Origin of the sequence: uncultured Methanobrevibacter sp., from assembly GCF_902770715.1 — an archaeon.
GTDB lineage: Archaea > Methanobacteriota > Methanobacteria > Methanobacteriales > Methanobacteriaceae > Methanocatella.
In genome coordinates this window covers 1-41,709 of record NZ_CACXTS010000016.1, presented here as the reverse complement: position 1 = coordinate 41,709, position 41,709 = coordinate 1, and the positions used below count along the sequence as shown (strand labels likewise).

Sequence of the window (41,709 nt, the reverse complement as noted above, 5' to 3'; positions counted from 1 at the left end):
AACTGATCCAACTCAGGCAGGTGTTTTAGCAGTCATGGCTATTGCCGATACTGCAGTTTTTGATATTGCGCGCTTAGGAGACAATATTAAATTTTAATTCATGTTTATGGACATATAGGGGAGTTTTTTTTAACTCCCTTTTATTTTAATTTTTTAAACAAATATCATTATATTCACAACTACCACATTTTTTAGGATTTTTGCGAACATTTGGAAGCTTTTTATTATCTATTATTTCTTTTACTTCACGAATCACTTCAAACAATGCTTTTCTAAGATTGACATCCATCACTACAGGTCTTCTATCACCTATTTTTTCATAATCAACAAAGCCAACAAAGACTTCCGTATCAAATTCCTCTTCAAGAAGAATGGCGTGTGCCACCAGTTCAATTGCGTCTTGATCCCAAACGCCTTTAAGCGGAGGATTTGAATTTTTGATGGATATTGGGTAATATCTGCCGTCTATTATCTCTATTTTGTCACACATTCCTATTAATTCAAGGCTTGAATCTTTCAGCAAGTAGGAATACATGCAGTTTGGGAAGAACATATCCGTTATCGCAAATCCATTCTTATCCATTATTGTCATTGCTTGTTTGGTTCTTAATGCAGTGATTTTAATGTTAAAGTGGGCATTATCTATTATTTCAGTAATCTGCTCTTTTTCAATGTCCAAATCCATTGATTTGATTGAATCTGTTGTGCTTTCTATATATGCATCAATATTTTCAGATAATGCTTCTTCAATTTCATTTAGGTTCATTTCCTTTTTGATTTTGCGCATATTCTTTTGAATCAAATCCTGAATATCGATTTTAAGCTTTTTGATTTCAACCGCTAATTGATAATCTGTATTTTCACTTAAATCAAGATGATTTTGGATGTAAAGCTTCATTGGACAATACATGTGTGTTTTTATTGAAGAAATATTTAACATAGAATAACCTCTTAAATTGTGTAATATTACTTAGTTTCTAATAATATAAATAATAAGAAGTTATAAAGGATGTAAATTCGTTTAAATAAAATAAAAAAAGTAAATAGCTAATAATTTAGCTATTTAAAGTAAATTTCTCTAATCGTAGTAATGTGGGTTTCTCGCAGGCAATTTTGCAAAGATTATTGGAACTACAATTAACACGATTGTTAAAATCAGCATGATTGTAGAGCTCAAAGTATCGATTGTTGAAATTGTGGACATCACTCCTTGAATCCAAAGGCCAGCGATACAAATAGGCAATATGTATTTGATAACAGTTTTCCAGGTTTTGCCAACTTTGATTGAAGAATTGTTGTTCAATATTTCAATCAGGTCATCAAATTTGTAAATCCAACCGAATATTATACATTCAAGAAGTATTGCGAATAACAATGCGAAATTATTTAGATATGCATCAAATACTCCTAAAATTGTACTTCCTACACCTGTGGTGAATATGATTGAAATTAAGAATCCAACAATACATACTGCTGTAGCGGTCTTTTTACGTTCAATAAGGAATTTTTCAGAAATTGAATAACAGACTCCTTCGAGAAGTGCAATAAGGGATGTAATTCCGGCAAATAGGATACATATGAAGAATAAAGGTCCAATAATGTATGCAACGTCTCCCATTGTATTGAATACTTGTGGGAAAACAACAAATGCAAGACCAGTTCCTTCGGTAACAAGTTCATTGAATGGCATTCCTGTAGTCAATGCCATAAATCCTAAAATGGAGAATGTTCCGATTGAGTTGAACACTTCAAATCCTGAATTTGAAAATGCAACGATTATTGCATTGTCAACTAATTTTGAACCTTCAGGCAAATAGCTTGCATAGGTCATAGCAATTGCCATACCTAAACTTAATGAGAAAATGATCTGTCCGAATGCAGCAAGCCATACGTCCAAATTGGTTAATGCAGACCAATCAGGAGTAAAAATTTGTGTATATCCGATTGATGCGCCGGGGAGTGTTAAAGAGAATGCAACAATACCGACAACAATCAAACAGAGAACTGGCAATAAGACTTTGCTCACATTACCGATTCCGTCATTTAAGTCTCTTTTAATAATAAACCATGCCATAAACCAAATTGCAAATACTGATGCAAATACCATTGGGACTATTTTAAATATTCCAGATATTGAATCTGTTGCTTGCAGAACATTATTTGCAAAGAATAAATCAGGATTTGCACCCCAAGCTTTTGTTAAACTTAGGACGATATAAATCAAATCCCATCCTACAACACAAACATAATATGTCGCAATCAAAAATACAATCAATAGAATAAACCATGCAACAGGCTCTAACTTTTTGCTCACCGCAAATAATATTCTTGCGAGTGACCTTTTGAATTTGAATCCTACTGCATATTCCACTAAAACAAAGGATATTCCTAAAAGGAATAATGAAACGATATATGGAATCATGAATGACCCGCCACCGTGTGAGTATAAAACATTTGGGAAACGCCAAATATTTCCAAGACCAACAGCGGAACCGATCATTGCCATCATAAATGCAAAATTACTATTCCATTCTAATTTTTTATTTTCTGCCATTTTATCACATTAAATTTAATAGTATTATTTTTTGTTTTTGAAGTTTATATATTATTTGATTATTTTTCCTTAACTCGTGTTATTTTTTATTGAAAAGACTTGAATAAATTGCATATTCTTTATCTTTTTAAATGAATGATATTTATTCTTTAAAAATAGTGAAAAGTTAATAATAATCAATTAATTATTTTTGGTTTTGTTTAAAAAAAGGGATTGAGAGTAAAAACTCTCGGAATATTTTATGCTTTTAGGCAGGACTTTCCTTAAGCTTCAAGTACTCGTCAATTGCTTCACGGGTGGTTCCAACGACAATTCTATAGTGGTCATCTTTACCATTAATGATGACTTTTTCCACTTTTCCCTTAGCAATCACGTGCTCGCCGTCAACAACTTCCCCTGCATAGGTATGGGTAAATGAAACGACTTCCTTTAAAGGAAATTCAACGCCTTCAAGAACTTCTACATTTTCAATTGTGTAAAGGGATGGGTTGTCGAATGCTCCAAGTGCGCTTACGATATCGCACTCGATTTTGACAATTCCTTGAGGTTCATAGACTGTGTCTCCCCAGGTTCCTTCGATTTCATCATAGTCTTTGGTGGCTAAAATATCAAATAGGGTTCCGTTGATTGTTCCTCTATTTGCTTTTCTGTTTTCATACCATCTGAATTCCTCTTTTGTAAGGCTTTCGTCAAACATTCTTTTGTCATATACGAAATCCCAGTAGTCGTTGGTAATTCCTTCAACGGTAATGTGTTTGTCGACTTCTTCGATGTAGACTTCTTTTCCTCTGTGTTCCTTAAAGGCCGCAATTGCCCTTCTGTGGTTGTCCAGGCCGTACACGACAAAGTCCAAATCACTCACATCACTTTTCTGAAGGCCAGGCAAAATTGATCCTGAAATGCCGAGGTGGTCATATGGGATGTCTGCCATGAAATGGAAAAAGTCAGCAACATCCATTAACTTTGCAATCAGTTCAGGATTTTTAACTTCTCCTCCACTTTCAAATGTCTCTTTAAGCCCTAAAAGTCTCATTTCAGGTTTGATTACTCTCACAACTTTGTCTAATGGCACACCCATCATTTCAACGTTTGTAACTGTACTGAAATATAAATATTCTGGGTGATTTTCTCTTAAGTAAGTGTATGCCTCTTCAGAACCTACCTTTCTGTATCTTTTCCCGTCCTTTTCACGGTCTCCTTCCGGGTCAGGCACATATCTTAAAAATGAAATCACTCTGTCTTCAGGGTGAATGTAATTGGTTGATGCAAAGTATAAATCGTCACTTGTGTAAATAAAATCTCTTGTTCTCACTTGTTCCATAGTATTATCTCCTTAAACATTAATTTTATTTTACATCTTAAATTAATTTTTGATTTAATCTTAATATTTAAATAAAATAGTATCTAATAATAACTTATGAATATTACTCATAAACATGTTGATGAAATATTTGAATATGATGGAAGTCAAATTAATCCGTCATGGGCTTTCCAGGAGTTTGGAATATATGGCTCTTCAATTGTGACTTGGATTGGCCCGGTTAACATTACTCCGGATAATTTAAAGGATTTTGCCGATGTTGGTTTGGAAATCAAATCAAACCATATGGTCAATTTCATTTGCGAGTTTTTTGACCAGCAACCCCCAAATATGAGGATTGCTTATTTAAGACAAAGACTTTTGGTAATGATTTTCAGAGAGATTCTAACAGAATATGGAGTTCAGACCAAAAGGGAAGGTGACGATATCTTTGTCGATAATGGAAAATTATCCATTTCAATAGCTAGCGTTTCCCTGAGTTCAGCAAAAATACATTTCGCACTTAACTTGGAAGACAAGGGAACTCCCGATGATGTGGAAACAATCGGACTATTCGATATCAGAGTGAATGATAAACAGATATTTAATAATGATAATTTATTGGAATTAATTAATAAGACTGTTTCCAGATATATTGATGAATTGGAAACTATAGAGAATGATATAAGTAAAACAAAGGTGTTAGGATGAAAATATTAATTAACGGTATTCAATCTAATTTAAGATTTTCCTCAGCCCACATCATTCCAGGCCATGAGTCCTGCGGTTACATACATGGTCACTCCTACTTTGTAGATGTGGAAATTGAAGGTGAAAGGGCTGGAAAATTTGAATTCGTAGTTGATTTCAAAGATGTTAAAGGATATACCAAAGCGATTTGTGATGAACTTGATCACAGATTGTTGGTACCGGTTTATAATGATTTAATTGAATTTAAGGATTTCGACAAGAAATCAGATTCAATTTTTGACTTAAAAAAGAAACATGCCGTTCATTTCAAAGTTGATGGCAAAGGATATTCAATCCCTGCTGTTGACTGCGTATTTTTACCTCTTCCTTATACTTCAGCAGAGGAGTTATCCAAGTTTTTCGCAGAAGCCTTAGCCAAAAGGCTGGCCAAAACTTATGATAACATTGAATATGTTGCTGTATGTGTCAATGAAGGAATTGGTCAAGGAGCATTGTATAGGGCCGATATAAAATGAAAGCTCCAATAATTGAAATTTTCTCATCTTTTCAAGGTGAGGGTCTTTTAATAGGACAAAGACAAATTTTTGTTAGATTTGCAGGTTGCAATTTAAACTGCAACTATTGTGACACCAATGATAGTAAATCCGAAAAATCAGGAAAGTTGATGACTCCCGAAATGGTAACTGAAGAGATTAATAAAATTTTAACTCCTGACTGTAAGGCTATTTCATTTACTGGAGGTGAACCTAGTTTATACCCTGACTTCATCAATGAGGTCAGCAAAAACTTTAATTTAAGTATCATGCTTGAAACCAATGGGACTTCACCCGACAATATTGATTTGTTAAATAAATTAGACATTGTTTCTTTGGATATTAAATTGCCTGAACACTTTGACGGCGATTTTGACGAAGAAATTTTTTTAAATGAGATTAAATCACTAAACTTATTAAGGGAGAAGTCCATAAATGTATATTGTAAAGTAGTTATATTGCCATCAACAAAAATAAAGTCATTTAAAGAGGTAGTTGAAAAATTATCAGAGAATATTTCAAGCAAAAGCAACCTTAAAATAATTATCCAACCTTCTAGTCCTTTAGGAGAATGGAAAAACATTAATTATAGATTATTCGAGTTTTCCGAAGTTGTTGGGCAATATTTTGAAGTTTCCACCATTCCTCAAATCCATAAGATTTTGGATATTGAGTGAATATTTTTGTTTTTGATATTTTGATTTTATTTTTACGATGCGTAATTGTGAATTGAGGTGTGAAAATGAAAGATAAAACATCCATTAATAGAAAATCAAATACAGGCGCAGTTGAACACGAAACCAAAGTTCATGATAGAGAAGGTGACATAATGGCTATTGCAACCAAAGATGTTGTGTCAATCCCTCCAACTAAATCTATCAAAGATACTGCAAAAGTAATGATGGAGCACGAATTTAGAAGATTACCAATCACAGATCCTGGTTCCGGCAAGTTATTGGGTATTGTAACAGTAATGGATATATTAGATTTCTTTGGTGGAGGAAAAAAATTCAACATTATTGAGAAAAAATACGAAGATAACTTCTTAGCAGCAATCAATGAACCAGTCAGAGAAATCATGACTCGTGATTTAATCACTCTTTCTACAAAAGCTTCTATTGGTGAAACTATTGAAACTATGATGTCTCACCAATTAGGTGCTATTCCTCTTGTCGATGCAGATTATAATCTTGCAGCTATTGTAACTGAAAGAGATATTGCATTATCATTAGCAGGTATGGCTGGCAAAGAAACCGTACAAGATTATATGAGTGCTAAAGTATTCACTACTACTCCTGGAACTCCTCTTGAAGGAGCATGCAAAATCATGGTTAGAAATGGTTTAAGAAGAATTCCAGTTATTGGTGGTGAAGCAGATATCTCAAAAGCTGCTAAAAAATTGTTAGGTATCTTAACTTCTACTGATGTTATTAGATTCTTAAATGCTAAAGAACTATTCGATCATTTAAACTCTAATTTAGCAACTGATGTATTAAAAACCAACATTTCTGAAATTATGGTTAAAGAACCAATTACAATTCCTCCAACCACTACTATTGGAGAATTATGTGAAATATTCGCAGAAAAGAATATTGGTGGTGTACCAGTTTTAAAAGATGATCGTGTTGTAGGTATCATCACTGAAAGAGATGTATTAAGAGCAGTTAAAAGAATATAAAAACACAATAGGAGATGATAATATGCAAATTAAGAATTTGATGTCAGAGGATTTAATTACTGTAGACAAAGACCAAAATCTTTCAGATGCATTAAAATTATTCCGTAAACATAATGTATCCCGTTTGCCAGTAGTTAATCATAAAGAACTAGTTGGAATCATATCCGAAAGGGATATTGCCACTAAACTTGGTTCTTCAAAATCCGAAAGTATGCCTGCATCAAGATTCCATATTTCATCTGTAATGGTTAAAGATGTAATTACAGTTCCTGAAACAATGCAATTAGGTGAAGTGGCAAAAATAATGTTAGATAACGGTATTGGATCCGTTCCAGTCATGAAAGATGATGAAATGGTTGGAATTGTTTCCAAGGCTGATTTTGTAACTCTTGCCGTTGGAATTGCATTTGATAAGATAACTGTAAAAGAAATCATGACAAAGGATGTAGTAGCAGTTGCTCCAACAGATAGGCTCGTTCATGCAAGAAGACAAATGATGGATGCTAATGTTGGAAGATTGCCTGTTATTGATGATGATGAACTGGTGGGAATGATCACTTCTAAAGATCTGATGAGAGCATTCATTGACTTTAGAAAGAACGTTCCTGAAAAATATCAAAAAACTCAAATCAAAGAGGTTTTTGTTGAAGACATAATGTCTTCAAATCCATCTTATGTTTCAAAAGAAATGTCAATTTCTGAGGTTTCTAAAATAATGATGGAAACAGGATACAATGGTTTGCCTGTCGTTGAAGAAGGCAAAGTCGTTGGTATCATTACACAAACTGATATATTAAGACTAATTGAAAAATTAGAATCTTAATTTATCTTTTTTTTATTTTTTTAAGGAGTGATTCATATTACATTAATCTCTTTTTTAGGTCCTAAAGGGACTTTCACTCATGAAGCCGCAAATATAATCGGTGACGAATTAATTCCTTATTGTACAATTCCGGCTGTTTTGGAAAGTGTTGTTAATGGAGAATCAGCCTTTGGCATTGTTCCGATTGAAAACTCAATTGAAGGGCCGGTCGGGATTACTTTGGATTCACTTGCCCATAAATATGATTTGAAAATTTTCAACGAGATTATCATTCCAATTAATCAAAACCTGATTGTAAATCCTGGAACTTCCATGGAGGATATTGAGGATGTCTACTCTCATGCACAAGCAATATCCCAATGCCAGGAGTTCATAAGCGAACATAATATACAGCCTCACTATGCTGTAAGCACTGCAAGTGCAGCTAAAAGTATCATTGGCGATAAAGCCAAGGCAGCTATTGGTAATGTGAAAGCAGCTGAGTTATATGATTTAGAAATTCTTGAAGCCAATATCCAAGACACTGACAACAATGAGACCAGATTTGTCGTTGTTTCAAAAGAGTGCAATGAACCCACAGGAAACGACAAGACATCAATTATTTTTTCAATCTACGAGGATAAGCCTGGTGGTTTATACAAGATACTGGGAATTTTTCAAAAGAATAATATTAACTTGACTAAAATCGAGTCCAGACCTTCTAAAAAGGGTTTAGGCAAATATTTATTTTTCGTTGACTTTAATGGTCATCTGGACAGTGATCTTGTTAAGGATATTCTAAATGAAATAGATGAAAACACTTATTTCCTAAAAGTTTTAGGTTCCTATCCGGCATTCAGGTAAAAGTATAAATTACTGTTTTATAATAAATTATATTATAATAATTCAGGGAGGCAAGTAATGCCAAATGATAGAGAAAAACTTCTGAAAATCATGGATAGTTTAGAAGCTGATTATGAAGTAGGGAAAATTTCTCCAGAAAAATACAGCTATTTTCGTTCTAAATATGAAGATAAATTAAATGCTATCGATGCAAAAGAGGCTACTCAAAGAATAAGATCTATGCAAGGTAAATCAACTTCTGATACTACCAAAAAGAAAAAGGTCAGAAAATCTGCAAGAAATAAAAAGGAAAAAGAAGATTTAGTTCAAAAATACATCATCAATCCCAAAAAGGATGATGCCCGATATAATAAAAAAGAAAAGAAATCTATGGACAGCAGTACCTTTAAGTTATTATTGTTGTTGATATTAGTTTTAGGTTTCACTGTCGGTGTGGGTTATGGTGTTTTTAATTTAGATTTTGATTCTATATCTGACACTACTACTGTAGCTATGGTTCAAGATACTGCATTCCCTGATATTAATGAAAATGTGGTTACTAATACTTCCACATACACTAATTCATACAGTTCCTATGATTCATCAAATTATGATAATGATGTTGAAACTACTTCAGATTCATCCTACAGCTCATCCGATTACTCTTCAAGCAGTTCGTCTGATTACTCTTCAAGCAGTTCAAACTATGATTCTGGCGCTTATGATGATAGTGGAAGTGATAGTCAATCAAGTAACTCAGAATCAAACGAGGGAGGAAGTAGTAACGACTACTAGTCTCAAATATTCCTGAGGTGATATCATGAAAAACAGTATTTTAAAAAGAAGCATTATAGTTATTTCAATTTTATTATTGATTATTTGCGCATTTTCATGTGTTTATGCTGCTGATGAGAATCCTAGTGAAGTTACAATGGAAACTTTATCAAAAAACGGTATAGTTGTTCATTATCCTTCCAATTGGGGTTATTCTGAGTCAACTTCCAATTATTCATTCATGGCTTTGTCAAAATTGAGTTCCATCGATTCCTTTGGTGTTGGACAAGTCAATATTAATTTTGAGAAAAAGCCTATTGAAGGAGAATTTTATTCATTTGTCAATGATACATACAGGTCAATGCAGAAGGATTCCTCCTTTGAATTAATCTCATCCGGCGGATTGATGATTAGTAACATTGACGCTGTGGAGTACATCTATACATCTACTGAAAACGGTGTTGAAAGGGAACATAAAGCGGTTTGGTTTGAAAAAGGTGGCCAGGCTTATGTAATGATGTATAGTGCACCGACTGCAGACTTTGAAAACGATTTGTATATCTTTGATTATATGTTGTCAGATATTCAAGTCACATAATTTTAAGATAATGGTGTAATTTATGATTGTATTGTGTGTTACAGGCAGTATTGCAGCTACTGAATCTATTAAATTGGCTCGTGAACTTAAACGCAATGATATTGATGTCAAATGTTTCATGAGCGAAGCTGCATGTGAGATAATTCATCCGAATGCAATGGAATTTGCAACCGGAAATGAGGTTGTAACCAAATTGACCGGAAAGATTGAACATGTGAGATATTCTCAAGAGGATTTGATACTTGTCGCTCCGGCTACTGCAAATACCATTTCCAAATTTGCATATAAAATTGCCGATGACCCGATTTCAACCCTGCTGATAACAGCATATGGTCATGATACTCCAATCATATTTGTTCCGTCCATGCATGATTCAATGTATAAGGCAATCAAAGAAAACATTGAAAAAATCAAAAATGAAAATTCAGCTATTTTTATCAAACCTAGAATGGATGAAGGAAAAGCCAAATTCCCATCAAAAGAAGATATTGTTCTTGAATCATTAAGAACTATTAATTTAAATAAAAGGGATTGATCTTATTATAGGTAAAAAGATTTTAATTAGTCTCGGAGGGACATATGAACCTATAGATTCTGTAAGGGGAATAACTAATAAATCCTCCGGAAAAATGGGTTTGGCGCTTGCAAAGGAAGCATACATTAGGGGTGCCGATTTGACATTGGTTGTTGCCAATGTTAGCGTTGAGATTCCATCTGTTTTCAATGTTATTCGTGTAGAGACAAGCAGCGAAATGAATGAGGTTATTTTAAAATTAATTCCTGATTTTGATATTTTCATTTCTACTGCAGCGGTTTCCGACTTTGAATTTAAGAAGAAAGATGATAAAAAAATAGATTCAAGCAGTTCTTTATTTTTAAATCTCAAGCCGACAACAAAAATCATTCGTCAAGTTAAAAAGATTAATCCAAATATTTTCCTGGTAGGATTTAAGGCGGAATTCAATATTTCACGGGATGAAATAATCGGTTGTGCAAGAAAACAAATTGAACAGGCAGGCACAGATTTGGTCATAGCCAATGATATCTCTAAAAACGATTGTCATTTTGGATCTGATACCAATGAGGTGTTGATTGTCGATGATGAGGTTTTGTCTGTTCCGTTAGCATCTAAAAGAGAAATTGCAAAAATCATTTTTGATGTAATTGCTAAAAAGATTTAAGTTCATCTATATTTCATGATTATTTTTATATTTTTTATAACTTTCATTTCTTAATTGTTAATGTAGCTTATATTAAATTATAGGTTTTTGATTAAACAACCAATTTTATTAATTGATTCTGCAATATTTCGATAGGTATTTTCTTAGTGGGTCTCTCATATTTTTTGGAAAAACAGATTTTTTTCAAAATTATTTCTAGGGGGTTATTTTCTCCATTAGATTTTAACATCATTTTTATTTGCCAATACCAATATGGTAATTGACCCAAAATTAATTTCATTCTAATGTTTTTGATAATTTGAAATTTCAGTTTATGTAGTAAATTTGTAGTCAAAAATAAGCTCATTAGAGTAATACTTTTTTAAATAAAATAAGCAAAATCATCTTTGAAAAAAAGTCTTCTAAAAAATAGTATTTTAATAAAATAAGTTCATGCCTTTAGGCTTTAGTTAAATGGAGTGATTAATAGAGTGAATCAACCTAAAGGACGTTTCAATGAACTTTTATTTTATTTGCATTAGCATATGTAATATTTAATTTTCTAGTATAAAAAGGTATCTAAGTAATACTTTTTTAGCTATTTTGTAGTAATTTTTTACATTGCTCAGAGCTATTTTTTTGCCGATTTGCTAGTGAAAAATTGTTGTTTTTTTTTAAAAATTTTTTTCTACTAATAATGCAATATGGTCTTTTTCGTATGGTTCCAGTTTTACTTTTTCAATAATCTTAAAACCTTTTTCTTTCAATTTCTTCTCTTGTTCCTTGAAAATCTTTTTAGGTTTTTGTACAACATCTATACTTCTAGCTTTAATCATTAAAAGGCCAAGACCATCATCCTTTGAAAACATATTCATATTTTTCATAAACAATTCACTTTGTGTTGGCTGAGCAACATCACAGTATACTAAGTCCACCTTTTCGACTATATTAAGATATCCTTTAGGTTTGGTTGCATCACCTAAAATCGGAGCAATATTAAGCCTTTGACGTGAGAGTTGAACCAATTTTTTCGCTGTTGTTGGTGAAAATTCAACGGCATATATTCTTCCATTAATTACAATATCTGAAATATGGGATACGGTGGTTCCGGTTGATGCACCAAGATATAAGACTTTTGAAGTCTCCTCGATGTTCAGATTTTTTAATCCATTTAAGAGGGCTGCTGATAATTTTGAACGTCTAGGATTCCATATTCTATATTCTTCATCTTCTTGAATTAGCTCTTCACCGTAAACTGAGATTCCTGGATTTAAATTTTTGGTGGCGATATTTCCATCTTTAAAATAGACATTCATGCTTTATCTCCTCTTATTTCTTTTTTTGCCTTTTCGCTTACTTTTTTTGGATTTGGACTTTTCTTCTTTTCTCTTTTTAGTTGTCTTTGTTGGAAATGGATTGTTCTTTTCAATCTCTTCAACTTTTGATTTGAATTCATCTGATGCATTTTCATCAAAAGTCTTTGTAAAAACGTCTCTTCTAACGGCTAGGGATATCATTCCTGCAAGCATTCTTGCAACCTTTCCGCGATTCCACCATTTAGCGCCCCTTACTTGTGGATGTTGGTATATTAATCCATACTTTGGAGGGCGATCTCCGCTTTTTAAATGTCTGAATAATGCTTTTTCAGCCCCCATGATTTGAACGGTGCTTGAGGGATACATTGCTAACCGTTTAAGACCACCGGCATGTGAAATTAATTTGGCCCCTAATGTAGGGCCTACTAAAAGCTTTAAATTAGGAGCTATGGATTCCATTTTTGTATCAATATATTCTTCGATATTTTTTCTAGATTTTTGTAGCTCATAAATGGATTTTGCATAGCTGTTCATTATTTCTAAATCTTTAGGGTCTATGTCCTCATCAATGTCAATAATTTCGCGTGGGAATGCATCTGGTTTAGCTTCAACAATGTCTTTCTTTGTTTTGTTTTGTGAAATTAATTTTATGTAAGTTTCATTATTTTTGATAACATCCATTTCAGGGAAATATAGTGCATACCATTCTCTGATTCGTTCTATCAGTTTGGAAACACTTTCGTCAATTTCATCAATGGAGTTGATTGCCTGTATTAAATGTTTGTCTTCAGAGGCAGATGCCTTAATATCATGAATCGCCAAATTTCTATATATCTCAGTAATGTCCTTGGAATTCAGGTCAAATTTGTCATAATTTTCTCTTAGGTATTCTCCACCCTGATTCGGATTTTTGATAGTGACCTTTTCATTATTATAGTCTGATTGCCTTTTATTTGACTCTATAATAATTTCATCAAAATCTTTAGAAACTTCTTCAATGATGTCCAGTTCCTCTTTAACAATTTTCTTATCATTAATTTCAGCTAATCTTTGGATTATTTTTTCATTTGGAAATAATTTTTTAGCTATTACCTCATTTTCACTATTGAAGGCTAAAAATCCTTTAACACAGTAAGTTATATAACATTCCATAAGATTAAATATTTTTTTTATTTCTAATAAGCATTGTCATGATATGAAAAGATTTAATTTATTCAAAATTTAAATTAAATTTCATTGAGTTATTACTATTTTTGGATTTGTAGTTATGTCAGAACAGAGATTAAAAGATTTGGAATATGAACTTGAATTGAAAAATGCCGAAATTGATGAGCTTAATATGGATATTCAAGATAAGACTGATGAAATAAATAAGCTGAAACTTTATTCCACCAAATTGAAATATGCAAATAAGAATTTGGAAGATAAGATTGATACCAAGATTGATTACGATAAGGCAAGAATCAAGGAGCTTGATGATTTGTCTCAAAAAATTAAGGAAAAGGATTCAATAATTGAAGATAAGCAGGATCAAGTTAGATATTTAAGGTCTCTGATAGATGACTATAAGAGCCAGATGAATTCCAACACTGAAAACCTTGAGCTTCAGCTTAGAAAAATCTCTAAAACATATGAAGATTTGCTCAAACAGAAAGATGCAATAATTGAAAAACAGGACGAACAAATTTCCAATCTAATAAAATCCAAAGAAGAAATAATCAAATCCAACAAGACCAATATAATAAGTTTAAAATTACAAAATGAAAAATATCAAGAAATAATTGATAAATTTACAAAAACTAATTAAATAATTAATTACAAAGTTGATATTATGTTAAAAACAAATGTTTGTGGAGTCGAATTCAGAAATCCTCTGATGTTGGCTGCAGGAATTATGGGAAGCAATGCTTCGTCAATGAATTGGATTTTAAAATCAGGTGCCGGGGGGGTTGTTTCAAAATCTTTTTCTCTTAATCCTCATCCAGGTTATCCAAATCCAACAACCGTTGCAGTTGATGGAGGCATTTTAAATGCAATTGGCCTTTCAAATCCTGGTGTTGATAATTTCAAGGAAGAATTAAAGAAAATAGAAAGGGAAAATAATGTTGTGATTGCTTCTATTTACGGTGCAAATCCTGAAGAGTTCTCTACATTGGTTGGTGAAGTTCAGGATTATGTTGATATGATTGAGTTGAATATTTCCTGTCCTCATGCAATGGAAGGCTATGGAGCATCAATCGGTCAGGATTGTAATTTAAGTCATACTATCGTTTCTGCTGCAAAGGATGCGGCTGATGTTCCGATTATAGCAAAATTAACACCTAATGTAACTGACATTACTGAAATTGCCAAAACCTGTGAAGATGCAGGGGCAGATTGCCTGTCCTTGATTAACACATTAGGTCCTGGAATGAAAATCAACATCGATGTTGCCCGTCCAGTTTTATTCCATAAGTCTGGAGGAATGAGCGGTCGTGCAATCAAGCCGATAGCCATCAGCAATGTTTATTCCGTTTATGAAGCTGTTGATATTCCATTGATTGGTGTCGGTGGAATTTACACATTCGAGGATGTTGTGGAATTTATTTTTGCAGGCGCACGTGCAGTTCAAATTGGTACTGCAATTATGGATGAGGGTGTCACTGTATTTGATGACATTAACAAAGGATTAGAAAAATTCATGGCTGAAAAAGGATATTCCTCCATTGATGAAATGGTTGGATTAGCGCACAGGGAGTTGTAATTATGATTAATGAACCGAAAATAGTTGAAATTACTGAGATTATTGATGAAACTCCTACAATCAAGACTTTCAAATTTAATTGGGATATGGATAAATTAGGAACTCCAAATCCTGGTGAGTTTGTTATGATTTGGAACTTTAAAAATGAAAAGCCTATGTCCATAGCTCAAATCAATGATAATGAACTTGCAATTACCGTAAAAAATATCGGTGAGTTCACTTCACAATTGCATGATTTGAAAGTCGGCGATAAAATTGGCGTTAGAGGCAGCTACGGAAATGGCTTTAACAATTCCTTTGAAGGCAAAAATATCCTGGCGATTGGGGGAGGTGTCGGAATGGCTCCTATTAATGCGATTGCCAGTGACTTGATTAAAAAAGGAAACAATGTTGATGTTGTTTCAGCTGCAGTAACAAAAGACGAATTGTTGTATGCTGACTCTCTCGAAAAATTAGGCGCTACAATTTATCATTGTACAGATGATGGAAGTTTCGGATTCGAAGGATTTGCAACAGATTGCACTGCTGATCTGCTTGAAGGTTCACATTATGATTATGCATTTGTATGCGGTCCTGAGATAATGATGAAAGGATTATTCGATATTCTTGAAGAGGCAAATATTCCTGCCCAGTATTCCCTTGAAAGATATATGAAATGCGCTCTTGGAGTATGTGGCCAGTGTTGCGTTGACGGTGAAGGCTGGAGAATTTGCGTTGAGGGACCTGTTTTTGAAAATGATAAGATTTATCAGATTACAGAATTCGGCAAATACAGAAGAGATGCATCCGGTGTAAAATATTAGGTTAGGTTGATAAGATGGCAGTTGACATTAAGGAGCATTTATCTTTCCCAGTTTTATTGGTTATTTTCTTGTTAATTTTATCTTTAATGTTCGTTTTTCCAGTTTTAAAAATGATTATATTGGGAGCCATTTTGGCTTATGGAATTAGGCCGATTGCCTTGAAGATTCAATCCAAGCTAAAATATTCTTCTGTTTCTATTTTGCTTGCGATGGTTCTTGTCTTAATTCCATTGGTGCTTCTGGTGGGATATATCACATATGAAATGTCATCACTCATAACATCAATGCTTGCAAGCAGCTCATACATGGAATTCAATGCCTCCCTATCTCAATTTATAACCTATTTGCCTGTAGAAGGTGATCCTACTTCTGTTTCCACATATTTAAATAATTCATTCGAGTCCATTTCAGGATTCTTATTGAATTATTCTGCAACAGCCTTAAGCAAATTTGCCAATATCACTTTAGATTTGTTTATTTTGGTTTGTTCAATATTTTATTTTGTTCGTGATGGTGGCAGATGTTTTAATTTTATTAGAGATTTTGTCCCTGATGAATCCAAGGAATTTTTTGACAATACTGTCGAATCTGTAAAGGATGTTTTGAGAAGCATATTTTATGGTCACTTTTTAACATCAGTGATAATTGGTATTTTTGGATGCATCGGATATTCCATTTTAGGTTATCCTTTTGGAATCTTTTTGGGGGTCATTACAGGCATTCTGCAATTGATTCCTGTTTTTGGACCTTGGCCTATATATTGGGCGTTATTCTTCATAGATGTGTTAGGTGGAAATTATCCTCGTGCAATAATTGTTTTACTGTTCGGATTTTTCCTGAGTACTGTTGATATGTATATAAGGCCGGCGCTTTCAAGCCATTATGCAGACATACATCCGTTAATCTTGCTTGTAGGATTCCTGTCTGGACCTTTGGTTTATGGAATTGTTGGTTTTATTGTAGGTCCTCTAATATTGGGAGTTACCTATGTTGTATTGGATAGTTACAGAAAAGAATATCTTATTGGGGATGAATAAATGCAGAGAAATGTCGTCATATTGGATATTGATTATGTTACTTATGAAGATAAGCCTGTAATAAGGCTATTTTCAAAAGATGGGGATAAAAACATAGTTTTAATAGATGATACTTTCGAACCGTATTTATATGTGATGTCCGATGATTTGGACGAATGCATAACTGAAATTGAAGATAATCTGGAAGTTGTCAGAATTGATAAAGTTCTAAAAAAGGATTTCCAAATTGAAAAGGAATTTTTAAAAGTCACATTCAAACATCCTCAGGAACTTGCAAAAAATAGGGATAATCTAAGAGATTTAGAAAGCGTAATTCAAATAAGAGAATTTGACATTCCGTTTTATAGAAGGTATCTGATGGATCGTGACGTAATACCTATGACTGAAGTTGTTGCAATTGGGGAAAAAATCGATTCGTTTCTAGATTTGGATTCGAATAAGGATGATGTGGAGATAATTAAGCTCACAGAAGGTTTGAAACGTGTTCCTGATTATCCTCATGATTTTCGTATTTTAAGTTTTGACTTGGAAGTTAGAAACCCTCATGGAATGCCAAACTCTGAAGTTGATGAAATTATCATGATTGGTGTTGCAAGCAACTTCGGTGTCAATCAGGTAATCTCAACCAAAACAAATTCCTGGGAGAGGGATGACTTTGTAAATCAAGTTGCATCTGAAAAGGAAATGATTGAGGAGTTTGTCCAGATTATTAAGGATAATAATGTTGATATTCTGGTCGGTTATAATTCAGACAACTTCGATTTTCCGTACCTTAAGGATAGGGCAAAGATTTTAGGTGTTGATTTGGATATCGGAATGGACGGATCAGATATTCGTTTTATCAGAAGAGGCTATGCAAATGCAGCGTCTTTTAAAGGTTTGATTCATGTTGATTTATATTTGGTGATGAGAAGATACATGACTCTTGAAAGATACACATTAGAAAGGGTCTATTATGAACTGTTTGGAGAGGAAAAAATTGACGTTCCCGGCGATAGGATTTGGGAGTTCTGGGATAATGGTGGTGAAGAGCTAGATAACTTGTTTGATTATTCTTTGGATGATGTAGTTTCAACATTAAAAATTGCAGAACAGACTTTACCGCTCAATCTTGAACTTACCCGTATTATAGGCCAACCTTTATTTGATGTTTCACGTATGGCGACAGGCCAACAGGCAGAATGGTTTTTAGTAAAACAGGCTTATTTTGATGAAGAGGTTGTTCCAAATAAGCAAGGCGCAAACTTTGCCAACAGGGCTGCAGCAGAAGATAATGAAGGTGGTTATGTAAGAGAACCTGAAAAGGGTTTGCATGAAAACCTTGTTCAGTTCGACTTTAGAAGCCTATATCCAAGCATAATCATTTCAAAAAACATATCTCCCGATGTAATGGTTTTGGGGGATGTTGAAAATGAGGATGAGTACAATATTTCTCCGGAACATGGCCTAAAATTTAAAAAAGAGCCGCAAGGTTTTATTCCATCAGTCATCGATAAAATCTTGCAGGAGCGTTTCAGAATCAAACGTGAAATGAAAGCTTCAGATGATGAAACTGAAAGAAAGGCTTTGAATGTTCAGCAGCAAGCCATAAAGCGTCTTGCAAATACAATGTATGGTATTTATGGTTTTCCACGATTCAGATGGTATTCCTTTGAATGTGCAAAGGCAATTACTTCATGGGGAAGGCAATATATCAAATCTTCAATAAAAAAAGCGGAAGAATATGGTTTCTATACAATATATGCTGATACTGACGGTTTTTATGCTAAGTATATAAAAGAAAAAAAGTAAGAGAAAGTTAATTCTCTTTGAATTTATTTTTTGGTTATTTTTATAGTTGATTTTGCAGCTTTTGCAACAACATATTTGTTTGCAGAACTAACAACAACTTTATGGCTTCCAACTGTTAAGGATTTGACATTGAGGTTTGCAATTCCTTTTGAATTGGTTTTCACTGTGTATGTTTTGTATTTTTTACCAGTGTAAACTTTGATTTTTACTTTAACTCCTTTAATTACTTTTTTAGTTTTTGTGTTTTTCACAGTAACCTTAAAGTATTTTTTAACGCCTTTTTTAGCAGTCAATTTTGTAGGAGTTAATTTAGCCGGAGCTTTTTTAACAACGATTTTTGATGTAACCTTTTTAAGTGCAAAGTTTTTAGTAGCTCCACTTGTCACTACAACTTTGTAGGTTCCAGGTTTTAAACTGTCTAATCCTAAATTAATTTTACCATCAATTCCGGTATTTCCTTTGTAATTGTAGTATCTGCTAGAGGATACATAAACTTTAATATTAAGTTTAGCATCATAAATCGGTTTTTTAGCGCTGTTGGTTAATTTTACAGTAAAGTATTTTCCTGCTTTATAATAAGTAGTTACTTTTGGAGCACTTGCTTTTGCAGTTATTTTTTTATTTGATATGGTTTTAGTAACTGCTTTGGCGCTATATCTAGGATCTTCGTTAACTACTTGCACTGTGTGTTTTCCAACGGTGACAATTTCAATTACTCCAGTTGTAGTTTGTGTAATGAATTGTTTATTCTTACTTTTATCATATTTTATTAATACAATAGCTCCTGGAACTTTTTTACCAGTTAATTTATTTGTAACTGTAATTTTTCCAGTAGTGCTTATGGTATATTTTATTGGAATTTTTTTAACTGTTACAGCTCCGGTATGTTTGGATGCACTGTAACTAACAGATTCATTTAATGATGTAGCAACTGAATATGATCCTGGCATTAAATTACTGATAGGAAGTTCAAAGCTGCCTTTTGAATTAGTTGATATGATATTTACTCTGACTGTTGTATTATTTGCACCGGTAGTTGTGAATGTAATTTCTTTACCTGCGCTGTCAGTCATTTTAAAGTATACTGGAACGCCAACTAATGGTTTGTTGGTTTCTGCATTTACAACAGTGATTTTAACATTTTTGTTTGTTCCAAAGTATTCACTATATTTTTCAACTGATACTTTTGCATTGACTTTTTTAATATTTATAGTTCCAACGTATTGTCCTGTAAATCCGCTTCCTGCGGAAACTGTTACATTGTAGGTTCCAGCAGGAGCATAGATATCAGTGTTAATTATAATTAAACCGGGATAGAAATTAATATTTTTAAAGGTTGCAATTCCGTTTTCATCGGTTTTGATATTTTTTGTTGTACTTAATGATATACTATTTCCACCAGTTTGTTTGATATCCCAATAAATGGTTGATTTGTTGTATTGTCCGTTAATTGATATTGTTTGATTGGACATTACTTTTGTTTCATTATAAAAATCAACAACTTTGAAAGTGAAATTACCGTCTTGGTAATATGCTTCAGAAATTATTGGAATAATTTTAATAGCTGTAACTCTTTTTAATTTTGTAGTTGTTGTAAGAGTTTTGCCGGGAATTCCTGAATAAGTAATTGTAATATCCTTGGAAGTAATGTTTTCTACACTCTCAGGTATGTTAAATATTAATTTTCCATTTTCAAATCCTGAGGGGGATATTCTCACAGAGTCATCCCCAGAACCTACACGAATATTAAATCCAGTTCTAGTTAAACTTTTGGTATCTACATCATTAGTGACTGTGACAGGTATTTCAGCTTTATTTGACTGGTCTACAGTTCCCTCACTTACTTTGATTTTGTAATCTCCAACTATTGATAGAATAATGTTTTTTGTAGAATTTTTGTAAATATCATTTCCTAAATAAGTTATAAGTAAGCTGTGATTACCACTAGTTAAGTTTTTGGAAAGTTTTATTTCATCGTTTGAGTATGTAAAATTTAATTGTTCTGAACCTTTACTAACTTTAAGGTCCCCTTTTGAAACACTAATAGGTTTAGACGCATTGTCATTCACGGTCACAGGAATCTTTTGATCCTGTCCCTTTTCTATTCTTACATTATCGTCTGAAACAATTTTAGTGTCTATTGTTGGTGCCGCACTTTCATTTGCAAGCACGACATCGGATCCGTCATCTGCTGAAACAACATCATCTACATCAGCAATTTCACTAGCGCAGACGGACCCTACACTTATTAATAGAAATATTGCCATTACCATTAATAAGACATAAGAGTTTTTAAGTTTCATAACTTTTTATCCTCCTTTTTAAAGAATTCATTAAGAATAAGTTCATTTTTTGTACTAATAATTAGTTTTCTAAACATTATATATTTATGTACCAGGTCTATATAATCATTTTTGTTTTATTTGTTACAAATTCAAATGGATTTTAATTCCATTCAACGATAAGAATATTGGGTAATGTCGATAGGTTCATAAAAAAAAGAATTTTTAAGAAGAATAGTATTTATTCTTCTAAGTAGGAATCCAAATCGATATCTAAATCATCACAGATTCCTTTTAATTGTTCATATAATTTTTCATCAATTGCCACACCATTGGTTTCAGCTTCAGCAATTCTTTTGACTTCCAAATCACCAGGGATGGCAACGTTTTCACCGGTAGCTCTGACTTGTGCAACAAAATCTTCGGTATGTGCTTTGAATTCATCAAAGTCTCCGAATTTTGAAGGGTCAATAACTACATATAAATCTCCTTTGGTACAGTCCTTATCTGGAGATGCGGTACCTGTAACTCCATGACCGTATCCAGCCTGTACTAATGGTCCGGTTAAGATTTCAATTAATAATGCAAGTGCATATCCTTTAAATCCACCAAATGGTAAGATTGATCCTTTCAATGCTTCCTCCGGATCATTGGTTGGGTTTCCATCTGCATCTAATGCCCAGCCATCAGGCAAATCCATTCCTTTTCTTTTTGATTCGATGATTTTACCACGTGCAGTGACTGAAGTTGCCATATCTACAGTAATGTATGAGTCTGATGGAATTCCTAATGCAAGAGGATTGGTTCCGATTAAAGGTTCTTTACCTCCTAAAGGTGCAATAGCCGGGTCAGTATTTGCAAGCACTAAACCGATACAGTTTTCTCTTAATGCCAAATCGGAATAGAATCCAGTAACTCCAAAGTGATTGGTATTGTGAACACCAACACATGCAATACCCACTTCTTTAGCTTTTTTGATTGCAATCTGCATAGCTTTGTAAGATACAGCTTGTCCAAATCCGCTGTTACCGTTAATTAATGCAATAGCCGGAGTTTCTTTTTCAATAGTGATATTGTCTTCTAAATTGATTGTTCCTGCTTTAATACTAATGAGGTATTGTGGGAATCTTCCGAGCCCATGTGATGTAAATCCTTTTAAGTCTGCATCAATAGTAGCCTCTGCCACTAATTCTTGATCTTCTTCGCTAGCTCCTAATTCCTTTAATATTTCCTTTACAAGAGCTATTTCCTTATCTTTCATTATCTTCATTTTATCACTCCTTATTAGTTAATTAAATCAGTATTCAATTTCAGATCCTTCAAATGCTTTGACAGTAATCTTTTCATCATCAGTTACGCTACCGATGATTTGGCAATTGCAGTATTCTTTTAAAGTATCCATGATTTTATCTGCTTCGCTTTCTTCGCAGATGACAACAAAACCGACACCCATATTGAAAACTCTGTACATTTCCTTGATGTCAACATTTTGTTCATAAATAAGTTTGAATATTTCCGGAACTTCAGGGAGGTTGTTGATGTCATATCCTACACCTTTTTTCAAACGTCTAAGATTTGTAAATCCGCCTCCGGTAATGTGTGCAAGTCCATTGATATCATATTCTTTTTCAAATAGTGCAACGATAGGTTTAACGTAAAGCTCAGTTGGTCTGATTAATTCTTCACCAACAGTAGTCTCACCATTAGGCATTTTATCATCAACAGTCAAGCCGGCATCATCGAATAATGCTTTTCTAGCTAAACTGTATCCATTGGAGTGTATACCGTTACTTTCAATACCAATCAAAACATTTCCAGGTTGGATATTTTCTCCGGTAATGATTTTATCGATATCTACAAATCCGATTCCAGTTCCTGCAAGGTCGAAATCTTTAATTATTCCCGGAAGGGATGCTGTTTCCCCACCAATAATTGCGATTCTAGACTCATTTGCTCCTTTGACAAGACCTTCAGCAATTTCTGCTGCTCTTTCAGGATCAGGTTTTTCAACAGCAAGATAATCAACTAATGCAATAGGTTCTGCACCGACACATAAAATGTCGTTGACTACCATTGCAATACAGTCAATACCAACTGTATCGTATTTGTTCATCATTTCAGCAATTAAAATTTTACTTCCAACACCATCAGTACTCATTGCAATAGCTTTATCTCCTAATCTGACTAAAGCGGCATAATGACCACTGTCGGTAATAATATCTCTACATTCTAATGTTGATTTAAGTTTGTCAGCTAATTTTGAAACTGTAACTGCTTCTAAATCAATATCAACGCCTGATTCTGAATAAGTAACCATATTTACACCTATTTAAAAATAAAATTAAATGTTGTAAAGATTTTACAACATTATCCATAATAATATTATGTTCCAATTAGTATTTATTATTAATGAATTCTTACGCAATCTAAATTGATTGGAGTTTTGGTCTCAATTTTGTAACTTCTATGAATTGAGGACGCAAGGTCCACAGTTTTATATGGGTCTCCGTGACAGGTAATGACCTTTTCAGGTCTTGGATTGAGTCTTTTGACATATTCCATTAATTGTCTTCTATTTGAGTGACCACTGAATCCATTAATTGTTTTGACTTCCATTTTAACATGGAATTCACGTTTTCTTCCATCATCGTCTTCAAGTGGAATCTCTTTCCAGCCTTTTTGAACTCTTCTACCCATGGAACCTTCGGATTGATATCCTACGAAGATTAAGGTATTTCTTTCATCTTCACATAACCATTTGAAGTATTCGACAGAGTTTCCACCGGTTAACATACCTGATGTAGATAAGATAATTGCCGGTTGTCTGCTTTCAACAATTTCTTTTCTTTGATCATAATTTTGAACTTTTTCAAACATTTCTGAAACAAATGGGTTTCTGCCCATGTGGAATATTTGGTCTCTTAAGTCTTTGCTCAAGTACTCTGGTCTTGCGGTATGGATTGCTGTTGCTTCCCAAATCATTCCATCAATGAAAATTGGTACTTCTTCGATTAATCCATGTCTCATGTATTCTTCTAAAACGACCATAAGTTCCTGTGCCCTTCCTACTGCAAATACTGGCACTAACACTTTTCCTCCACGTTTAAGTGTTTTGTAGATGGTTTTCATCATTTCTTTTTCAGCATTGTTTCTTGAAGGTTGCACATCTTCTCTTCCACCATAAGTACTTTCCATAATAACTGTTTCAGCACGTGGGAAACGAATTGTTGCAGGTTCCAATAATCTGGATGGTTCGTATTTAAAGTCTCCTGTATATACCAAGTTGTGAGCTCCGTCTCCAATGTGCATATGGGAGATTGCTGAACCTAAGATGTGTCCTGCATTATGTAATGTTAATCTTATATCCGGGGAAATGTCGGTTACTTCACCATAATCCAAAGTTATTGTATTTTTAATTGCTTGTTTAACATGTTTGGATGTGAATGGTAAAGGGTTGCCTTCTCTGTGGGCAATATCTAAATGATCGAATTGTAAAAGAGTAGTCAAGTCTCTTGTTGGGGTTGTACAGTATACAGGTCCATCATAACCGTAATGGAATAAGTATGGTACAAATCCGCAGTGATCTAAGTGAGCGTGAGATATGATAACTGCATCTAATTCTTCAATTGAAAATTCAGGTGCATTCAAGTATGGGAATGCATTTTTATTGTCTGATGCAGCAACGTTAACACCACAATCTAATAAAACACGACTGTTAGGTGTTTGTAAAAGCATTGATGAACGTCCGACCTCTTTAAATCCACCCATTGAAGTAACTCTTGCCCAGTCATTAGGATATTTGCTTCCTTGGTGAATTTGACGTCCAAGACGTTGTAATAATTTTTTTCTGTCTTTACTGCTATTTTTTTGAATAGTTCTAATTTTTCCAATGATGTCTGAACTTATTGGAGGAGTTCTTAAGATTTTAGGTGCCCATCCAGTATTTTTTACAATGTTTCTTGATGTAACACCATATTTTCCAATAACAAGTCCTGGTTTTTTAGCAGTAATGACCACTTCACAGGTAACTGTATCAAAGTAAATATCAGTAATTTCAGCACCATCTGGAACTATTTCATGAATTTTATTGATAGTTTCTTCAGGTTCGAGTAAAGCGCTTTTATCTGACCTGATGATAATTCTCTTCCTGAGTTCTTTTGCAAGTGACCTTATTAGGTCGCCATTTTCTGTTATAATTTCCGGATTTTTGGTATAAACTACTACTTCCGGCCCTTCAAATTCCACCTTTGAAACTTGAATTTCGTTTGGTAGTTTTTGCAAAATCTCTTTTTTAATATTCTCTAAAATATCTGAAGTCATATAATCCCTTCAAAAAAAGTGAGTGTATTAGAATAGTTTATGAAAAGCTTTAAGCTATAATTAGTTAATTTTCATAAACTATGTACACCATTTATATAAAAAAATAGTTAGTTATGAAAAATTAGTTTTGCTTATATTTTATCCAAAATCTCTTTAATTTTTTCATTATCTAACATTTCAAAGCCGTCTTTGTCCACTTTAGCGACTAAGTACCCGTTTCCTGAGTAGGTGTCACGTTCAGCAGCAGCTCTGATAGCTCTTATGGCTATTTCAATTCCTTCGTCAGTTGTCAAGTCATCTCTAAATCTGTCTTCAAGAACTCCGTAAGCTACGATAGATCCTGAACCAGTTGAAATGTAAGTGTCTTCAATCATACCACCTGCTGCATCCAAGGAGTAAAGAGATGGTTTGTCCCCATCCATTCCACCAAGTAATGTTTGAACATACATTGGTCCGGAACGTAAGATATTTGCGGTTAATGAAGCTGCAGCTTTAACGCTGATTGAATCATTGTTTCTCATTTGGTATAATGAGACTTCTGCTTCAATAACTTTCATTAAACTTTGAGCATCTCCAACAGATCCAGCAATGGTTGTTACAATGTGATCGTCAATTTTAAATATTTTTTCTGCTACTTTGTGAGCTACAAGGTTTCCCATACTAGCTCTTCTTTCGCTTGCAAATACAACTCCGTCTTTGCATGTAATTCCGACGGTTGTTGTACCTTCTAGTATCTTATCATCCATTTAAATACACCTCATATAAGTATTTAAAATATCTAATTTCAACTACTCATAGGTTATTAACAAAATAAATTAATGTTTTACTATTAATTTTATTTAAAATCAGAATCAATAATTAGTATAAACTAACAATATTAATATTAGCTATTTGCATATATAAACTTTTCTTTCAAGGGTGACTAAATGAAATATAAAAAAATTGGAGATATTTTAATTTTAGATAATAGCTATCCAAAAGAGGATTTTGAAAGTTTATCTAAAAAACACCATGTTAAAACAATAATGAAGATTAATCATATTCAAGGAACCAAAAGAGAACCAGTTTATAAAATTCTTTATGGAAGCGAAACCGAAACGATCAATAAGGAAAACGGCTGCTTATTTAAACTTGATTTGGCAAAGGTCATGTGGTCTAAGGGAAATAACAATGAAAGGTTGAGAATTGCCAAATTGGTTGATGATGATGAAACCGTCATTGACATGTTTGCGGGCATTGGATATTTCTCCATTCCTATTGGTGTTCATGCAAATGCGAAGGAAATAATTTCCATCGAGATAAATCCCAATTCCTATGAGTTTTTATGTGAAAATATCAAATTGAATAAATTGAACAATATAACTCCTATTTTGGGGGACTGTAAAATTGAAACTCCCAAATTCAAGGCCGATAGGATCATAATGGGTTATGTAAAAACAACACATCATTACCTGAATGTTGCAATAAATAGTTTGAATGAAGGCGGAATTCTTCATTATCATGAAACGGTTCCGGAAAAGCTGATGGATACAAGGCCTTTGGACAGAATCATTTCTCAGGCTAACGGTCGTGATGTTGAATTGTTAAAAATAAATAAAATTAAAAAATATGCTCCTGGTGTGGAACACATTGTTGTCGATGCAAGGATAAATTAGAAATCTTTTCCAATATAATATCGTTTAGCCATTCATTGTTGACGTATTTTTCATAAACGCATAATCTTTCGATTAGTTCAAATCCTGCATCTTCGGTTAATTTTTCAAGCTCATCGATTCCAGGCCACGGTGATGTGATATTCACATAATCCGGGCTCACGGGTGAAACTCCTCCCCAATCATCAGCTCCACATAGCAAAAATATTTGGGCAGTGTCATTGTTTAAGTTAGGAGGAACCTGAATGCTGACGTCGGTATCTCCAAACAATAGTGTCCCGGCAATCACGGTTCTAATCATATCCAAAAAGCTTGGTTCCGGCCAGTATTCCATTTCAATTCCAGGTATTGGTGTGAAATTTTGAATGATGACTTCCTGGATATGCCCATAATTATCATATAAGTCACGAATGGCAAGTAAAGATTCTGCAACTTCCTCTTTTGTCTCACCAATTCCAATTAAAATGCCTGTGGTATATGGAATTTTAAGCTTTCCTGCATTTGCTATTGTTTCAAGCCTTAATTCAGGATTCTTTCCAGGACTTTTTTTATGAGCCGGCAGTTCCATCAATCTGGATGATGAATTTTCAAGCATTAAACCTAATGATGCATTGACTTCCTTCAATTTTTTCAAATCATCAAAACTGAAGTTTCCACCATTGGTATGGGGCAGCAATGTTGTCTCATCCAATGTCATTTGACAAATGTCTACAATGTAGTCAATCATTGAATCATAGCCGTATTCGGCTAACTTTAGCTGAACGATTTCCTCTTCGTCGGCATCTTCACCAAAAGTAAAAAGAGCCTCTTTACAGCCATATTTTTCAGCCTCTTTTAAGCTTTCTAAAACCTCCTGTTTGGTTTTAAGGATTATGGCTTCGGGATCATCAGGATTCTTTTTAAAATTACAGTATCCACAGTCATTCCTGCAAATTTCAGTCAATGGTATGAATACATTTTTAGAATAAGTAATAAGATTATTCTCCCTATATTGCACAGTTTGAGACATGTAATTTATTATCTCGCCGTCTGTAGCATTCAATATTTGGAGAATATCTTCTTTTGTTAAATTTGAGTTCATTATTTACACTTCACGTTCGGAGACGGTAACTTCAACATAAAGTGGAGGAAGTTCATTTTTATCTTCCCAGATAGCAACGACAACATCAAAAGATGGCAATTCAAACACTTTATATCCAACGACAAGCCCCATTGATTCAAGTTCGTCTTTCATTCTCATGAAACCATGTTCATCAATATCAGCAGCATCGTTTACACTTTCTTTTATGTGTTTATCTCCAGATTTGAGAATATCTGTTATCTTATCTGAAGAAGCATCTATTTCAGTTCCGCCTAGAATTTCACCTATTTCCGTAAGTTTGGCGTCAAATTCAGATATCGGAACAACGGTTCTTGATCTTCCCCTTACAATCAATATTTTATTATTATTTATTGCAGGCCTGGAACCTTTAAATGAATCAAAAAAGCCCATTACCTGTCCTGCAATTTCATAAGTTTTTTTCATTAAATCAAGTCCTATTGAATGTTTAATTCTTCTCTTAATTCACCGAATGTTGTTACTTTTTCTGCAAAAGCATTGTGTCTGTGGATACTTTCCTGATTTTCCTGACGTGCTGTGATTAAAGTATCATCAGGCAAGTTCGGATATGTTTCCACGATTTTTTCCATCATGTTTCTAACGCAATCCTCAACAAAAACAGGTTTTCTGTGAGCGTTCAATACAGTTGCGTTTTCATCAGGTCTTTTGAGTAATTCACAAACAGGTGAGCTCATTGAACTTTCAATAATATCGATTAAATCTTCAGCTTTAATGGCTTTATCTTCAGGAACTTCAATTAATATGGTTCCTACGCCTCTTTGGTTGTGTGAAGCAAAAGTAACTGTATCTAAAACTTTTTGTGTAGTTTCTTCATCTAAAAATTCTAATAATTTGTTCTTATCAGATTCTTTTACGGATTCTTGTGCACATGGACACACGGTCATTCCAATAACTTCAGCACCAATGCTTTTTCTAATTTCAACAGTGCCGTCATCTTCTCTGATTCCAACAGCTTTAGCTATTAATTTAGCCATTTCTTGGGTTTTATTTTTAGTCACTGGTGACTCTTTCATGAACATAAAATCAGTTGTCATGGATATTTCGACACGTCTTGCATATTCATGTTTGGTCATCATTTTATCAACAATTTTTGCACACAATGATTCAATATCTACTGTAGAATCTTCAGCAACAGTTTCGAGAACTTCACTAATTGCTTCCGGGTTCCTAGACATATGCACGCCTTTTTGATCATTTGGTAAGTCTACAAATGCATCAAAAGTAGGTAATAGAATTATTGGTCTTTTATTTATTCGTTCTAATTGTAATAATTTTTTAACTCCAGTCACGCCCACTCTTGTTAATTTTATAGGTATACTTGGAGCATCGTCTTGAGTATCGGGTAAGCAAACTGCCAATTTCATAACCTCTTTTTTGTTTATAAATATATTATTTATTGTTCTTTTTTATTTATATAGTTAAATGAATTTCTCCTGATTTTGGTAATATTTTTATTACTTTGAAAAATCGATTTTACATTATTATTAAAAAAATTTGATGTTGTATGCATCAATAATAAAAAATAATTTAAAAAGCAGTTGAAACACTGCTTATTTTAAAACAAATTTATAAAATGTTTGAAGAACCCATGTCTTCCTTGATAACGTCCAATACGGTTTGTGTGTAGGTTCTTTCTATAATTGGATCTTTTAATAATTCTTTAATGAATAAATTTAATTCATTTGTGTTTCTGAATTTTGCAATTAAAAATGCGTCATATTCTCCAGTAACATCATAGATTCCAACTACATTTTTATTGAAGAATGTTTTTTCTTCCCAATTTTTAAGTTTTCCGCCTTTGACTCTTACGCCGATAATGGTAGTCAAAACAAAACCTAATTTTTCATGGTCAATGACTGGTGAGAATTTTTTGATTACACCTGATTTGACCATTTTGTCAATACGGTTGTGAACGGTACCTACGGAAACATCTAAACTGCGAGATATTTGCCTATAGGAAGTTCTCACATCTTCATTTATTATTTTAAGAATGTTAATGTCAGTATCATCTAATTTTATGACATTATCTTTAGTTTTTACCATATATTATCTCCCTTTTAATTATTTCGTTAATTGATGATTAACATTTTATAATTATTATAAAGTTTTTATAATATTTAAAACTTTATATGACTTTGTTATATTTTTATGGATTTTTTAATATGTTTATCAAAATTAAATATTAGTTTAATGTATTCAATTTAAATTTAAACAAAATCTCTTTTGTATCATTTATTATACATTTTGTACATTTCTTTTAAAATAATTGTGTTATTATATACAATATGTTGCTTTATTATTCATTTAATTTTATTAGTATTTCTTTAATTTTATTTATGTTTGCATCAGTTTTAATGCCCAATGGGTTATAATGTGTTTTTATTGCGGCAAATCCTTCATTTCTTATTTCATCAAAGATTAAATCCAGTTTTGGTGCGCTTATTTTCAATGATTTGCATATTGTGTGGACATCATAAAATGTTGCGGGTGCATCTGCCTCTTGAAGGCAGCTATTCAACAATTTCAAAGCTTGCTTTTCGCTGTTGATTTTTTTGTTTTCATTTTCCTCAATCATCTTTTGAATAAAATCCGCATCTTGAATGTCTCCCAACCATAACGGGCCGGCATGAATTAATTTTTCACCACAAACCGGACAAATTTCATCAATAGCGCTTGCCAAACCGTTGCTTGTTTGTCTGTGCAAACAGTTGCTGCAGTGGCTAATATATCCGATATTTTTCAAGGATTCGTCAGTTCTTTTTGAACCTTTTTTAATTTTTAGATATAATCTCATGTAATGTTCAGTACTATGGGACATTTTCACTTCAATGCATTTGGCATATTTTGAAAGAGTGAGCGCAACGAAACCCGCCAATATGCGGATTCCGGTTTCATGGCAATATTCGCTTTTGTATGGCTTTGCATTGTATTTTCGAATGCATGGTTCTTTGTAAGTTCCGCAAAGTGCGGAGGTGTCTGTTGCTGTAACGCATAAAAGTGAGTTTCTGCGAGCGCAATAACCTGCAGAATCAAGGAACGGTGAAGGAGTTCCAAATGGATCGATATCAATAACGTCAAATTCGCCACGTTTCATCCTTAAGAACATGCTTGCATCATGCTGGAAAACTTCAATATCACTTAAATTGTTCAATTCGATATTATGCCTTTCATAGTGATTGGCCACTTCACTGATGTCATTAATGGACACTTCATTAACACCATCAATTTCATTTTTATAACGGATGCCTCTAATTCCGCTACCTCCAAATAAATCGCAGATATCTATCTCTCTGTCTTCTTCTTTCTGGAATACCTGTATCGCAAGTATTGACAAATCTCTGTTTAGTTCCATATGGGGATTGTAAAAAACAGGTGCATCAGAGGATATCTTATCAAATTCTGGAAATTCGATTTTTGTTAATCCTTCTTCAATAGTTTTAGTTTTATATTCGTCCATTAATTCTCACTCTTAATTGTTTTATTTGTAATAAGTAATGTTTTAAATATTATTAGATTTAAATATTAGTATAGAAATTTTATTCATTTTATTAAATTGGTGATTATTGTGTCAAATATTAAAGTTCCTATTGCTAAACCAATAATTGGAGAAGAAGAAATTGAAAATGTAGTTGAAGTTTTAAAATCAGGGATGATTGCTCAAGGACCAAAAGTTGAAGAGTTTGAGCAAAAGTTTGCTGAATGGGTTGGAGCAGATTATGGAATTGCTGTTAACTCAGGAACTGCTGCATTGCATGTTGCATTACTTTCATGTGATATTGGTGAAGGTGATGAGGTAATCACAACTCCATTTACTTTTATTGCAAGTGGAAATTCAATTTTATACACTGGTGCAAAACCTGTTTTCGCTGATATAGACTTAAAGACATATACCATGGATCCTGAATCTATCGAACCATTGATAACAGAAAATACCAAAGCTATTTTGCCTGTCCAATTATATGGACAATCTGCTGATATGGAAAAAATTAATGAAATTGCTGAAAAACATGGTTTAATCGTCATTGAAGATGCTGCACAGGCTCATGGTGCCACATTCAATGGAAATAAAGTCGGCAGTATGGGCGACATGGCCTGTTTTAGTTTTTACCCTACTAAAAACATGACCACTTCAGAAGGAGGAATAATAACCACCAATGATGAGGATTTGGCTGAAAACGCTAAGGTTTTCAGAGCTCACGGTGCAAGCGTCAGATACCATCATGATGAAGTGGGCTACAACTTTAGGATGACTGACATCTCCGCAGCTATAGGACTTGCTCAATTAGATAAAATCGATGAATTCAATGATAAAAGAATTGCCAATGCTGCTTATTTGAATGATGGTTTGAAAGATGTCGATGGTGTGATAACTCCTTATTGTGAAGATAACTCCAAACATGTATATCATCAGTACACAATACGTGTTGAAAAAGGCGACAGGGATGATTGGGTAGATATAATAAATGAATGTGGTGTAGGAACTGGAATTCACTATCCAATACCATTATACAATCAGCCGATTTATAAAAAATTAGGAATTGAAGGAAATTGTCCAAATGCAGAAATGGCTGCAGACAACGTAATTTCCCTTCCAGTTCATCCATCATTAACAAAAGAAGATTTAGACAGAGTAATCTGTGCTGTTAAGACAGCTTCCAGTAAGTTAGATTAAATTCTAACTTATTTTAACATTTTTTCTACTGTATCAACTTTAGCATCTAAAGTTCTATTTTCCAAGTCTCTTCTATCATCTATTTTTATTACAGTATATACCCTGCCGATTCCAAGTTCAAAAATTGCTTCTTGAGCGGTAGCTATTGCTGCGTATAGTTCTTCTAAGTTATCTGCTTCTATTTGTGTCCCCATTCCGGTTAGCTGATAGTTTAATCCGGAATCCTTAATGGATTGAACGGCTGCAGTTACATAGTCTTTGCATTCTGTAGTTTCTGTTCCTACAGGCAATATTGCGAAATCACAAGTTATCATTTTTTCACCTGGTAAAATTATTTATTTATCTTCCTATAAATTAATTTAGTAATGGTCAAATTAAACAAAGATGAATTTAATGAAATGATTTTTACAAGAATCAACAATCTGATTCAGGATTATGAACTGATTAAGAAAGGCGAGTTAATAGCTATTGCACTGTCCGGAGGTAAGGACAGTGTTTTGACTTTACATGCTTTGAAAAATTATCAGCAGTTTTTGGATTTTGATTTAGTTGCTGTCAGTGTTGATGAGGGTATTGAAGGTTACAGGCAGCATGGAATCGACTCCGCTGTTCAGAATGCAAAAGACTTGGGTGTTGAACTTGTCCAGAAATCATTTAAGGATGAGGAAGGCTTTGCACTTGATGACATTTATCAGGATTTTAAAAGTGCATGCATACCATGCGGTGTTTTCAGACGAAATATTTTAAATAAGACAGCTTATGAGTTGGGAGCAGCTAAAATTGCCACTGGACATAATCTTGATGATGAAATTCAATCTTTTTTAATGAGCTTTGCTCGCGGTGACACTATTAAATTCTCAAAATTTGGCCCGGAACTTGATGTTATTCATCCAAAACTTGTTCCTAGAATCAAACCATTATGGAATACTCCTGAAAAGGAAGTTGGAATGTGGGCTGTATTGAATAATATTGATATCCATTTGGATGAGTGCCCTTATTCTCATCTGTCCCTAAGAGCTAAAATTAAGGAATTCTTGAATGTTAGTGAAGATCAATATCCTGGCGTAAAAAATAATGTGATGGAATCCTTTAAAAAAATATTAACATTTGAAAATAGCATATCCACAAACCTTAATGAATGTGAGTTATGCGGTGAGCCAACATCATCACATGTCTGTAAGGCTTGTGAATTAAAAGAATTAATTTCTCAAAATTGCGAAGGCCATATACACAACGAATAGTGTAACTAAAATAATTCCTTCTTTTTTATCATATTTCTCTTGTGTTTTACCGAATATGAAACATAGCACGGTAATTGCCAACATAAATACAACATCTATGAGCAAACTTGAATCAAGTGGTATTGCACTAATTGCACTACTTGCACCGAGTACGAATAAGATGTTAAAGATGTTTGATCCAATTACATTACCTATGACTAGCTGATTTTCCCCCTTCTTCAAAGCTGTAAGGGAGGTTACAAGTTCAGGTAAAGAAGTACCTATTGCAACAATGGTTAAACCTACCAATGTTTCACTCATTCCAAGAGCGATTGCTATAGCTGAAGCGCTATCAACAACCAAATCTCCACCAAGTATAATGCCTGCAAGTCCAACCAGCATGAAAATTATGCTTTTTGGAAGAGTTAATTTTGGTTTTTCAACCTCATTAGCATCACTTGATTTTCTTGAATCGCGAACTAAATAAGCGATGTAAGCTATTAAAATTATGAGTAGGATTATTCCTTCAATATTTGTTATGTTCCATCCGATTATAATGAAAACTGCCCATAATACTGTAATTCCTACAAGGAATGGTAAATCTTTATCTAAAACCTTTTTTTCCATTAATAAATCGCCAAGTAATGCAGATACTCCAATAACCATTAACATATTAAACAGATTACTTCCAATTACATTACTCACCGCCATAGCATTGCTCCCTGTAAGGGAAGATGTAATTGAAACAGCCGCTTCAGGCGCACTAGTTCCAAATGCAACAATGGTTAAACCAACTATGACAGTGGGTATTTTTAAAATAGATGCAATACTGCTTGCTCCATCAACGAAAAAGTCGGATCCTTTAATCAGAAATACAAATCCGACAAGCAATAAAACAACTTGAACAATTATTCCTGCATCCATATTATTCCTCTTTAATTTCTTCTTGTGGTCCCAAATCAGTCACAAGGACCTTATCGATTTGATGACCATCAATATCAATAATTTCAAATATGAATCTTCCGCATTCATATTTGTCTTCTTCATCAGGTATTGTACCGCTTATACTGAGAATAAATCCTGCTAAGGTGGTATAGTTATCCTCTTCTTCGTCAGGAAGTGAATCCTTAAAGTCAAATAATTCCTTAAATTTATCAATCGGATATCTTCCATCGATTAACCATGTGCCATCATCTCTTTGGATAGCTTCAGGTTCGTCTTCTTCATCTATTCCAGGAATGTCTCCAACAATACCTTCAAGCAAATCGTTTAAAGTAATTAAACCTTCAACACTTCCGAATTCATCGACAACAAGGGACATATGAACGTATCCTTGGTTTTCCTTGAATTCTTTTAGTAATTCTAAGGTTTCCAAATGTTCAGATACTACTAACGGTTCCTTTACAATTTTATAAACATCAAATTCCTCATCGGTAAACATCACGGAAAGGATATCCTTTGCCTGGACTACTCCAATAAAGTCATCCAATTCCCCTTTGGCTATTGGGAAAATGGACCTTTTACTTTCAATAATCTTGACTTTATTTATGTCTCTGTCATCTTCGAGGTCAATCCAGATAATCTCATTACGAGGAGTCATGATGCTTTCAACTTTTTGGTCGTCAAGTTTGAAAACCCTTTTAATGATGTCTTCCTCTTCTTGCTCGATGGTTCCGTCTTCCCTTCCTTCCTCAATCATTAATTTAATTTCCTCTTCGGTGACAATATCATCGTTTTTGTCTTCGATTCTGAGTAACCATAAAAGAAAACGGCTGGATTTAGCAAGAATGAAACTGACAGGTTTTGAAACCTTTTCAAGGATTACCATACTTTTTGCAACTTTAAGAGCAATCCTTTCAGGATCGTTTAAAGCAATTACTTTAGGCACTATTTCCCCGATAACTAAAGTAAGATAAGTAGTAATAATAACAACTATTGCAACGCTTATCGGTTCGTTGTACGGTACGAATGAAATCAATTTGGAGAGTGGTTCGGCTATTGTTACTCCACCAAATGCCCCAGTCAAAACACCAATAAGGGATATTCCAATCTGAACTGTAGATAAAAATTCATTAGGGTCTTCTAACAAATCAAAAACAATTTGTGCATTTTTATTTCCATCTTCTAAATATTTCTGCATTTTTGCTTTTCTTATGGATACAACAGCAAGTTCTGCCATTGATAAGTATCCTGTAAAGATAATTAAAATTATTATTATAATTATTTCGAGTGTCGTTCCAATCATTTTTAACAAACCATTAAAACCATTATAAGTCACTGGCCTGAATAAAGCCAGTGTTTCCATATATTTTATCTTGCATTTCCTGAACGGCTTCAGATGCTTCCTCTCTTGTAGCCACTTTCTTAAATATGCGTCTGGATTTCACTTTTAATGTTTTACCGCAAACGCATTTTCTTGTTGCCACGCCTTCTTTTGCATATAAAGCCCGTCCACAATCACAACGAAATATAAAATACATGTTATTTTTCCATTTAAAATTAATAGTAATATATTATATAATTAGTATAATTATTTAAATATTATCTATCCACCAAAGATTTTCATGAATAAGGGGATGAAAACTTTTGATGGTAAAATTACTAATGTAGCTATGCTAACTCCTAAATTGGTTCCTATAACCACCAATAAAATTCTAAATATGTTATTGTTCCATAAATCTCTAAAGCTTTCAATATTGGCTAGATTTTTAACGTCGCTTTGTCTTACTTTTCTGAATTTGGCTTCAGTTAAACCGGAAAACCATCCTGCCGCAAGTAAGGGATGAATGATTGTTAAAGGAGCCATCAGGCCACCAACTATTGCGGATTGAATTTTTGATCCGGAAAGTATTGAACCAATGAATCCCATCGCTACACTAATTATTATGAATTCATAGATGTTTCCGGTTATATTTATCCCATTAAAATATGCCAGAAAAAATATCACAACAAATAAAATAGGAATTAAAGCTAAAATTATCTTAAGCCAAGGTATGCCTTTTTTCTCATTGATGATTTCCAAGTCACGCAGATTAGGCAATGTTTCGGGATTGTCCAGATATCTTTCAATTCCCGGCTTGTGTCCCGCCCCAACTACGGCAACAACTTTGTCATAAGGAAGCTGCATTATTTTCCCTGCAAGATATGCATCTCTTTCATGTACTAAAACTTCATAAACGCTTGGAGCTTCATCTTTAAACATTTCCATTAGTTCATCAAGGTTTTCAGGATTTTTTAACTCTTCAATGTCAATATCCTCTTCTTCATCATCAAATCCTAAAACTGAAGCTATTAATCCATATGCAAATTTGGCTTTTTCCTTGAAGCCCATTCTGTTCAAAGCCCTCTGCAGGGTTGTATTGATTTCTCTGTCAATAAGTGCAATTGGGATTTGTAAATCTTGGCTTGCCTCGATAGCACCAATCATTTCTGAACCTGGTGCAACATCCACATCAGCTCCGATTTTTGATTGGAAATAGCCAAGAAGAGTACTTGTTAAAAATAAGCCCACCTTGTTTTCTTTGATTATTTGAGTAACAGATATATTTTCATCCTCTTCAATACCCATCATTTGCTTTCTTATTTTTTGATATCTTCCCCTATCAAGTTCAATTGCAACAACGTCAGGGTGCTGTTCATAGATGGCATCTTTTACTTCATTAACACTTTCTTCAGATACGTGGGCGGTACCTATTATTGTTAAACATTCTCTTTTCATTAAAAAAACACTTCTTTATTTAAATTAATATCTAATATTATGAAATTTGAATATATAAACTTAATCGTTAATTAAGTTTAATTGATTGTTTTCATAAACGGCAACATTTTCAGTAATGTTTTTCAGGCAACAAAAGTCAACGTCATTTTCATATCCAAGTTCAATCAAACGTTTTGCAGTTCTTGAATTTATAAATGAGTCTTTCAAGGATTCATAATCCCTGCTTGCTAGAATTGCCGTTTTAGCATATTCGCTTATTTCACATTCATCTAAGCACTGGCTAATCCAATACAAAATCTCGCCGGAAGCCAGATAGTCTTCAATTGCAAAATTCCCTTTAACGCCTGCCATTACAACGTCAATGTGTTCCTTTGCAATTCCAATACTTTCCTTCGCCACTGCTTTTGCGTTTATCAGGGATCCTATCAGGACCTGTGAATGCATATTTTCGAGTATTCGTGTACCATTGCTTGTAGTCAGGATAAGTGTGTCTTTCCATGTTTCAAGGTCATTGATTGCAGTAGGTGAATTGCCCAAATCAAAGCCTTCAACTTGCTTTCCCATACGTTCCCCGGCAACGACTCCTCCATTCGTCTCTTTTATTTTCAATGCTTCCTCAAGGGTAAAGCATGGGATTACTCTTTTAAACTTATCCAGTGCAACTGTGATTGTGCTGCTTGCCCTTAATGCATCAACCATTATTGAAACATCCGAACTTGCACTTTCTTCAAAACTCAAAGTCACTTTCATGAATTAATTTATATTAACTGTTCCTATATAATTTATATTATGAAAATTATTACAACACCTATGTGTGAGGAAATAGTGAAATTGGCCGGGGTGTCTGATTATATTGTAAATAAGTTTCCCGATGAAGAGGATGGTGATCTTGCTATTCTGTTATCTGAAAGCAAAGTTGAAATGGATTCCTTGCCGATTAAGCTCAACACTCCCTCACAGATATTTGAAAGTATAAAAAAAGTTTCACAAATCACTTCAAATGAACTAAGTGATATGGATGTGTTGGCATTTTTTGAGGATTATGAACTTTGTAAAAAATACTTGAATTCTGATTTTGAATATGATGTTGATGTAAAGGTTTATTCTGAATTCTTAAAGGATATAGTTAATGATTTCGGATTCAACATAGTTGATGAAGATTTTGATTATGTAATCTATCCGGATTATCTAAAAGAGAAGGTAGCCGAACATGATAATTTAGTTGAGATTCCGTCTCATGGATGCATTTCTAAAAATCCGTTTGAAAGAGTTGAAGTGCGTTATGCCATTTTAGAAAATTTAATATAATATATAAATTATAAACTATTATATTAGATAATTGCATTTTTAGAGAGTTGTTAATATGTATGAAACATTAACATATACTGGTGGAGTTCACAAAAGTGAAGAAATTAGAGAGCTAATTGAAGATTTGGGTGGATTCATTCTTCAAGATAGTGTTTTACAAATGGAATTAGTTCTGAATATGGCTGTTCCTTTAGAAGATGTTGATAAAATTGAGAAAAAAGCTAATGAACTTTTAGGAAAAATTTCAATCGCTCCTATGGCAGGTTCTGAAATAGCTATTGTTTCACCAACTCTTGCAAGACACCATTTGCCTCATGCAGCATGTGATATCTCTGAGTATTTAAGGGAATTCGGTGCTAAAGATAATATGATTGGGCTTGCTCGTGGTGATGGTAAAGGTACTTCAGGTATTACTGAAGAGGAAAAAAGCTTAATTGAAGAACATGATATAGCTATTTTTGCATTAGGCAGTTTTGAAAACTGTATTAAAGAAAAAGCTTTCTTATATGATGACATTGACATTCCTGTAATTGTTACAGGAGCTCCTGAAATTCCTATTGAAGAGCTTCCTGGTGCTGATGCATATGTAGGCGATCTCGGTAGGATTCCTAGAAGATTAAGAAGAGGTCCGGATGTGCGCGCATTGGACAGGTTAGTTGAAACCACTGAAAGAATCTTAAATGATAAAAAACGTGAAATGGCTCTTGATGCACCATTGGTACCATCCATTGTTGTTAAAAATGCAATTGAAAATCAGGTTAAGGAAATTAAGGATGTAATCTCTCCAACACCGGTAACTTCACAATTGGATGGTGTGCGTGTAAAATTAAATTATGACAAATATGCTGATGTAATTGCTGATGTTGTCATTGACGGCAGAAAATTATCTGAGCTTGCTGAAATTAAAAAATCATTTATGTATGATTATATTTTAGTAAAAATTAATAGTGAGAGTTCTCTTGTTGAGGATTCTAACTAATCTTCTTTTTTTTTAAAGTAATCTCATTCCAAAGAAATTAATAGCATCCACTAAATCGTTAAATTGTTCTAACTCTCTTTCTATGACATTTTCATCGGTCATATCTATACTTAATTCGCCATCTACACTTAAGGTGTCAGGACCACGACCGACGATTCTTTCAATGCCATCTGCACTTAATATTCTTTCTGCATCAAGCTGATGGACAAAAGACCGTCCAGGTATGATAACCGCTTCTTTTATCTCACTTAAATCGAGCTTTTCAAGATCTTCTTTTGTTATTAAACAGGCAATTTCCTTTTCAACCGCTACAACATTAACGCTGTCAACTTCTAGTTTGTTAAATATTTTTGAAATGAATGGCTCGGCGATTTTGGAAGTGATTATGGTCGCTTCACCGGTAACCGGTTTGATGAATTGTAAAAATATTTCATTTTCATCTTTAGCTATTGCAAATGGACCGCCGGTTTCAGGATCGCATAATGGTGTTCCGCTTACCCTAAACTTGTATTCGCTGTTAATCTGTTTTACAAGTTCCGCGAATTCTTCAACAGGCTGTGATTCGATTCCTTTAAGGATAGGTTCATTTCCTAAAATCAATCCTTCGTTGAATGTATTTGCGAATCTCATCAAAAGCATTCCTTTGGCACCCCATTCCTCTAAATCATTACATGTTTGGCGCAATACTTCGCCGTCATTAACTCCAGGAATGATCACTGCCGCTCCAGTCAGTTTAATATTTTCACAAAAGATTTTGCAGGCATCAAGCGCTTCCTGCGGATGTTTGTCTTTCACCCACTCTTTTCTAAGTTGTGGGTCTGATGAAAAAATAGTAAATGAAACTTCTTCAACACCATTATTAATTAATCTTGAAGCCATTTCACTATCGCTTATTCCTTTCCCGCATGTATATCCTAAAATGGAAGGGATGGAATACTGGTTTAAACCTGCAGTCAATGTCTCTAAATGAGGATAGCAGCTAATGTCTCCACCGCCGCTAATATAGGCTGTCGCTTTTCCTCTTGTCATGCTCATCATTAATGCCGTTTGGACTTCATTCATTACTTGGAAAGGTGGCTTGAATTCACTTTGAGCTTCATTAATTCCTTTACTACACCTTTCGCAACCTATCTTATTGGGTAAACAATGAGCACAGCCAAAACTTTTAACTTCCTTTACCTTTCTGAAGTAACAGTATTTGCAAAAACCGTTACAATCTTTACCAGGTATTCCTCCAACATCAGCTACAAGTTGCATAATTTATTATTTTTTATTTCATTTTATTTATAAATTAAGACTATTTTTTTTAATTTTACATTGTATTACTTTTAGTATTATTTATTACTCAGAAGCTTAAAAGTAATAATTTTTTATTTCTCTTTATTTTTTTAAAATAGGATTGAATAAGTATATTTTTAAGAATAGAATTATTTAATAAATTATTTTATTTTTTAGTTGGGTTTTATAGTTTTTTACTAATTTTAAATTATTTTAATCAATAATAAAAAGTATTACTTTTGACGGCATTTTTCTTAAATTTTCAAGGATTTATTATACTTTATAAACTTTTCTAAAATATCCCATAGGTAATCTTTATATTATATCTTTTATAAAATAAAATTTGTATACCATATGGCTGGCTATTGCAAATATTTGCTTTGTAGCTATATGCTCGATTTGGTAAAAAAGTTACCAATGAGAGTGGTATATTAGTTAAACTCTATTTATTTAGGAGGGAAAAAATGGCAAAGTTTGATGATAAAATCGATTTATTCGATGATAGAGGCAACGAAAT

43 protein-coding genes are annotated in these 41,709 nt (G+C 33.5%); 21 read left to right on the top strand and 22 right to left on the bottom strand.

Translation table 11 applies throughout. The features are described from left to right. On the top strand, positions 1–97 hold a 97-nt coding region (locus tag QZU81_RS06155), incomplete at its 5' end, for a DUF5612 domain-containing protein (protein ID WP_295590381.1). Positions 98–145: 48 nt separating this feature from the next. On the opposite strand, the gene cas4 is transcribed toward QZU81_RS06155, so the two are convergent. The 3 genes from cas4 to QZU81_RS06140 form a co-directional block, all read right to left on the bottom strand. Further along, the gene (gene cas4 / locus QZU81_RS06150) at positions 146–940 is read right to left on the bottom strand and encodes a CRISPR-associated protein Cas4 (protein ID WP_295590378.1); all 795 of its coding nucleotides are present in this window, start codon (positions 938–940) and stop codon (positions 146–148) included. 138 nt (positions 941–1,078) lie between these two features. Further along, positions 1,079–2,554, bottom strand: coding sequence for a sodium-dependent transporter (locus QZU81_RS06145; RefSeq protein WP_295590375.1), 1,476 nt, complete (start codon positions 2,552–2,554; stop codon positions 1,079–1,081). Positions 2,555–2,801: 247 nt separating this feature from the next. Beyond that, positions 2,802–3,875: a DNA polymerase subunit beta gene (locus tag QZU81_RS06140; protein ID WP_295590373.1), complete on the bottom strand. Its 1,074-nt coding sequence runs from the start codon at positions 3,873–3,875 to the stop codon at positions 2,802–2,804. A 96-nt stretch (positions 3,876–3,971) separates the two neighbouring features. Here QZU81_RS06140 and QZU81_RS06135 point away from each other — a divergent pair, with 96 nt between their 5' ends. The 10 genes from QZU81_RS06135 to QZU81_RS06090 all read left to right on the top strand — a co-directional run bounded on the left by QZU81_RS06135 (position 3,972) and on the right by QZU81_RS06090 (position 10,974). Next, positions 3,972–4,565, top strand: coding sequence for a DUF366 family protein (locus QZU81_RS06135; protein ID WP_292826927.1), 594 nt, complete (start codon positions 3,972–3,974; stop codon positions 4,563–4,565). Next, the gene (locus QZU81_RS06130) at positions 4,562–5,080 is read left to right on the top strand and encodes a 6-pyruvoyl tetrahydropterin synthase family protein (RefSeq protein WP_292826930.1); all 519 of its coding nucleotides are present in this window, start codon (positions 4,562–4,564) and stop codon (positions 5,078–5,080) included. Before QZU81_RS06135 ends, QZU81_RS06130 begins: the two co-directional genes overlap by 4 nt. Beyond that, positions 5,077–5,775, top strand: coding sequence for a 7-carboxy-7-deazaguanine synthase QueE (locus QZU81_RS06125; protein ID WP_295590368.1), 699 nt, complete (start codon positions 5,077–5,079; stop codon positions 5,773–5,775). Before QZU81_RS06130 ends, QZU81_RS06125 begins: the two co-directional genes overlap by 4 nt. Positions 5,776–5,840: 65 nt before the next feature. After that, positions 5,841–6,776: a CBS domain-containing protein gene (locus tag QZU81_RS06120; RefSeq protein ID WP_295590365.1), complete on the top strand. Its 936-nt coding sequence runs from the start codon at positions 5,841–5,843 to the stop codon at positions 6,774–6,776. A 22-nt stretch (positions 6,777–6,798) separates the two neighbouring features. Further along, a complete protein-coding gene (locus QZU81_RS06115; protein WP_295590362.1) occupies positions 6,799–7,599 on the top strand; it encodes a CBS domain-containing protein in 801 nt (266 codons plus the stop codon). Positions 7,600–7,635: 36 nt separating this feature from the next. Beyond that, positions 7,636–8,442 (top strand): prephenate dehydratase, encoded by an 807-nt coding sequence (gene pheA, locus QZU81_RS06110; RefSeq protein WP_292827050.1) that lies wholly within the window; start codon positions 7,636–7,638, stop codon positions 8,440–8,442. Between the two features lie 57 nt (positions 8,443–8,499). Further along, on the top strand, positions 8,500–9,216 hold the full coding sequence (locus QZU81_RS06105) for an endoglucanase (protein ID WP_292826942.1): 717 nt from the start codon (positions 8,500–8,502) through the stop codon (positions 9,214–9,216). Between the two features lie 25 nt (positions 9,217–9,241). Continuing rightward, complete coding sequence (locus tag QZU81_RS06100) at positions 9,242–9,793, top strand: PsbP-related protein (RefSeq protein ID WP_295590359.1); 552 nt, start codon at positions 9,242–9,244, stop codon at positions 9,791–9,793. Positions 9,794–9,815: 22 nt separating this feature from the next. Next, positions 9,816–10,328 (top strand): flavoprotein, encoded by a 513-nt coding sequence (locus QZU81_RS06095; protein WP_295590356.1) that lies wholly within the window; start codon positions 9,816–9,818, stop codon positions 10,326–10,328. 25 nt (positions 10,329–10,353) lie between these two features. Further along, positions 10,354–10,974, top strand: coding sequence for a phosphopantothenoylcysteine decarboxylase (locus QZU81_RS06090; protein WP_342764264.1), 621 nt, complete (start codon positions 10,354–10,356; stop codon positions 10,972–10,974). A gap of 653 nt (positions 10,975–11,627) precedes the next feature. On the opposite strand, the gene QZU81_RS06085 is transcribed toward QZU81_RS06090, so the two are convergent. Next, on the bottom strand, positions 11,628–12,269 hold the full coding sequence (locus tag QZU81_RS06085; RefSeq protein WP_295590353.1) for a fibrillarin-like rRNA/tRNA 2'-O-methyltransferase: 642 nt from the start codon (positions 12,267–12,269) through the stop codon (positions 11,628–11,630). Between the two features lie 3 nt (positions 12,270–12,272). Then, a complete protein-coding gene (locus QZU81_RS06080; protein WP_295590350.1) occupies positions 12,273–13,421 on the bottom strand; it encodes an NOP5/NOP56 family protein in 1,149 nt (382 codons plus the stop codon). Positions 13,422–13,536: 115 nt separating this feature from the next. Between QZU81_RS06080 and QZU81_RS06075 the strand changes: the two genes are divergently transcribed. Genes QZU81_RS06075 through QZU81_RS06055 form a run of 5 tightly spaced genes read left to right on the top strand, consistent with a single transcriptional unit; the run spans position 13,537 to position 18,643 of the window. Then, positions 13,537–14,076: a glycosyl transferase gene (locus tag QZU81_RS06075; protein ID WP_295590347.1), complete on the top strand. Its 540-nt coding sequence runs from the start codon at positions 13,537–13,539 to the stop codon at positions 14,074–14,076. Positions 14,077–14,100: 24 nt separating this feature from the next. Next, positions 14,101–15,012, top strand: coding sequence for a dihydroorotate dehydrogenase (locus tag QZU81_RS06070; protein ID WP_292826960.1), 912 nt, complete (start codon positions 14,101–14,103; stop codon positions 15,010–15,012). A gap of 2 nt (positions 15,013–15,014) precedes the next feature. Further along, a complete protein-coding gene (locus QZU81_RS06065) occupies positions 15,015–15,815 on the top strand; it encodes a dihydroorotate dehydrogenase electron transfer subunit (RefSeq protein WP_295590344.1) in 801 nt (266 codons plus the stop codon). A 14-nt stretch (positions 15,816–15,829) separates the two neighbouring features. After that, the gene (locus tag QZU81_RS06060; RefSeq protein ID WP_295590342.1) at positions 15,830–16,852 is read left to right on the top strand and encodes an AI-2E family transporter; all 1,023 of its coding nucleotides are present in this window, start codon (positions 15,830–15,832) and stop codon (positions 16,850–16,852) included. Beyond that, positions 16,853–18,643: a DNA-directed DNA polymerase gene (locus tag QZU81_RS06055; RefSeq protein WP_295590341.1), complete on the top strand. Its 1,791-nt coding sequence runs from the start codon at positions 16,853–16,855 to the stop codon at positions 18,641–18,643. A 23-nt stretch (positions 18,644–18,666) separates the two neighbouring features. Here QZU81_RS06055 and QZU81_RS06050 read toward each other — a convergent pair whose 3' ends face one another. The 5 genes from QZU81_RS06050 to psmB form a co-directional block, all read right to left on the bottom strand. Then, on the bottom strand, positions 18,667–20,946 hold the full coding sequence (locus QZU81_RS06050; protein WP_295590337.1) for a hypothetical protein: 2,280 nt from the start codon (positions 20,944–20,946) through the stop codon (positions 18,667–18,669). 220 nt (positions 20,947–21,166) lie between these two features. Further along, positions 21,167–22,195 carry an L-sulfolactate dehydrogenase gene (comC, locus tag QZU81_RS06045; protein WP_295590334.1) on the bottom strand — a complete coding sequence of 343 codons (1,029 nt, stop codon included), beginning with the start codon at positions 22,193–22,195 and terminating at the stop codon, positions 21,167–21,169. Between the two features lie 27 nt (positions 22,196–22,222). Further along, positions 22,223–23,242, bottom strand: coding sequence for a phosphoribosylformylglycinamidine cyclo-ligase (gene purM, locus QZU81_RS06040; protein WP_295590330.1), 1,020 nt, complete (start codon positions 23,240–23,242; stop codon positions 22,223–22,225). Between the two features lie 89 nt (positions 23,243–23,331). Further along, complete coding sequence (locus QZU81_RS06035) at positions 23,332–25,245, bottom strand: beta-CASP ribonuclease aCPSF1 (protein WP_292826982.1); 1,914 nt, start codon at positions 25,243–25,245, stop codon at positions 23,332–23,334. 131 nt (positions 25,246–25,376) lie between these two features. Next, complete coding sequence (gene psmB / locus QZU81_RS06030) at positions 25,377–25,991, bottom strand: archaeal proteasome endopeptidase complex subunit beta (protein ID WP_292826985.1); 615 nt, start codon at positions 25,989–25,991, stop codon at positions 25,377–25,379. Between the two features lie 180 nt (positions 25,992–26,171). Between psmB and QZU81_RS06025 the strand changes: the two genes are divergently transcribed. Continuing rightward, on the top strand, positions 26,172–26,900 hold the full coding sequence (locus QZU81_RS06025; RefSeq protein ID WP_295590327.1) for a class I SAM-dependent methyltransferase family protein: 729 nt from the start codon (positions 26,172–26,174) through the stop codon (positions 26,898–26,900). Here the strand turns inward: QZU81_RS06025 and cofG are convergent. The 5 genes from cofG to QZU81_RS06000 form a co-directional block, all read right to left on the bottom strand. Beyond that, the gene (cofG, locus tag QZU81_RS06020; protein ID WP_295590324.1) at positions 26,845–27,978 is read right to left on the bottom strand and encodes a 7,8-didemethyl-8-hydroxy-5-deazariboflavin synthase subunit CofG; all 1,134 of its coding nucleotides are present in this window, start codon (positions 27,976–27,978) and stop codon (positions 26,845–26,847) included. The genes QZU81_RS06025 and cofG overlap by 56 nt on opposite strands. 3 nt (positions 27,979–27,981) lie before the next feature. After that, positions 27,982–28,422, bottom strand: a complete 441-nt coding sequence (locus tag QZU81_RS06015) for a DUF2120 family protein (protein ID WP_295590321.1) — start codon at positions 28,420–28,422, stop codon at positions 27,982–27,984. A gap of 11 nt (positions 28,423–28,433) precedes the next feature. Then, a complete protein-coding gene (gene mptA / locus QZU81_RS06010) occupies positions 28,434–29,375 on the bottom strand; it encodes a GTP cyclohydrolase MptA (protein WP_292826997.1) in 942 nt (313 codons plus the stop codon). Positions 29,376–29,583: 208 nt separating this feature from the next. Continuing rightward, a complete protein-coding gene (locus tag QZU81_RS06005) occupies positions 29,584–30,060 on the bottom strand; it encodes an Lrp/AsnC family transcriptional regulator (protein WP_292827000.1) in 477 nt (158 codons plus the stop codon). 253 nt (positions 30,061–30,313) lie between these two features. Beyond that, positions 30,314–31,474, bottom strand: a complete 1,161-nt coding sequence (locus QZU81_RS06000) for a tRNA (guanine(10)-N(2))-dimethyltransferase (RefSeq protein ID WP_292827003.1) — start codon at positions 31,472–31,474, stop codon at positions 30,314–30,316. A 108-nt stretch (positions 31,475–31,582) separates the two neighbouring features. On the opposite strand from QZU81_RS06000, the gene QZU81_RS05995 reads away from it, so the two are divergent. Next, complete coding sequence (locus QZU81_RS05995; protein ID WP_292827006.1) at positions 31,583–32,689, top strand: DegT/DnrJ/EryC1/StrS aminotransferase family protein; 1,107 nt, start codon at positions 31,583–31,585, stop codon at positions 32,687–32,689. A gap of 8 nt (positions 32,690–32,697) precedes the next feature. On the opposite strand, the gene QZU81_RS05990 is transcribed toward QZU81_RS05995, so the two are convergent. After that, positions 32,698–33,003: an MTH1187 family thiamine-binding protein gene (locus tag QZU81_RS05990; protein WP_292851991.1), complete on the bottom strand. Its 306-nt coding sequence runs from the start codon at positions 33,001–33,003 to the stop codon at positions 32,698–32,700. A gap of 51 nt (positions 33,004–33,054) precedes the next feature. Between QZU81_RS05990 and QZU81_RS05985 the strand changes: the two genes are divergently transcribed. Beyond that, positions 33,055–33,930: a TIGR00269 family protein gene (locus QZU81_RS05985; protein ID WP_295590314.1), complete on the top strand. Its 876-nt coding sequence runs from the start codon at positions 33,055–33,057 to the stop codon at positions 33,928–33,930. Here the strand turns inward: QZU81_RS05985 and QZU81_RS05980 are convergent. The 5 genes from QZU81_RS05980 to comB form a co-directional block, all read right to left on the bottom strand. After that, positions 33,889–34,833 carry a calcium/sodium antiporter gene (locus QZU81_RS05980; protein WP_295590311.1) on the bottom strand — a complete coding sequence of 315 codons (945 nt, stop codon included), beginning with the start codon at positions 34,831–34,833 and terminating at the stop codon, positions 33,889–33,891. The genes QZU81_RS05985 and QZU81_RS05980 overlap by 42 nt on opposite strands. Position 34,834: 1 nt before the next feature. Beyond that, on the bottom strand, positions 34,835–36,154 hold the full coding sequence (locus QZU81_RS05975) for a hemolysin family protein (RefSeq protein WP_292851982.1): 1,320 nt from the start codon (positions 36,152–36,154) through the stop codon (positions 34,835–34,837). A 22-nt stretch (positions 36,155–36,176) separates the two neighbouring features. Continuing rightward, positions 36,177–36,389: a DUF1922 domain-containing protein gene (locus QZU81_RS05970; RefSeq protein ID WP_292827020.1), complete on the bottom strand. Its 213-nt coding sequence runs from the start codon at positions 36,387–36,389 to the stop codon at positions 36,177–36,179. Positions 36,390–36,454: 65 nt separating this feature from the next. Then, positions 36,455–37,627: a TraB/GumN family protein gene (locus QZU81_RS05965; protein ID WP_292827023.1), complete on the bottom strand. Its 1,173-nt coding sequence runs from the start codon at positions 37,625–37,627 to the stop codon at positions 36,455–36,457. Positions 37,628–37,687: 60 nt separating this feature from the next. After that, the gene (gene comB, locus QZU81_RS05960; protein WP_295590306.1) at positions 37,688–38,377 is read right to left on the bottom strand and encodes a 2-phosphosulfolactate phosphatase; all 690 of its coding nucleotides are present in this window, start codon (positions 38,375–38,377) and stop codon (positions 37,688–37,690) included. 39 nt (positions 38,378–38,416) lie between these two features. Here comB and QZU81_RS05955 point away from each other — a divergent pair, with 39 nt between their 5' ends. After that, entirely contained in the window at positions 38,417–38,935 is a 519-nt protein-coding gene (locus QZU81_RS05955) for a hypothetical protein (RefSeq protein ID WP_295590304.1), read from the top strand. A 55-nt stretch (positions 38,936–38,990) separates the two neighbouring features. After that, a complete protein-coding gene (locus QZU81_RS05950; protein WP_292851973.1) occupies positions 38,991–39,914 on the top strand; it encodes a methanogenesis marker 7 protein in 924 nt (307 codons plus the stop codon). A 12-nt stretch (positions 39,915–39,926) separates the two neighbouring features. Here QZU81_RS05950 and mmp10 read toward each other — a convergent pair whose 3' ends face one another. Beyond that, positions 39,927–41,171 carry a methyl coenzyme M reductase-arginine methyltransferase Mmp10 gene (gene mmp10, locus QZU81_RS05945; RefSeq protein WP_292827035.1) on the bottom strand — a complete coding sequence of 415 codons (1,245 nt, stop codon included), beginning with the start codon at positions 41,169–41,171 and terminating at the stop codon, positions 39,927–39,929. Between the last annotated feature and the right edge of the window lie 538 nt (positions 41,172–41,709).

What these genes read in the sequence shown, in the direction of transcription:
- QZU81_RS05975 (WP_292851982.1), bottom strand. Translation starts at nt 36,154, where the DNA reads ATGATTGGAACGACACTCGAAATAATTATAATAATAATTTTAATTATC.
- QZU81_RS05970 (WP_292827020.1), bottom strand. Translation starts at nt 36,389, where the DNA reads ATGTATTTTATATTTCGTTGTGATTGTGGACGGGCTTTATATGCAAAA.
- QZU81_RS06065 (WP_295590344.1), top strand. Translation starts at nt 15,015, where the DNA reads ATGATTAATGAACCGAAAATAGTTGAAATTACTGAGATTATTGATGAA.
- QZU81_RS06025 (WP_295590327.1), top strand. Translation starts at nt 26,172, where the DNA reads ATGAAATATAAAAAAATTGGAGATATTTTAATTTTAGATAATAGCTAT.
- QZU81_RS06055 (WP_295590341.1), top strand. Translation starts at nt 16,853, where the DNA reads ATGCAGAGAAATGTCGTCATATTGGATATTGATTATGTTACTTATGAA.
- QZU81_RS06035 (WP_292826982.1), bottom strand. Translation starts at nt 25,245, where the DNA reads ATGACTTCAGATATTTTAGAGAATATTAAAAAAGAGATTTTGCAAAAA.
- QZU81_RS06000 (WP_292827003.1), bottom strand. Translation starts at nt 31,474, where the DNA reads ATGGACGAATATAAAACTAAAACTATTGAAGAAGGATTAACAAAAATC.
- QZU81_RS05990 (WP_292851991.1), bottom strand. Translation starts at nt 33,003, where the DNA reads ATGATAACTTGTGATTTCGCAATATTGCCTGTAGGAACAGAAACTACA.
- QZU81_RS05985 (WP_295590314.1), top strand. Translation starts at nt 33,055, where the DNA reads ATGGTCAAATTAAACAAAGATGAATTTAATGAAATGATTTTTACAAGA.
- cofG (WP_295590324.1), bottom strand. Translation starts at nt 27,978, where the DNA reads ATGAACTCAAATTTAACAAAAGAAGATATTCTCCAAATATTGAATGCT.
- QZU81_RS06115 (WP_295590362.1), top strand. Translation starts at nt 6,799, where the DNA reads ATGCAAATTAAGAATTTGATGTCAGAGGATTTAATTACTGTAGACAAA.
- QZU81_RS06070 (WP_292826960.1), top strand. Translation starts at nt 14,101, where the DNA reads ATGTTAAAAACAAATGTTTGTGGAGTCGAATTCAGAAATCCTCTGATG.
- comC (WP_295590334.1), bottom strand. Translation starts at nt 22,195, where the DNA reads ATGAAGATAATGAAAGATAAGGAAATAGCTCTTGTAAAGGAAATATTA.
- QZU81_RS06130 (WP_292826930.1), top strand. Translation starts at nt 4,562, where the DNA reads ATGAAAATATTAATTAACGGTATTCAATCTAATTTAAGATTTTCCTCA.
- QZU81_RS06050 (WP_295590337.1), bottom strand. Translation starts at nt 20,946, where the DNA reads ATGAAACTTAAAAACTCTTATGTCTTATTAATGGTAATGGCAATATTT.
- QZU81_RS05965 (WP_292827023.1), bottom strand. Translation starts at nt 37,627, where the DNA reads ATGAAAAGAGAATGTTTAACAATAATAGGTACCGCCCACGTATCTGAA.
- QZU81_RS06105 (WP_292826942.1), top strand. Translation starts at nt 8,500, where the DNA reads ATGCCAAATGATAGAGAAAAACTTCTGAAAATCATGGATAGTTTAGAA.
- QZU81_RS06100 (WP_295590359.1), top strand. Translation starts at nt 9,242, where the DNA reads ATGAAAAACAGTATTTTAAAAAGAAGCATTATAGTTATTTCAATTTTA.
- QZU81_RS06095 (WP_295590356.1), top strand. Translation starts at nt 9,816, where the DNA reads ATGATTGTATTGTGTGTTACAGGCAGTATTGCAGCTACTGAATCTATT.
- QZU81_RS06135 (WP_292826927.1), top strand. Translation starts at nt 3,972, where the DNA reads ATGAATATTACTCATAAACATGTTGATGAAATATTTGAATATGATGGA.
- comB (WP_295590306.1), bottom strand. Translation starts at nt 38,377, where the DNA reads ATGAAAGTGACTTTGAGTTTTGAAGAAAGTGCAAGTTCGGATGTTTCA.
- QZU81_RS06125 (WP_295590368.1), top strand. Translation starts at nt 5,077, where the DNA reads ATGAAAGCTCCAATAATTGAAATTTTCTCATCTTTTCAAGGTGAGGGT.
- psmB (WP_292826985.1), bottom strand. Translation starts at nt 25,991, where the DNA reads ATGGATGATAAGATACTAGAAGGTACAACAACCGTCGGAATTACATGC.
- QZU81_RS06120 (WP_295590365.1), top strand. Translation starts at nt 5,841, where the DNA reads ATGAAAGATAAAACATCCATTAATAGAAAATCAAATACAGGCGCAGTT.
- mmp10 (WP_292827035.1), bottom strand. Translation starts at nt 41,171, where the DNA reads ATGCAACTTGTAGCTGATGTTGGAGGAATACCTGGTAAAGATTGTAAC.
- QZU81_RS06145 (WP_295590375.1), bottom strand. Translation starts at nt 2,554, where the DNA reads ATGGCAGAAAATAAAAAATTAGAATGGAATAGTAATTTTGCATTTATG.
- QZU81_RS06005 (WP_292827000.1), bottom strand. Translation starts at nt 30,060, where the DNA reads ATGGTAAAAACTAAAGATAATGTCATAAAATTAGATGATACTGACATT.
- QZU81_RS06060 (WP_295590342.1), top strand. Translation starts at nt 15,830, where the DNA reads ATGGCAGTTGACATTAAGGAGCATTTATCTTTCCCAGTTTTATTGGTT.
- QZU81_RS06080 (WP_295590350.1), bottom strand. Translation starts at nt 13,421, where the DNA reads ATGGAATGTTATATAACTTACTGTGTTAAAGGATTTTTAGCCTTCAAT.
- QZU81_RS05950 (WP_292851973.1), top strand. Translation starts at nt 38,991, where the DNA reads ATGTATGAAACATTAACATATACTGGTGGAGTTCACAAAAGTGAAGAA.
- QZU81_RS05980 (WP_295590311.1), bottom strand. Translation starts at nt 34,833, where the DNA reads ATGGATGCAGGAATAATTGTTCAAGTTGTTTTATTGCTTGTCGGATTT.
- cas4 (WP_295590378.1), bottom strand. Translation starts at nt 940, where the DNA reads ATGTTAAATATTTCTTCAATAAAAACACACATGTATTGTCCAATGAAG.
- purM (WP_295590330.1), bottom strand. Translation starts at nt 23,242, where the DNA reads ATGGTTACTTATTCAGAATCAGGCGTTGATATTGATTTAGAAGCAGTT.
- QZU81_RS05955 (WP_295590304.1), top strand. Translation starts at nt 38,417, where the DNA reads ATGAAAATTATTACAACACCTATGTGTGAGGAAATAGTGAAATTGGCC.
- QZU81_RS06075 (WP_295590347.1), top strand. Translation starts at nt 13,537, where the DNA reads ATGTCAGAACAGAGATTAAAAGATTTGGAATATGAACTTGAATTGAAA.
- QZU81_RS06015 (WP_295590321.1), bottom strand. Translation starts at nt 28,422, where the DNA reads ATGAAAAAAACTTATGAAATTGCAGGACAGGTAATGGGCTTTTTTGAT.
- QZU81_RS06085 (WP_295590353.1), bottom strand. Translation starts at nt 12,269, where the DNA reads ATGAATGTCTATTTTAAAGATGGAAATATCGCCACCAAAAATTTAAAT.
- QZU81_RS06140 (WP_295590373.1), bottom strand. Translation starts at nt 3,875, where the DNA reads ATGGAACAAGTGAGAACAAGAGATTTTATTTACACAAGTGACGATTTA.